Source organism: Dyadobacter sp. HNCC25DJ185 (assembly GCF_056895195.1).
Window position 1 is genome coordinate 1 of record NZ_JBXHAR010000008.1, and the last position, 57,671, is coordinate 57,671.

The window sequence follows — 57,671 nt, forward strand, 5'->3', positions numbered from 1 at the left end:
AAAGGAGGTCTCGGTAAGAGCCTCCTTTTTTGCTTTATCACCTGATCCTGACGTTAGTTACTTAATCACCATTTTCTTAGCACCATTGCTTTTGCCGTCTGTAACCAGGTCATATACAAAAACGCCGCTTTGAAATTCACTGGCCGAAATGTTCAATGCACCTTCTCCCCGTTCGCTAACAGGATAAGAATTAACCTTCACGCCATCAACGGAATAGACATTCAGAACTGCCTCTTTAACCGTCTGGGGAATGAAATACTTGATGGAAGTTTGCTCGGAAAAGCCGTTAGGGGCATTTTGTTCGAGAATAACCCCATTCTCATTAGGCTCGCCGGTTTGACGCGCGGCAGGATTCCCTGTTAAAGATTTAGGGGATCCAGTCGCAACGATTCGTTCCAGTTGAGTTAGCCGTTTAATCAAATCTGCCATTTCCGTGGCTAGCTCCTGGATTTTTTGCTCTTTTTGCTCGATGATTTCTTGCTGTTCTTTCACGGAATTGATCAACATGTACGTAACAGCATTTGCATCGTAATCCAAATATTCTGTCTGTTTACCAGTTGAATCCTTATAAACGAAGGTACCAATCGTATAAGGCGCTATTTTCTGCATATCCTGTGCAATGATACCGACAAACTTCTTTGTTGTTTTTATGCCCGCCTCTCCGTTATAGGAAAACCATACCGGCCGGATTTGCTTCAAAAGAGACAATCCGTCATTATAATCTGAGATATCCTTTTTTAATCGTCTGTCGGAAGACACCGTCCAAGTAGAATTACCAGGCTTGGCAGCCGACTCCGTGCTTAAATGCAACTGATAATTTGGCATAGAAACCCCAACACCGACCCTGTCCACAGGCCTTCCTATTACAATACTATTGGATTGGTCCACCGTAACGCCATATCCTATTGCCGTTGAATAGCTTACATTAACGCCTCCGTCCGTTAGTGTGCCCAAGAACGTATTGTAGCTGCCGCTTGTATTGCTAGACCCTGATAAATATCCCAGAAACGTATTGTACTCACCTGTTTTGTTATTAACGCCTGATTGAGAGCCATAGAAAGAATTATAACTGCCGGTTTCACCATAATATCCAGAGTGAAATCCAAAAAAAGAATTTTCTTTGCTATCCTTGTTATAAGTTCCGGCACCCATGCCCGTGAAGACATTATGGGTTGATTTATTATTGAACGCTCCCGCTGATCCTTCACCAATAAATACATTACCATCTCCATTTGCCAAGGTTCCGACAAATCTTCCCAACATGACATTTGAATGCCCGGAGCCCTTCCCGGCAACTTCATCCCCTATCAGAACATTGTAATTACCTTTATACTCCTGACCACTATACGCCCCAATGAAAACATTCCCGTTGCCGCCTTTTGTTTTTCCCGAATGAGTCCCTACATAAACATTGTGCGAATTTCCGTCATTAGCGTAGCCACTGTAATACCCCAAGAACGTATTATAATTTCCTGATACGCTGGTTTGTCCTGCGCTCTTGCCAACGAAAGTATTGAAAGATCCAATATTCATGTTTCCTGCCAAAGCCCCAATAAAAACACGATCTTGCCCGCTTGTACCAGCGTTGGCCCCGTATTGCGTTTGAGCATTCACCTGCCGGAGTGAACAAGCCAACATCATGAGCACCCCAACTGTTTTGTACCATTGTTTCATATTGATCTATGATTAATGAGGCAAAACGCCTCGTTAGTAATGCATCAAAGATGAAACTTCGCAACTTCAAAAAGCCGCAACAATGAATGAATGGTCAGCAGAAATGAACAATCGGAAAGCCCTTTTTACAAATCACAAATACTTCTAAATGAAGAAAATAGCATTACTTCGCAAAGCCCTCAATTCCCAATCCAAATAGTGCGAAATCATATTTGACAGGGTCGGCTGGATCAAGAAGTCTAAGCGAAGCAGTGAGTTCTTTTGCGGTTCGCCAATCGGTAACAGGCCTGGTAATCAATCCCAGAAGCCTGGCGACACGGTCGACATGCACGTCGCAGGGACAAACCAGCTGTGAAGGTCTAATGTTGTTCCAGATGCCGAAATCCACTCCTCTATCGTCTTTGCGCACCATCCATCGTAGAAACATATTCAGACGCTTACAGGACGACTTCCTCAATGGTGTTGCAATGTGCTTGCGGGTTCTGGCTGGAAAGTTTTCCGAATTGCTGAACATGTCGTGAAAGCCGATCAACCCATTCTCAATGGTTTCATCAAAAACATTAACATGGGTGCAAAACGCAAATTCCAGAGACTCTTGCTTCCGGTAATACTGCTGAAAAAAATGAAGGAAATAAAGCGTGTCCGTAGCGTTAAACGTCCGATGCTTGAAATTCAGAAAAGCCTTCAAATCGCCTTCCTGGTAATTTAAGATGAAATCATAAGGTGCATTGTCCATCAACTCGGACAGTTCCAGGCATTTACTGATAATGGTTTTTCGCTGGCCCCATGCTAAAATAGCTGCAAAGAAACCCATGATTTCTATGTCCTGCTTTACAGAAAAACGGTGGGGAATGCTGACGGGATCAAATGGAATAAAATCGGGCTTGTTATATTGTTCGGCCTTTTTCTCCAGAAGATCTACGATATAAGGGGAAATATTTGCGGCCTCGCCGTCAATGCTTGGCATGGCTACCTCCGAACAGGTAGGCCAATATTCTTGAAATACCCGAAAAAAACATAACGATACCTGAAAACAGGAATGTAAAAATGGCAATGAACGGATACAAGATTGTAAACATTACACTCCACAATTTATAGCCAGTTGTATTTTTGAGCTCTGCCCTCTCCTCTTCTCTTTTTGAACGGAATTCCGGTGCGTGTTTCATATTATTTTGTTCATTCATTTATTCAAGATAACTCACTACCGCTCTGAACCTTTTACTATTTGGAGATACTTTCTCAAATGCTCTGGAAGATAATTTAATAACAATGTCGTCATTAATACTGGTATCCGGTATCCGGCCTATTATCCTTACAATGATTTTCTCCTGATTATACTCGTTAAGCACTTCCACCAAAGCGCCTATTGGCGCTGTCCTGTGAAGTCCTAAAAATTTGCTAGTACTTTCGTCTGATTCAATCACTTCTGCCAGCCCTGACTCCGACTTTCTCTTTCCCCTGACTACCTTCGGAGGCGCTACTTCCTCCACAGGCTTCAATACTTTATCAGGAACGACCGCTTTTGCTTTAACTGAGTCTTTGACAACCGTAGATGCCACTTTGGGAGCTGGCGGCACCACGACTGCAGCCGGCTTTTCAAGCCCCTTTTCACTTACGATCAATTCCTGACCATCTTTGAGATTATCATCCGTGAGGTTATTCCATTTTCGCAGGTCTGCCATTAAAACACCGTATTTGACTGCAACCCTGTAAAGTGTCTGTCCAGGCTCAACTTTATGAATTCCATTTGCCGGTGCTGCGACAGTTGCTCCTGCGGTAGGAGCAGATGTGATAGGTGCAGAGGAAGCAACAGCCGGAGTATCTGACACGGGCTTTAAATCTTTGATCTCTGCCTTCTGGAGTTCTTTCTTCTCTTCCTTTTTGGGTTCCTTTGTATCCTTTTTAGAAGATTTGGCTATATATGGTACCCTGATTGTCTGTCCAAACTGAATCTGATCGCTCATTCCAGGGTTCGCTTCCCGAAGGGCCTGAATGGTCGTCCCATATTGCCTGACTACAGCAAACATGGTTTGTCCCTGGTTCACTTTATGCAGGATGAAAATCTTCCCTCCTACCTTTTCGACTCCGACAGAATCTACAACATTTAACTCCCCGCCCCGGGCCCGCGCTATTCCTGACAACAATCCTGCCATAAGGGCCAGGCAAAAAATATATCTCATTTATTATGAAAGCGTTAAACTCGAAAACTCATTATTATTTTTAAGATATACCAGCGTCGACGCTTTCAGAATCATTGTTGCACGGCCCATTCCTTCACGCTCTTCTGACAGCTTCTCGTGTAGAACCGTTTCCATCTGATCCGTTACGATGAGGAGGTATTGCACTGTTTTATCTTGATCGTAAATATAGTAAGAAAAGATCATATAGGGCCGTAACTCCAGATAATCGATGCCTTTTGCAACATGTCCTCCGGCTTTATTTTCAATAAATGACCGCAGCTTTTCAAAATGGGCATTGCCTTCCATGTAACGAACCGGTTCTTTTAAAATTATCCGGTTTTCGGGAGCCGATATGTCCGAAGTGGGGGTAAACTTCTTTGAAACAATGTCATATTGCTTTTGCTGCAGCTTGTCACCCGTTTTAGTCGCTAAGTCAAGTGTGTCCCGACTTAGTGATTTAATTAAAATGTGATTAGGTATGATGTCTTCACATTGACCGCTCTCACCTGAAAGAATCAAAAGATCTGTTGGTTCGGGAATCTCAGGAAAGCGATAATGATGCAAATACATGCGCCCATGTGAAAAGGCCGTCAGCGAAGTCCACCAATTTGCCTCTGGTGGCTGTACCTGCCATCGGACGGTGCAGGTTTCAGTACTTAAGATCGCGAACGAAACGGTCTTTTTCAACCCATCGCGTAACTCTATGGCCCACAGATCACTCTCAGGGTCCGTGTCAGGAAGTATCCGCCAGATATTTTGTGAAAACCTGTGTGAAATGAGTTTTTGCAATTTTTTAGCTTTATTTTGAAACAAAATTACATTGATCAGACAAACAACAACCTCGTGCGAATATTAGGAATTATCCCTGCCCGATATGCTTCTACCCGTTTCCCCGCCAAAGCCTTAGTAGATATCGGCGGCAAAAGTATGATCCGCAGGGTGTATGAACAATCTTTAAAAGCTAACCATCTGGATCACTTAATTGTTGCGACGGACGACAAAAGAATCCTTGACCACGTGCTGGATTTCGGGGGAAATGCGGTAATGACCTCCTTAGACCATCATAGTGGCACCGACAGATGCTTTGAAGCCTTCAGTAAAACAGAAGGTCAATTTGATTATGTAATTAATATACAGGGCGACGAGCCGTTCATTAGCCCCGAACCAATAGAACAACTGGCGGGAGTACTTGATGGCGAAACAGAGCTTGCAACACTGGTTAAAGTAATTGATCAAGATGAAATTCTGTTTAACCCCAATGTACCTAAGGCTGTTTTGAACAAAAGAAGCGAAGTCATGTATTTCAGCCGACAAACAATCCCTTATTTGAGGAATGCAGAGGAGCAAAACTGGCTTCATTCGCACGTATTTTACAAGCATATCGGAATTTATGCCTACCGTGTGGACGTACTTGCCGAGATCACCAAACTATCCGTTTCCTCGCTGGAAAAAGCGGAATCGCTGGAACAACTTCGCTGGCTGGAAAATGGGTACGCTATCAAGGCAGTCATCACTTCCGACGATTCTCACGGTGTGGACACGCCCGCCGATCTCGACAGGGTAACCAAAAAATTTCTGCTTTAAAAGCCCTGAATGGTATGCATTTTTTAGCAGCGTGACAACGTATATGAGTTCGTCGTGTATTTCTTAAAAAACGTTAAAAGGGTTATTTTTATACCTCCTCTTTCGATTGGGGCGTTACCCTTGCATCTATTTACTAATTAACATTTTGAAAAAACAGCCTTATGCAATACAACATCCTTTGGGCCGATGATGAAATAGATCTTCTCAAACCACATATCATGTTTCTGACCAATAAAGGTTACAGTGTGACCCCGGTAAACAGCGGGGCAGACGCTTTGGACCGGATTGAAAATGACAGATTTGATATCGTTTTTCTGGATGAAATGATGCCTGGTATGACAGGGCTTGAAACGCTTGCGCAGATCAAACAGCAGCAGCCCAATCTTCCCGTAGTGATGATTACCAAGAGTGAAGAAGAACATATCATGGAGGATGCGATAGGCTCGAAAATCGACGACTACCTGATCAAACCACTGAACCCCAACCAGATACTCCTTTCCGTTAAGAAAATCCTGGATAACAAGAGGTTAGTAACAGAGAAAACCACACTGAGCTATCAACAGGAGTTTCGAAACCTGGCGATGCAATATCAGGATCGCATCGGACATGAAGAATGGGCTGATATTTATAAAAAACTGATCTACTGGGAACTGGAGCTGGAAAGCTCGGAAGATCAGGGTATGGCGGAAGTTTTCAGTATGCAAAAGAGTGAAGCCAACGCCAACTTCTGTAAGTTCATTGAAGACCAGTATGAAGACTGGTTAAATGATCCCCGATCCGACAAACCTATTCTTTCACATCAATTGATGAAGCAAAAGGTTTTCCCGCATCTTAAAGGTTCCACCGAACCGGTTTTCTTTTTATTGATAGACAATTTCCGCTACGACCAGTGGAAAATGATCCAGCCTATTTTACAAGAATATTTTAACATTGAAGAAGAGTCATCTTACTACTCAATTCTCCCAACAACTACTGGATATGCGAGAAACGCGATATTTTCCGGTCTGATGCCCAGTGAGATGGAGCGCAAGCATCCGCAATGGTGGGTTAGTGACGAAAATACACCTGACGGTGAAGAGGGCCTCAACAATCACGAACATGATTTTCTTCAGAAGCAACTTGAAATGAACCATTTCAATATCAAGTCTTCTTATCACAAAATTCTTAACACGAACCAAGGAAAGGCGCTGATTGACAATTTTAATAACATGCTGAACAACCAGCTAAATGTGATTGTCTACAACTTTGTGGACATGCTTTCCCATGCACGGACCGACGTTCAGATGATCAAGGAATTGGCACCGGACGAGGCTGCTTACCGGTCTATCACGAAATCCTGGTTTCAGCATTCGCCCTTGCTGGATTTTATTAAGAAAATAGCAGAAAAGAAATGCCGCCTCATCCTGACAACCGATCATGGAATGATCCGGGTCCAAAAACCAGTCAAAATCATCGGATACCGGGAAACAAACACCAATCTCCGTTACAAGCATGGCAAAAACCTTGGTTTTGATGATAACCATTTAATGGTGTGCAGAAAACCTGAACGTATTTTCCTGCCAAAGCCTCATGTTTCGACTTCCTATGTATTCACCAAGGAGGACTACTTCTTTGCATATCCTAACAATTATAACCAATATGTAAACCTTTACAGGGATACATTCCAGCACGGCGGGGTGTCTTTGGAAGAGATGATCATCCCCATTATCGACATGAAAGCGAAGTAAGCAAATCGTTTATAAGCAAAAAGAGCGAAGCTTTCGCCTCGCTCTTTTTGCTTATAAACGATTTGCTTAACTAATTGTGACGCTTCCGTTTTCACATTTTAAAACACGCGCTGGAAAACGTTTCAAAAAATCGTGGTTGTGGGTAGCCATCAAAATGGCTGTACCGGCGTTATTGATTGTCCTGAAAACCTGCATGATCTGGTCCCCAACCTCGGGATCAAGATTACCCGTAGGTTCATCTGCGATTAGTATAGCCGGTTCGTTCAACATAGCGCGGGCTATAACTACCCTCTGCTGCTCACCTCCTGAAAGCTGATGTGGCATCCGCTTCTGAGCGGTGCCCAATCCAACCTGCATCAAAACCTCCGCTATTCGTTTAGAGATCTTGGCCTGCTGGTCCCATCCAGTTGCACGTAATACAAAAGACAGGTTATCCTCCACAGAGCGGTCTGAAAGCAATTGAAAGTCCTGAAACACAATGCCAATTCTCCGCCTCAGAAATGGAATATCCACCCTCTTGATGTTATGCAATTCATATCCAGCCACTTTGGCAGAACCTGTATGTAACCATAAGTCCGCGTAAAGTGTTTTTAAAAGAGAACTCTTTCCACTACCCGTCCGACCGATCAAATAAACAAACTCTCCTTTGCTGATCTCAAAATGCACGTCGTTCAAAACAGGCCTTTCTCCCTGATATATATCTACCCTATCCAGTACGATTATTGGCTCCGCTGACTCAGTCATAAGATTTTAGGAGGTGCTCAGAATAAATTATGAATTTCCTTTTTTGTAATCAGCTAGAAATTTTTCAAGACCAAGGTCGGTCAATGGATGTTTCAACAATGCTTCCATCACACTCAGAGGTCCTGTCATCACATCAGCCCCAACCTCAGCGCACTGAATCACATGCATCGGGTGGCGAACAGAGGCAGCGAGAACCTGGGTATCGTACCCATAATTTCTGTAAATAGTTAATATCTGCTCGATCAACGCGATCCCGTCAGTAGAAATATCATCCAGGCGTCCAATGAAGGGCGAGACATAGGTTGCTCCTGCTTTCGCTGCAAGTAAGGCCTGTCCCGGAGAAAAGATCAGTGTACAGTTGGTACGAATGCCCTTTCCTGAGAAATATTTCAGCGCTTTTACGCCCTCTTTGATCATTGGGATTTTAACAACAATCTTATCATCAATCTCAACAAGTTCCTCTCCTTCGCGGATCATGCCTGCCAGGTCAATTGAAATAACCTCTGCACTAACGTCACCGTCCACAATATCACATATCGCTTTATAATGACGCATGATGTTATCCTTACCGGTAATTCCTTCCTTAGCCATTAACGATGGATTGGTAGTAACACCATCTAAAACACCCAGTGCCTGTGCTTCCTGAATATCATTCAGATTAGCTGTATCAATAAAAAATTTCATATCGGAAATGTATTGGTTAGAATTTCCACAAAAGTAGAAAACCCTGGTCAAAAGCAAAAAGAAAGAGTAGAATACGACGGGAAGGGAATAAAAAAAGGCAAACCGAGAATCTCACCGCATCGACCACCTACCCTTGCTTCCGTCAGGACCTGGGGGATTCGGAAGGAGCTGGTAGTTCCGATTTGCCGGTGCAAAGATAAAGACATTTTATTCACAAAAAGAAAACATTCATTTAACGTTTCAGGTTACTTTTGTGCGAATCAACTAGAAATGAGCCAGTATGCCCCGTTTATTTTTCCTATTTTTTTTATTTCTCCCACTTGCCTGTTCCCAATCCTCTGACGCTTTTTTGGTAAAGGGCAAACAATTAATGAGGGAGGGAAAAACACGTGAAGCGATCGAATTTATTAATAAAGCTATTGAAAAAAATACCGCTAACGCCGATGCATTCAATCTTCGTGGAGTTGCCTACTATGAATTAAAGGAATTCCCCAATGCACTTCTTGACTTTGCCCAGGCGATCAAACTAGAACCTGGCTCTTATCGCCCATATTTTAACCGCGCGTTGCTTTACAAGGACGAGAATCGTTTAGACTCCGCATTCTCCGATTACAATAAATCCGCAGCACTAGCGCCAGACACGGCGGACATTTTCTTGAACAGGGGGCAGCTCATGGTGATGATGGACAGGCCTCAGGAAGCAATTGTTGATTTCGAAAAGGCGACAAAACTAGATGAAAACAACAAACACGCTTGGTATAACCTCGGGAATACCTATTACCGGATAAAGGATTATAAAAAGTCGATCTTGGCGTTTCGGCAAACGATCAAATTGGACGGCCAGAATGGCAAGGCCTTTTATGGCCTCGGCCTCGCTCAATGGAATGATGGCGAAAGGGACCTTGGATGCACAAGCCTGAAACAGGCTCTTAATCTCGGATATCAGGATGCGGTGTCGGCATTGGCAAGCTCTTGTCCATAATACTAGAATTTTGATCTGGCTAAAAGTAAATTTCAATCAGGTCAGGACTTATTAACCTATAATTTCCCAAAACCTCTTACCCTATGAAGCTATTTAAAATTGTTTTCGGAATCATATTCATTGTATTTGCCTACCTTCAATACAATGACCCAGACGCCGGTATCTGGATTGGGATTTACAGTTTTGCCGCTTTGGGATGTTTTATGAGCATCCGGGAGCTATGGCCAAGCTGGGTTTTTTATGCGCTGGCCGCCGGGTATCTGATTGCAGCCGTGCTACAATGGCCGCCGGAATTTGAGGGGATTTTCTTTGGGGAAACTGCAATGAGAAGCCTCAACATCGAACTGGCTAGAGAATCACTTGGCTTAGGAATATGTGCTACTGTAATGGCGATACTTGGGAAATGGGGTTAATTAGGTTATCAACCATTCTATCTCTTTTAAACCAACTTCGATAGTTTGGTCGCTGCCAGTCAATCTGAGGACCAATCGTCCTTGTGGTGTAACATCTGCTACCTCCCCTGTATGCCTTTGATTGTGAACCGAGAACATTACAGGCAAGCCATATCCATAAAGGTGGCTCAGATATTCTTTCCGGATCGATTGACTTGTTGAAATACCCGTTAGCCTGACATAGAACGCGTCCAATATCCTGACTAACTTTTGAAACTCCTCTGTCAGGATGTTCAATTTCCCGGTTTCTTTGACGAGCGAGGTCGCTCTTGCGTTTCCAAAATCTGATTGATTAATATTCACCCCTATGCCTACAATCGAATGAACCAGCTTGGTGCCCTGAACAGAATTTTCAATCAAAACACCGCATATCTTCTTTTTGTTGACCAAAATATCGTTTGGCCATTTTATCAAAACGTTCAGTAAATAATCAGCGACATATGCCCTGATGGCAAGCGCAACTATCTGGCTGATTAAAAACTGGTCTGCAACCGGTAAAAAATCGGGTTTAAGTATCACTGAAAATGTCAGATTTTCCCCTGGACTGGCAATCCAAGTTGTCCCTCGCTGACCTCTTCCTTGGAGCTGATTGTCTGTTATGACAATGGTACCTTCGCTGAACAAACCCGCATGCACTATTTCAGCCGCAATGTCGTTTGTAGAGTGACAAGATGGCAGATAGACAACTTTTTTACCAATTATTAAGGTATCCTGTATAGAGTTGTACAATTTTTTTGCTTTACTTTAGGGTTTAGAAAGGAATTAACTACGCATGAAAGAACGCAAAAATAAAGAACTATCCTCAAAAGATCTCTCCGAGCTAGTTGCTAAAGGAATGACAGAAAAGAAAGGCTTGGACATTGCAATTCTCGACCTCAGAAAAGTAAAAAATTCAATAACCGATTTTTTCGTGATTTGTTCGGGGAATTCCGACACACAAATAGATGCTTTGGCCAGTTCGGTTGAAGACGAAGTTTATAAAATTTCCAAAACAGAACCCTGGCAAAAAGAAGGAAAGGCGAATGGAGAATGGATTTTAATTGATTATGTAGACGTTGTAGCGCACATTTTCAATAAAGAACGCCGTAAGCATTACGATCTGGAAGAACTTTGGGGAGATGCAGAGGTAACATACCTGGAAGATTCCATGGTATAAAGGCCTGGGTGGTTGAACATTGGCCACGCCTGGAATGTTGTTTAATATATTTCCTCTTAATTAAAAACACAGAATGTCCGAAAACGATAACAAAAGAGGGCCTCTCAGTCCTAAAAGTCCTCAAAAGGGATATCAGGGCTGGATAATAGCCGCTCTGATTGCCACTATATTAGGGATAACTTACCTCAACAGAACATCAACCATTCGCGAAACCACCCAGAAACGTTTCGAAAAAATGATGGCCGATAAAGAAGTGGAGCGGGTAACCATTGTCAATGACAAGTCAGTAGAGGTAACTCTTAAACCAGAGGCATTAAAACTTGATAAATACAAGGTCGTAGCGAAGGAGAACAATTATTTCGGCGGAGAAAGTGCGTCGCATTACCAATTCCAGGTTACATCTGCCGAAACATTCAAAAAGGACTTTGACAGGATGCAGGAAAAGGTTCCTGATGATGATAAAGTCCCGTTTGTGGTAGATACCCGCAACGATTGGACCAGTTTCCTTGGAACCTGGGGATTTTTCATTGTGATGATTCTCGTGATGTACTTTATACTTGGTAGAATGTCAGGGGGTGTAGGCCCAGGTGGTCAGATTTTCAACATTGGCCGTTCGAGGGCGACATTGTTTGACGCAGAGAACAAAGTAAAAATCACCTTCAATGATGTGGCTGGCTTGGATGAAGCTAAAGAAGAAATCAAAGAAATTGTAGAATATCTCCAGAGTCCGGATAAATTTAAAAAGCTAGGAGCCAAAATTCCAAAGGGTGCATTGTTAGTAGGCCCTCCGGGAACTGGCAAAACCCTGCTGGCTAAAGCAGTTGCAGGAGAAGCCGGAGTTCCTTTTTTCTCGCTTTCAGGCTCCGATTTTGTTGAGATGTTTGTGGGTGTTGGAGCTGCGCGCGTACGTGATTTGTTCAAACAAGCTAAGGAAAAAGCACCGTGCATTATATTCATTGATGAGATTGACGCAGTAGGACGTTCGAGAGGGAGGGGTGCAATGCCAGGATCTAATGACGAGCGCGAAAACACATTGAACTCTCTACTTGTTGAAATGGATGGCTTCGCAACCGACTCCGGCATCATCATCGTAGCTGCAACGAACCGTCCCGACGTACTGGATCCGGCTCTTCTTCGTCCAGGTCGTTTCGACAGACAAATATCTGTTGATAAACCAGATGTAATAGGTCGTGAAGCGATTTTCAAAGTGCATTTAAAACCGTTGAAATTATCCACTGACGTTAATATTCAAAAACTGTCTTCTCAAACTCCAGGTTTCGCTGGTGCGGAAATCGCGAATGTGTGTAATGAAGCTGCTCTAATTGCAGCACGTCGAAATCGTGACGAGGTGACCATGCAGGATTTTCAGGATGCAATGGACCGAGTAATTGGAGGACTTGAGAAGAAAAACAAATTGATCTCTCCCGAAGAGAAGCAAATTGTGGCTTATCATGAAGCAGGTCACGCGGTAGCAGGGTGGTTCCTTGAGCATGCTGATCCATTGGTCAAAGTTTCAATCGTGCCTCGTGGTGTTGCAGCGTTGGGCTATGCCCAATACCTGCCGAGAGAACAGTATTTGTATCGGACAGAACAATTATTTGATGAAATGTGCATGACCCTCGGTGGACGTGCAGCGGAAGATGTTGTTTTTGGAAAGATTTCTACCGGAGCTTTAAGTGATCTTGAAAGAGTCACAAAAGTGGCTTACAGCATGGTTACCATGTATGGTATGAACGACCGAATAGGCAATATTTCTTTCTACGATTCAAAGCAAAGCGATTACGCATTTACAAAACCGTATTCAGAGTCCACTTCACAGGCGATAGATGAAGAAGTTCGCAAGCTTGTGGATCAGGCTTATCAGTTTGTTAAGAACCTGCTGATGGAAAAGCGTGCCGCATTGGAGGTGTTAGCCAAAGAGCTGCTTGAGAAAGAAATTTTATTCCAAAGTGATCTGGAAAAGCTGATAGGCAAGCGTCCATATGAGAAAGAAACCAGTTATCAGGCTTATATCAATCGTAGATCAAACGAAGAGGCGGCCATCCACGAAGAGGTGGTAAAGCAAACTTTGGAAAAAGATCGTAAAGAAGAAGAAATGGCCGAGGCAGAAAAAGACGCCTCGAACGAATAACGCTCTAAATGGGAATAATTTCGGATAGCCGGGCATTAATGATTGTCCGGCTATTATTTTTGCCAAACATTTAAAATGCAAATTCCCTAAATCATGCCTTTTGAACTATTTAAACAACAATTTGGCGAGTTGACAGAATACGTGATACAAGAAAACGTAAGTGGCAACCGATGTGTAATTGTACCAGAGTTAGGCGGAATCGTCCGTCAACTCTCGCTTCGGAAAAATGTGACCCTATTTTCCGTATTGAAAAGCCCGTCTACCCCCAAATCCCTTATCGAAGACACGCAGAGTGCCGGAGAGCTGCTTTTCCCCTTCGCAAGCCGTATTCCGGATGGCAGATACCAATTTCTGGGGAAAGAGTACCAGCTCATTAAAAATGAAACAGGCAACTTGAACGCAATTCATGGCCTGGTTCGCAAAAAGAAGTTCCATTTAGAGGAGCAAATGATCCATTCCGACCACGCTTCAATTAGGCTTTCTTATACGATCGACAACCCGGAAGGATATCCTTTCAGCGTCCATTTTACAGTGAAATACTCTTTACATGAGGACGGCAGATTCGTACTCGAGTATTCCGCAAAAAACAATGGAACAACATCCTGTCCTGTCATGTTCGGTTGGCATCCTTACTTCCGGCTCGGTGACGAATTGGTTGATGCATGGAAAATAAGTATCCCCTCAAGCCAAATTGTATCGTTTGATTCCAATCAAATTCCCATAGGAAAAGAGCCATTCTTTCTTGAAAAGCCTACATTACTTTATCGGAAGGCGTTTGACAATTGCTTCATTGTTGACGGTGACAATACGCACGTAGTAACCGAGCTTATTTCAGAAAATCAGCATGTGACATTGCGGATTGATCAGGAGGCAGGCGAAGGGAAATTCAACTACCTGGTCATATATACGCCACCTGCCAGGGACTGTGTAGCGATTGAGCCATTGACGGCTAATGTAGATTCTTTCAATTCCGGTGAGGGGTTAAACATTCTTGCACCAGGAAAGACCGTTGAGGGGAAAATCACATTAACGCTAGCTTAGCGATTTTGACGATACCAACGTCCCTTGTGGAGGATAAGCCTCCAGTGACTGAGATATTTCATATGATCTGCCACCACGCGGCCCTTTCCGGACAAACCATCGTGCATGGCCAGGCTTTGCTTGAAATATGGCAAAGTGGAGTTCGAGGGTTGCGCCGGCATGTTTTCCCAGGTCATTACAAGTGAAGAAATGTCCAACTCCTCCGATATCTTCGGCCACTCGGGTTTCCACGGCATACCCAACGATTTGAGTATGCCCAGACTCCAGATTAACAGCCTGTAAAAACCTTTTTCATTTGTTAAACGGGACACTTTTTTCCAATCGACAACATGGCCGTATCTCTGCATAAAGGCAGCAAAATCAGCAATGTATTTCAGGCTGGCCCATCTTTCTTTACCTCCATGATGCACAAGCAATAGCAAAAACTGATATTCATCCTCAAAGCCGGTCAGTTCACCTTTGGCAATAGAGTACGTTTTACCATATTGTTCCCACTCGCTATCCGGAAAGTCGAATCCCAAGCGTGGGTATGCTACTTGCCAATGAAGTTCAACGACTATGGAATCCAGCTGTCTATCCAGCAATACATGGTAATCCGTCTTAAAAAAGGAATTCCTGATCGCAGGGTCACTGAGTAAAAATTGCCTGTACTTGTCGGGAAAATATCCTCCTTCAATTTTGAGCAACTCCAATGCTTTGGGAAAATCGTGAGGCGAAACTAGCAAGTCAATGTCTCCTGCCTCTCTATGACCCACATTTTCATATAACCATTGCGCCCAAAGAATCCCCTTATATGCAAAACAAGGGATATCATTTTCTTTAAAATGATTAGAAATACGCAGAACCTCGCGGGCAAGCATCAGGTTGACAATGCTTATTTTTTGGCATTCCGCAGACAACGATTCTCGAATGCCGATATCCAGCCGAGTATTGTGGAGAAAAGAAAGCAATTGCGGCCGTATCCTATGGTATTTCAGCAGGCTGTCCAGTTTTTGCCGGTTCAGATTGTCCCCTGAGCACTCCGCCTTGATGCCGAGACATGCCGCAATCAGTAGAGATAATTCAGGAGAAGGTCTATTCATGAATGCCCGTTTTTTCAAAATGCGAGACACTTTCAGCTACCCATCGTTCCAGGTTCTCAAAACCCTCTGGTCTTCTTTTCAGCCACATTTCCGCTGATTTTGCGCATCCAATACTTTGCATAAAGTGTCTTTTTAATGCGTTGGCATTTAAAAGGGCCAGCGGTAGCGGAAAGTGCTTAAGTATTTGGGTGGGAATTTCTACCGCATTCAATATCCGCAGGGATTTCCTGTTCCTAGCTTTATGAAGAAAAAATACCTTGCCTAATTTCACCTTTCCTTGCGGGAACGTGGATTTGGGCTGGTAAGCAAATTTATTAACTCCTTCGCTAACCGGCTGAAGACCAGTTCTATCATAGCCCAGGCCGCTCACCGTTTTGTCCCATATTTTTAATTGAGGATATGCAGGTAAAAGATATGGTATTTCGTTCCGGTCGAACTCGATTGCGGTGAGATCGTCGCTCAGCAATCCACAGCCCGCTTTTATGAACGCTGCGGCGGTGGTTGATTTTCCGGCCCCGGGATCGCCGATGAAGCACCATGCCTCATTCCCTACCAATACCGAACTGGCATGCAAAAGGAAATATCCTTTTTGAAACAATATTAATCCCAATGCTTCACTTACCGTAAACAAGCTTATCAAGCTCGGATCTGTGCAAGCCGGAGAAACCAGCAATGTATGTCCCCCCGTTGCCTTAAATGATGCAACATTCTGCCAGCGAAGAAAGAAGTTATGCTCTCCTTCTTTTGCGAAATCAGCCCTGATACCTCTCCTGAAAATATGTGTTTTTTTGACATCAGGTAAGCTGAATGTTTCCTCCTTAATATAGAGATCAATTTGGCCTGCAGTATTTCCGTCGCTCAATTCAGGAAGTGGAATGTCAGAACTGATATTCAGCCCAAAGGCCTTGTAAGAAAACATGTGTGTCATTTATTTAAATCATTCCCAAACCCAAAGTCTCTGATATGAAACGGTCTTAGGCCAATCACCGATGATAATACTGCCGTTTTTTTCAACCCAGGCATGCGCTTCAAACTTCTTTTCGGGATTAATTTCAACCCCTATTTCCAGAGTCAGCGACGACATTTTTCTTAAAAGATATTTAGCAGCCAATGCCCGTGGCAGGCATAGTAATTGGAATGGAAGCAGGTTGGCTGCTGTATCTACAGCCCAAACGATTTGTTGAACTTGTGCTTGGGAAAGCTCCTTTTCACCTTTAGAGGTTGTTAACCAATGAAATACTTTTCGAAATGTTGGAAACGGTAATAGTACAAGTCCGGCTTTAATAGTTAAAAGGCATGTGGCAGCTTTCAGAAAAGTTAATTTTTCGGAAAGGGATAAATCCCTCCATCTGCCCATATACTTTCCAATTCTTCCCAATACTTATCTGATTATTTCTACCAATTTCTCCGAAATCAGATCCCTAAGCAATCCGCCTATATCCGTTTTGCAAGTGTCAGCGTCAATATCATATTCATTTCTAACAGCCTCGCAAAGAGATTCGATGGTCTGCGGTCCAGTTTCTAGCCTGTCCCAAATCAAGACACCTACTTCGTCCAGGCCGTAATATGCGCCTTTTTGATAATTTAGAATGACAGTTTCGCCTGCAACTTTTGACGATATCTGATCGGAAGTTAACTGATACTTCATAGGGTAACTTTTCAAAGGAGCATATAATGTGTCTTTCTTATACAAAGTTAAAAATTATAATTACTCAATCTCAAACTTTATTCCCTGCGCAAGTGGCAGGGTTGCTCCGTAGTTGATGGTATTGGTTTGCCTGCGCATGTAAGCCTTCCAGGCATCCGACCCGGATTCTCTGCCGCCGCCAGTTTCTTTTTCTCCTCCAAAAGCGCCGCCTATCTCAGCTCCGGAAGTTCCGATATTGACATTGGCAATACCGCAGTCCGAACCTGCATGAGATAAAAATTGCTCTGATTCCCGAAGATTAAGGGTGAAAATAGCAGAAGATAACCCCTGCGGCACGTCATTCTGAATTGCGATTGCTTGCTCTATCTCGCGGTATTTGATTAGGTAAAGGATTGGCGCAAAAGTTTCATGCTGTACAATGGCATAGCTGCTTTCAACTTCGGCAACACATGGCAATACGTAACAGCCGGATTCATAACCCAACCCGGAAAGTACCCCTGGCTCTATGATAAATTTTCCACCTGCATCCCTGACTTTTTTAACGGTAGCCTCATATTGCTCCACTGCCAGCTTATCGATCAAAGGGCCAATATGATTCTGTATCTCCAACGGATTCCCAATTTTTAATTGAGAATAGGCTTTAACAAGGCGGTTTTTGAATTCACCGTAAATGCTTTCTTGCACAATAACCCGTCGCGTGGAAGTACATCTTTGCCCGGCAGTCCCCACTGCACCGAATACCACACCTGGTACCGCAATGCTCAAATCTGCCGACGGTGTTACAATGATCGCGTTATTGCCCCCTAGTTCCAATAAGCTCTTACCTAGCCTGCGGGCAACTGCTTCACCTACCAACCGGCCCATTGCAGTGCTTCCGGTTGCAGAAACCAGCGCAATTCTCGAATCATTTGCGAGCCAGGAGCCTACTTCGCTCCCGCCGGTTACAATGCTGGATAGTCCTTCGGGAACATCATTTTTGATTAATACAGTTCTGATCATATTCTGGCATGCGATCGCAGTTAAAGGTGTTTTTTCGGAAGGCTTCCACACACACACATTCCCGCAAACCCAGGCCAGCATCGAATTCCAAGACCACACTGCAACCGGAAAGTTGAACGCCGAGATAATTCCTACGACACCAATTGGGTGCCATTGTTCGTACATCCGGTGCATGGGGCGTTCGCTATGCATGGTTAATCCGTACAGCTGCCTCGAAATTCCAACTGCAAAATCACAAATATCAATCATTTCCTGTACCTCTCCCAGCCCTTCCTGATAGCTCTTGCCCATTTCGTAGCTAACTAATGTGCCCAATTGCCTTTTGTATCGGCGAAGCTCCTCCCCCATCTGACGGACAATCTCGCCCCGCCTGGGGGCCGGAATAAGTTTCCATACCTTAGAAGCATCAACCGCTTTGGCAATCACCCGTTCATAATCTTCCTTACCTGCCCGCCGTGCATGGGCTATTTTCTTTCCATCGACGGGTGAAAACGATTCCAGGATTCCCCCGCTCCCTGCCCAGCTTGCCCGCCCCGTAGTAATGCCGTTATTTTCCTCCCCGAGACCCAATTCAATAAGAATATCCTTAATACTATCCATTTGGATTACTTTTGAAAAGTACTTTAATTGAAATACTGCCCATTCTGCGTTTTCAGGAATTGTTCAAGCATAATGTCTTCCTGCCTGATAAAGCCTTTTGCGGGTAAGATACCGTCCGCTACCAGTTCGACCACAGACGCAATGGACGCTGCGGTTGTCCAGGAAATCGCCCGCCAATGCCGACCGTCAATTTCAATGGGATGGTATGCCTTGTAAAACTCTTCTCTTTCGAGCCTGTTATCTTTCCACCCCTCCACAACTGCGTAAACGTATACAACATCCTGCTGAACAGGCGGCTTAGCCTCGGTAAGAATTTGTTCCACGAGTTCCCGTTTGTCTTTGAGACAAAGCTCATAAAGCATAAACCGCATCAGGCTGCAATGACCAGGATAACGGATTGTTTTGTAATTGAGCGTATCAAGCTTTCCTTCTAAAGTCTCACACAGGGTGCCCAGACCGCCAGACGTAATAAATGCCTCAAATTCCTGTCCTTCTATATTGATCATCTCCACCCCTTCTAAAGACGGGACCATTTTTCTCACGCCGTTATGGATCACTTCGGCATCGTTAATGTATTCATTCACAACACCAGCAGGTGACCATGTGAATGAATAACCCATAAGTCCGTTCGGATAACGCGGAAGCGCCCCTACCCTTAATTCAATATCCCTTAACCTGGTAAACCTCTTGGCTAGATCCATGCCGACAATACCAATGAAGCCTGGGGCGAGACCGCACTGCGGCGCCAAAACACTGGAACATTCCTCAGCCATTTCCATGATGGCACAGGTTGTGGCTACATCTTCGGTAAGGTCAAAATAATGAATACCTTTTTTACAGGCATTCCGGGCGATGGGCAAATTGAGATTATAGGGCATGCAAGACACGACCGCATCATATCCGATAAGCACCTGATCAAGAAAGACAGGATCGCTGATATCCCCGGCCACAAATGGAAATGGGAGTAAAACAGCAGGCTGGGATTTATCAAGCCCTGTGACGTCGAAGCGTTTGCTTAGCAGTATTCCCACGAGAGAACCCACCTTTCCCAAACCGATCACGAGAATTTTTCGCATGTATAGTTATATGGGGTTTTAGTTAAATTTTTTGAAGCGATTTTGAAAGATATGAAAAGAAATTGCAGTTTTTAAAACTAACATTTCATTTTTGTATGATTAAAAACGATCATATGCAGATTGCAATTGTAGGAGGAGGAGCATCAGGTTTTATGGCTGCTATTACGGCGGCGGAGCATTTTCCGGATGCCAAAATCCTGATTTTAGAGAAAAGCAGGACTGTTCTTAACAAAGTCCGGATATCAGGCGGAGGCAGGTGCAACGTCACGCATGATCCATCCGAAATGCGTTTTTTCATTAAGAACTATCCACGCGGAGAAAAGCTTCTTCGTAAACAATTGCCTTATTTTGACGCACTGGCGACTGTAAATTGGTTTGAAAATCGTGGGGTTAAGCTGAAAACTGAAGCTGACGGAAGGATGTTTCCGGTATCTGATTCCTCCCACACCATCATTGAATGTCTTCTCAGGACGGCCAGGCACAATAACATCGAAATCCGTACCGGCGTCAGTGTTAACTCTTTTAGCAAAACGGAACAGGGATTTTCCTTACATATCAATGACAACGAAGAGGTACATGCGGACCGGCTCTTGATCGCCACCGGAGGTTATCCAAGATTAAGCAGCTTTGATTGGTTACAAGAACACGGCCACGATATCATTGATCCCTTGCCTTCACTTTTTACTTTTAATACACCTGACAATTATTTGCTGCCATTGGCAGGCGTTTCCGTTCAGGACACGATCGTCAAGATCATGGGTAGCAAACACGAATGGAGGGGACCATTGCTGATCACGCATTGGGGATTCAGCGGGCCCGCAGTACTGAAATTATCTGCCTGGGCTGCACGCGATCTGGCAGAAACGGATTATCAATTTATTTGCAGGATAAACTGGCTCCCCGAGATGAACGAGCAGCAAGTCCGCGAATTTCTGATTCAGGAAAAAATCAAAACACCGAAACAGCAAATCTGTTCCCATTCAAGATTTGGGCTTCCCCTGCGCCTTTGGAAGGCCTTTACCGAAAAAGAAGAAATCCCCGAGACATTGCGCTGGTCAGAAGCTACTCATAAGCTATTGAACAGGCTTGCGGAAATGCTGACAAACAGTCAATTTGAAGTGAAAGGTAAAACGACATTTAAGGAAGAATTTGTTACCTGCGGAGGGATTTCCTTGCCAAATGTAGATCCACTGACTCTCGAAAGTCGCTCGGTACCAGGCCTTTTCTTTGCAGGTGAGGTATTAGATGTGGACGGCATAACCGGTGGTTTCAACTTTCAGAATGCATGGACAACTGGTTTTATCGCCGGAAAAAGCATCGGGCTCTAACCCTGGGCCATGGTATCAAAATAAGCCCGGACCTTTTTCGCCCTGTCGAGGCCTACCAGCCCTGTTAATGTTTCGAGCGAGCTTTCCCGGATCCCTCTTACGGATCCAAAATGTTTCAATAATTTGGATGCAGTGACCTTACCCACGCCATCCACTCCCTCCAATTCGCTGATCAGGCTTCCTTTACTGCGTTTGTCACGGTGGAAGGTAATGGCAAACCGGTGCGCCTCGTCCCTGATCTGCTGGATCAGTTTCAAAGATTCTGATTTCTTGTCAATATAAAGAGGCAATGAATCTTCGGGGAAATAGATTTCCTCCAATCTTTTGGCTATTCCAATAATCGGTATCTGTCCGTAAATACCCAAACTTTTCAATGCATCACAAGCCGCCCCGAGCTGCCCTTTTCCACCATCGATCACAATCAGGTCGGGCAATGGTTGCTCTTCGGCAATTAACCTCAGGTAGCGCCTGCTCACTACTTCATGCATGGAGGCGAAATCATTCGGGCCGATTACTGTTTTGATATTGAAATGTCGGTAATCCTTTTTCGAAGGCTTTCCTTCTTTAAAACAAACCATTGCAGCCACAGGGTTAGTACCCTGGATGTTGGAGTTATCAAAACACTCGATACGCCTGGGCAATGCTTTCAACTGCAGATCGGATTTCAGCCTGATCAAGATGCGATCTTTTTTTGACGACGTGGCAGACGCCTCCACTTCCCTCCGTTCGGCCTTCTCTCTCCTGAAATACATCACATTCTTCATAGACATATCCAGCAGCTTTTTCTTGTCTCCCAATTGGGGGACTGTAACGGTCAGCCGCATCTCGAGATCTGGCTTCATATTGGAGATGAGCTCTTTGGCTTCTGATCCATACGTTGAGCGCATTTCAACGATCATCAGTGCCAGGATTTCCAGATCACTCTCATCCAGCTTCTTTTTGACTTCCAATGTCTGGGTAGCGACCATATATCCCTGCTTTATTTTCATAAAATTCAGGTAGGCGGCCTCTTCGTCGGATACGATGGTTAATACATCGATATTCCCGATTTTGGGATTGATAACGGTTGCCTTGCTCTGAAAATTAGACAGGTGCTCAATTTTGGTTTTCCAGGAATGTGCCCTTTCAAAGGCCATCTGCTCCGCCGCTTCCAGCATTTTTTCTTTGAAATACTGCTGGGGAGACGACAGATCGCCTTTCAGAATGTTATGGACCTGCGCGATCTCACTATTGTATTCGCCCTTGTCCTGCAAGCCCTCGCAAGGTCCTTTGCAATTCCCAATGTGATATTCCAGGCAAACCTTCCACTTACCGGCAGCGATATTCTGTTCATTCAACGGAAGCTGGCACGACCTGATCTGGTACAGCGACTTGAACATATCAAGCAAAGTGTGCATGGACCTCAAATTGGCGAAGGGACCATAGTAAGTTCCCTTTGTCTTGTCCATATTCCTGGTTGGATAAACCCTTGGAAAAGGTTCGTCGGTAACGCAAATAAATGGGTAAGTTTTGTCGTCTTTAAGAAGGATGTTGAACTTGGGCTGAAGCTGCTTGATAAGCTGGTTTTCCAGCAAAAGCGCGTCCCATTCACTTAGCACAATGGTGTATTCAATTCTGCGAATCTGGCTAACCAATCTTCTGGTTTTCCGGTCATGCTGGTTGTTTTTTAAGAAGTAACTGGAAACCCTGTGCTTAAGGCTCTTTGCTTTGCCTACATATATGACCTCTCCCGTTTCATCAAAATACCTATAGACACCAGGATCGAGAGGAATTTTAGAAAGTTCTTCTTTGTAATTGAATTCAGACATTATTGAAAATTCTTGCGCATATCAGCTCTCCTGCCAGCGAAAAACAAACGGACTAAATTAAAAGTTGCGTCCTTAATCAATCCGAAAGTTTCCTTTTCTGCCACATTCAGACTCATTGGCCGATTCAAAACGGACACTGCATAGTTGATACCTGCTGAACGGATTTGCTCCGGGGTGATCTGCAAAGTTCCGCAAACAACAGCAAGTGGCACTTCATACCTGTTAGAGAGATCAGCCAGTCCTTTCACCACTTTCCCGTTCAATGTTTGTTCGTCGACTTTCCCTTCTCCTGTGATTACCAGATCGGATCCCTGAATCAGCTTTGGCATATTACTTTGCTCCATCACGATTCCGGCCCCGTCCTTAAGAGTTGCATTCAGGAACCACATGCAACCTGCGCCCATTCCGCCAGCAGCCCCGGCTCCAGGTTCATGGCTTACATTTCGTCCAAATGTCTTGCTAGCTACTTCCGATAAATTTTTCAGTCCCTTATCCAGGTTCTCAAGCATTTCCGCGCTGGCGCCTTTTTGGGGACCGTATACATAGGCCGCTCCTCTTTTTCCATACAGAGGATTGGTAACATCACATGCAATCACTACAGAAACTGATTCCAGCCGACTATCGACCTGCGAAATGTCAATATCACGTATCAGGTTCATGGATGCACCGTTGGGTGCCAGTATCTCATGGTGATCGTCATAAAACCGGTAACCTAATGCCGCCGCCATTCCGATGCCACCATCGGTAGTGGCACTCCCTCCGATTCCCAGAATAATTTTTTTCGCATTTCTATCGAGCGCATCGGCGATCAGCTCGCCAGTACCGTAACTACTAGTCAGAAAAGGGTTCCGCTCTTGCGATGTCAGCAAATTGAGGCCTGAAGCTGCCGCCATTTCAATAAAAGCGGTCTGCGTTTCGTGTGAAAAACCGTAACTGGCTTTGATCTTGCGACCAAGAGGGTCCGAAACAGTAACGTTGATGTATTCACCGCCAGCCTGCCTGGTCAGTATCTCAGAAGTGCCTTCACCTCCATCTGCTAACGGTACCGTAATGATATTGGCGTGAGGGAAAGCAAGCAAAATACCAACTTTGATTGCTAGGCAAACTTCGGTTGCCTCAAGGGATCCGCGAAATTTGTCAGGTGCTACAAGAATATTCACTATTTAGGGTTTATCAATAAGATTAAAATAATATACCTTCATCGTCAGATCGCGAAGGTGGAACGTAAGTATCTGTACTGTCGCTGCTTGTGGTACCGCATTCGCGCACATAGTTTTCGGGCTTGTTGAACGGCCCTTTTCGATATTGTACCAATGTTGGATCATTATATACCTTTTGCATAAACATCCCCCACGCCGGCATCGCCACGCGACCGCCCTGCCCCAATGCAATAGTCCGAAAGTGAATGCTACGGTCTTCTCCTCCAACCCAGATCCCGGAAACTAAGTTCTGTGTCATGCCCATGAACCAGCCATCCGAGTAATTGGAAGTAGTACCTGTTTTGGCAGCGATTTCATTCCCATCCGTCACACCGTACTGTCTTAACCTCCCGGCAGTTCCTCCGGGATCCTCGACGGCGCCGCGCATAAGATAGAGCATGTTGTATGCCATGTTCTCGCTAATTTCCTGGTTTTGCTTCTGGAAAAATTCCTGGAGAACATTGCCGTACCGGTCCTCGATTCTCAGCACGGTCATGGGTTCAGTCCGGTGCCCCCCATTGGCAAATGCACAATATGCACCTACTAATTCGAAAACAGACACGTCACTGATCCCCAGACAAAGCGAAGGCACAGGCTGCAGGTTACTGGTAATCCCCAATTTATGGGCATACTCTACAACCGTTTTAGGCCTGACCATCTTCATCAGGTAGGCACTGACAGTATTAACCGATTTTCCTAAAGCCTGTCTCAGTGTCAGCGACTGATAGGAATACTTGTTATTGGAGTTGTGAGGCGACCACCCATAAGGCCCGCCTCCTTCGTCTTTTGAAAAATAGACGGGCTGGTCCGTTACTTGATCGCACGGTGTCAGAAAATTCTTGTCCAGGGCGGAGACGTAAACAAACGGCTTGAAGGTAGACCCAGGCTGACGCGATCCTTGTTTTACATGGTCATATTTGAAGTATTTAAAATTAATCCCTCCTACCCAAGCTTTGACATGCCCATTTCGCGGATCCATAGACATCATTCCTGCCCTTAAAAAACGCTTATAGTATGCAATGGAATCCATCGGGCTCATTGTTACCTCCTTCTCCCCGTTCCATGTAAATACCTTCATTTTGTAAGGTTTCCGCATGATACGCCAAGCTTCATCTTCTCCCAGGTCACGTTTCAGTGAAATAAAATGGGGCGTTTTCTTTGCTGCCGAAATCAGAAAACCAGGGATTTCTTTTCCGTTGTCAAACGTCCATGGATTTCGGCCCTTCCAATGCTCGTCAAAAAGTTTTTGCTGCTGTTTCATGTGCTCTTCCAATGCATCTTCCTGATAACGCTGCATACGGGAGTCAATAGTAGTGTATATCCTTAAACCACTGGTATACAGATCAAAATCTGCATCGTGCTCCTCATTGTAAATTTTCACCCAGCTTTTCAGATAGCCACGCATTGATTCCCTGAAATAGGGAGCGAGACCGGTATTATGGCTATCGACCGTAAAATTCATGCCAAGTGGCTTCTCCTTGTATCTCTCGAAGTCCTCTGCCGGAATATAATCGTACTTGGCCATTTGCGCCAGAACTGTATTCCTCCGGTTCATTGCGTTGATTGGAAAACGGAGCGGATTAAACAGCGTGGGATTTTGCAGCATCCCCACCAGCAACGCTGATTCCGTTACATTCAGGTCCCAGGCTTCTTTGTCAAAATAAGTCTTAGCGGCAACTTTGATCCCATAGGTGTTATTCCCAAAAGAAACAGTGTTGAGATACATTTGCATGATCTCCTGCTTAGTGTACTTTCTTTCCAGAACTACCGAAAGTATCCATTCCTTAGTTTTGGCAATCACAATCCGCACAACTGGAATTTTGCCTAAAAGCCCTTCAAACTCTTCCGAACGCGTATTGAATAAGTTCTTTGCCACTTGCTGGGTAAGCGTGCTACCACCACCCGAGCTTGAATTTCCCGAAATGACTCCCTTAAAAACGCGCAATAAGCTCCGGGGGTCAATACCGGAGTGATTCACAAAACGGGCATCCTCAGTTGCTACCAGGGCATCGATGAGATTAGGGGATATCTGCGATATATCAATGGGTGTCCTATTCTCAAAAAAATATTTTCCGAGCGATTTTCCGTCTTCACTGATCAGCTCAGAAGCCAGTTCACTTTTCGGGTTTTCGAGTGTTTTTAGGTCCGGCATCCCGCCGAAAAGCCATAAGAAGTTAAAACTAACTGCTACAATGTACAATATTATCAGACCCAGGCCCAGCCCAACATACCGCCACATGCGGATAATGGTGCGTCGATACTTTCCGGGTTGCAATTCAATCATAAATGTGGGTTGTAAGGTAAGAAACTAACAAAGATACAATTTCAGGCAATTATCTTTTACCCATAGAAAGGGTATTAAGTTCCTGCATCTCCTTAAGACGAGGCAGGTAGATACTGGAAGGGTAGAGCCGCATGAATTCGGTAATAGCCAGAGCATAAGCTTCTTTACCCCTCACTTTACCAACCAGGAATACACGCAGCAGAGCAAATTTATCTTCCATCATTCCACCTTTGTACGCAGGCAGGTCTCGCTCAATGTTTTCAAGTGCTTTGGAGTAATTTCCTTCTGCATATAACTGATAAACAGCTTCATACTCCTTAATTGGGTTCCCCGAATTACCTCCGGTGTCTACGGTTTTTTTGATAAGCCGAGCATACGTGGAGGTAGGGAACTCGGCGAGCAACCGATCTTTCCAGGTATCTTTGCTTTGGTTATTATCTTCGTAACTCAGATACAAAAGATAATAAATTTCGTCTTTGTACTGCGTTTTCGGAAACTCGCTCAGCACCCGTTCAAAAGTTGTAATACCTCTTTGAGATTCTTTCAGATCAAAGCGGTATATTTTCCCAAGATTGTACAAAGCGTCCTCTTTTTTCTTTTGCGATTCCGCAAACTGCGCATCGGTCAATGGAACCTCAGCCTTAAGTTTATCATGAATTGACTGCCATTCCGGCGTTCCTTTTTTGAGGCCATCACCCGAGGCTGGCTCGAAAGCAACGGCAGTACTGTCCGATGGATTTAACCCCGTATTCCCCACAACCGACCTCATCGGTCGATTACTCCGGCGCCAATCGTCTTCCAGCTGCCGATTACCCCAGGTCCTTTTAAAATCTATCTTTCCCTGGTTTACTAACGCAGGATCATAAAGCTCCCAACGCCTCTCATTTCCATTGATCAATGGGTTAGGGTTGTTTTGGGGATTTGCTCTTTGCGAAGCAAGCAATGCTTTCTTGGCCTTTTCCTCCTCGTCGGCCCGCCGTTTTTCACCGGCCTCGATAATGGCGTCAATTTTGTTATCCAATGCCGCTGGATTCAATTTCGACAGCCGTTGAAGGCTGTCCTCCGTTGATACAATGGTGTATTCCTTTACAAAATTATCCAGAGCTCGTTTCCTGTCAGCAACAAGCGCATACTCCGGGGCCTCACGGGGAAGTATGGCAAGTGCACTGTCGTAATATGCTTTTGAAACCTCGAAATTCTCTAATGACTCATAATTAATCCGCGCCAGTTGAAGAAATGTGTATGCTTTTTGCTGAAGGTTGCCCTTAGAAGCTGCAGCCGATTTTTGCAGATATCCTACCGCTTCGGGGATTTGCTTCCTGTGCTCCGCTAAAAGCCCCATTGTAAAATAAACCCGGTCCCTCAAATCATCATTTTTCCTGTCACGTAACATCCTTTCAAAACCAATGTCGCTCAAATCCTTCTTCGGATTTAATACGACCTCATTTTGCAATGAATTCATGGAAGAGTAAAACCCGAGATCGTAAGACGGGCGATTCTTTCTTACATTTCGGTAATGCTTGTTCGCCAATGCATACTGACCCAGCCGATCGTACATCTGAGCCGATGCAAAGTGTATCCTGGCAGTTTCAATAGATTTTTTTAGCAAGGGGAAAGTCTCCTCCAAAATAGCGACGGAAGTCAGGTACTCGCCATTTTGCTGATGTAAATATGCTTTTGTCAGATAAAAATCCCTGAGTGAAGACTTACTAAGCGGCTGCTGGCTCAGATATTCGGCGACGCCCAATGCATTGGAATAGTCCTTTTTGACAATATACGCCCGCATTAACAGGATAAGGGCATTGTTTTTGTCATTTTCGTCGCGGCCGTTCGCGTAAACGTATCGAAGAGCCTCCAAGCCATCGGCCCACTCCCCGAGGTATAACCTGGACTTTCCCAGAATGATGTAGCTGTTATCCAGCCACTTACTGTTTTGATGTTTCTCGGCAACGATGGAAGCTTTTTTGATTGCATCCTGTAATTTCGGTTTAACGGGGAGAGACAAAACAGAATCCATCGGCAACAGGATCGGCAGCAATTGATTGTAATCTTCCTTAAAATTCTTCTTTATTGTGAACTCCGCCTCGAGCATATCCTGCTCAGCCATGAAATAAGCATTGTAACGCGCTGAAATATTATGAAAATTGACAGCTCCGGGCCTGGAACTGAACTGCGAGCAACCGGCCAGCAGAAAAATAATGAAGAGGTAAGTTGCCGTTCTTATGATATGCGGGGCAAAGCTTTCGATCACGAAAATGACTTTAGGGATGTTCTTTATATCCTGATAAGCAAAACTAAAACGGTATTTTGGATAAATCCGTATCGAAGATAACGTCATTTGCGAAATTAGGAGCAATTTTGTCTACTATTTAAACACCCCAGATGAAAAAGGGCAATCAGGAAACAAGTTCCGAAAACAATGCGTATTCGGGTAAGAAAGTTTCATCAGGATTTCTGAAATATTCCGGGCTGGCGACACAAATGCTGGGGACTATTTTGGTATTTACCTACCTGGGTTACAGGTTGGATGGCTGGCAGCAGAACAAAGTTCCAGTGTGGACATTGGTACTATCCCTGGCATCCATTGCAGCTTCTCTTTACCTGCTGATCAAAAGTTTTAACAAGAGGTAGAACACCTGAAAAATCAAAAATGCTACGTACGATTACTGCCACTATTATTTTGGGAATTGGATTTTTCCTTGTTCAGCGCTATTACCCGCAAACCGTTCTGCATCCCTATATATGGTACATTTTGCTCTTCTTTTTCGGCCTATCGTTTTTTGGCCACAGGCTGATGGAAATCGGATTAAGAAACAACCGTGAGAAATTTGTCACTTTTTACATTTCAACCATCGTCGGACGAATCATATTAAGCCTGCTTTTCATTGGTTGGTTTTTATACAATGGGTTAACTGATTCATTCTTATTTGTTATCAACTTTTTTGCACTCTATTTATTTTACACATGTTTTGAAATATATGGTTTGTATCGTAACTTGCGCCGCGATTGACAAAGCGTAGTATTTGAAGCATTTATGTACACCCATTTGAAACGGTTTTTTACTATTGCCCTGGTTGCGGCAACCTGTGTTTTTAACATTCCTTCGAAGGCGGATGGGCCTGTCCAGCATGAAGCCGAAAAGGTAGCGGAAGGCATCAATGAAAAGGAGCGTCAAATTGAACATAAGCTTGAAGAGTCGGAAGCAAAGTTCAACATTGGGGACATGATCATGCATCACATCGCCGACTCCCATGAATGGGAAGTCACCCACGGTGTTGTGATTCCTCTTCCTGTCATTCTTTACTCCCCAGATCGCGGCATTGAGGTATTCTCCTCTTCCAACTTCCATAATGATCATCACGAATACAACGGCTATCATCTGGTTCACGGAGAGTCCGAGCAGGTTATCCCGGTTGATGAGTCCAGAAAAATTTACGACTTCTCGATCACCAAGAACGTGGCTTCCATGCTGCTGAGCGCCGTGATACTGATTGTGGTTTTCACGAGTATCGCAAGCTTTTATAAAAACACAAAAGGAAAGGCCCCAAAGGGATTCCAGTCCGCGATGGAGGTCATCATCCTTTTTATCCGCGATGACGTAGTGAAGCCTAACGTCGGCCCGAAATACGAAAAATATCTGCCTTATCTGCTTACGTTGTTCTTCTTTATCCTGATCAACAACATTCTTGGCCTGCTTCCCGGATCGGCTAACCTGACAGGGAACATCGCAGTCACATTAACATTGGCAGTCCTGACATTCATCATTGTGCATCTGAATGCGAACGGGAATTATTACAAACACCTTGTTAGACCTACCGGCGTTCCTGTACCGTTGTTGCTCATCATGATCCCGGTTGAGATCGTAGGTGTTTTTATGAAGCCATTTTCGTTGATGGTGCGGTTATTCGCAAATATTACTGCGGGGCACATAATTCTTTTAAGTCTTTTCGGACTGATATTCATTTTCCAAAGCTTTGTAATTGCGCCTGTCATTTCGTTGTTTGCCTTGTTCTTGAACTTCATCGAAATTATGGTAGCCTTTATTCAGGCTTTCATTTTCACCCTGTTATCGTCCATGTACATCGGAAGTGCTATTGAAGAACATAGCCATGCCGATCACGGACACTGATCTGAATCTCTTTTTTTATTAATTATATTTTAAAACAAACACAATTATGTTGCTTCAAATTTTGCTTCAGGCTGCAGAACAAAGCGGTGCAGGTCTTGCGGTATTCGGTGCTGCTATCGGCGCAGGTCTTGCTGCTATTGGTGCAGGTCTAGGTATTGGTAAAATTGGTGGTAGCGCTGTTGAAGGTATCGCTCGTCAGCCAGAAGCTGCCGGTGCTATCCAAACTGCAATGCTTATCATCGCGGCACTTATTGAAGCGGTAGCGTTATTCGCGGCGGTTATCTGTCTGCTTATCTCGTTCAAGCTCCAATAAAATCATTGGGCGAAAGTCCTTGCTTCCGCGACATTAGGTTCGGACGCAAACAAAGAAACATCGTGGAAGCAATAGGCTTCCACGAATTCTAATAAGGAATAAGATCCCAAAGATATTACCCTATCTTACACTCAAAACTCATTTATACTATGTCATTACTTACTCCAAACCCAGGCCTTATTTTCTGGATGCTGGTAGTATTTTTGCTGGTAGTTTTCATCTTGGCTAAATTCGCCTGGAAGCCGATCATTAAAGGCCTTAAGGATCGCGAAAATGAAATTCAGGGTGCCTTGGACCTTGCTGAGAAAACAAGGGCTGAAATGATCCAATTAAAGTCAGACAATGAAAAACTGATCGCGGAAGCTAATGCGGTTCGTGATCAGATATTGCGTGATGCCAAAGATGCTGCGGACCGTACCATTTTTGAGTCAAAAGACAAAGCGGCTATTGAAGCTCAAAAGATCATTGATGGTGCTCGCGAAACCATCCGCAACGAACAGCAGCTGGCAGTAGCAAAAATAAGAAAAGAGGTTGCTACACTTTCGCTTGAAATAGCTGAAAAGGTGTTGCAACGCGAATTGAAAGACAAAGAAGCTCAAGAGAAATTGATCGCAGAACTTGCTTCATCTGCACGTCTTAATTAACAGATCTAATTTCCGATGTCAGTAAGTATAGTAGCTTCTAGATACGCAAAATCACTGATCGAGCTTGCCAAAGAACAAAATGTTCTTGAAGCCGTTTATCAGGATATGATTTTGTTCAAAGATACAGCAGACAAAAACAGAGGGCTGATGCTTGCATTGAAAAGCCCGGTTGTGCGCCATGAGAAGAAATCAGGGATTTTGAAGGCACTATTTGAAAGCCGTGTTAACCCTATTTCTTACGCAATTTTTAACATCATTACGAAAAAGAACCGGGAGTCTATTCTTGATGAAATAGCTGCTGAATTCATAAAGGCTTACAATCTTTATCAGGGGATCCAAAAGGCGACGGTCGTTACAACCACACCGCTTACTGATGAATTGCGGAAACAATTTACTGATATCGTTACGTCAGCCACTGGCAGAACGGTTCAGTTGACCGAAAAAGTGGATGCCAACTTGATAGGAGGATATGTATTGAGAATTGACGACCGTCAGATCGACGCCTCTCTTCGCAGCCGTTTGAACGAACTTAAATTACAGTTAGTAAACTGATATTTTTATCTGCATAATTTGGAAGACCCGGCTGCCATGCGGCCGGGTCTTTTTTTATTATTGTCATACTTTCATTTTAGTTACATTCTTAAAGCTGATCTCGATTGCTTCAATGGGTGGTATTTTGGCTTGATCCTGCTCAACAAAAAAGTGTGTCATACCCGCCAGTTTCCGATTATCAAAGATCCTTTTAAAATCGATCGAACCGGTCCCTACCTCCGCAAACGACTGATCGGTTTTGTCCATATCTTTCACGTGCCAAAGCGGGAAACGTCCAGGATATTTCTTGAACAATTCTACCGGATCAAGACCAGCCTTCACGATCCAGTAAAGATCCAGTTCAAGCTTCACAAGTTTTGGATCTGTTTGCCCGGCAATGATGTCGTAAGGGATCTGGTTATCAATTTTCTTAAATTCAAAATCGTGGTTGTGATATCCGAATTGTAAACCGGCCTTCTTAGCGATTTCCCCGGATTTGTTAAATAAGTCAACGTAGCTCTTGTACTTATCCAGCGAGTTTCGCTCGCTTTCAGTTAAATAAGCACAGTTCACGTATTTTTGGCCTATTTCTGCAGCATCGTCCACCGCTTGCTGCCAGTCATTGCTCAGGGTCCCTTTAGCTGCTTTGTTTTCAATTCCCGCACCATAATGACCGCTAACCGGATCCAAACCAAGATCAGTCAATATGGTTTTAAATTCTTTTGGTGTTTTTCCAAAGAACTTACCATTTGAATAACCAAAAAGCTCCACTTCCTTGTAGCCGATGGCCGCGACCTGCTTCAATGTTCCTGTCAGGTCTTTGGAAATCTCGTTTCTGAGTGTATAAAGCTGCAAGCCTATTTTGGATGATGCCTTTACATCCCAATTGAGCTTCGACAACGTGGGAACCGCCAGTGCAAAGGCACCGGCTTTAATAAACGACTTCCGGGAGATCTTTTCGTTGTAATTCATTTTAATTCAAAAAAAGTAAGGTTATCTATTTGGTAATGGTAAGTACTCCTGACGTTGCAAGCTTATTTTTCATTTCTTCACTAAGTTTCCATTCCTCAGTGAAATAGCCGTCAGCAATAATGTTAGTGGAAGATTCTCTAAAAAAAATGAGATCCTTGAACTCCGACAATTTACGATGTGTCACTGGCACAAACGGATAACCCTGGTCGGAAACGCCTGTCCACCAAGGTAAACCTGAATTTATTGCGACATAGTGTTGATCCACAGGAAAGACGTAAAGCAGTCCATGCGTTTTATCAGAAGCATCTAAATGTAAAGGTAATTTGCTCGCGTATTTTGCAATCAGGGAATTGTTTTCTTTCGTGCCAAAAAGGATGAGATTACTGCTTTCCAGATCGCTCGGTCTTACTTCCTTGTCCGACAGAATTCGCGGAAAAAACATGATCCGACCCAGAAATGGACCTCGATACTGGGACCAGTCAGCTGCCTGGTTTGCAATATCTATTCTCGTTTTCAATTCCCCTGGCGAAGGATTATCCAAGGTGCCGTAAACATATACGTGCCTGGAAGAAAATGCGTCGTAGATCGGCCCCTCAGCGCCCTCTCTTTTGGCAAGTCCTTGATCTAATGGACGAGGGGAAGAGGTTACCGACCATCCATTTTCCTTCGTAACAAAAGATATCGTACTGTCTATCCTCGCGGAAATTGCGTTTCCATCAATTGTAAAGGCCACATTGGCCGTTGCTTTGAACTTCGGATGTCCTTTGAAGTTAACCGTAAATGCCTTTAGGTTTTTAGTGACGATTTGCGCGGTATTTTCTTTGACAAATTTAGCGTCAATTTCGGCCAGGGCGCCGTAAGCGATTCTATCAAAAGTGACCCAAAATGCCTTGTTGTACTTATACTGTTTGCTTACAAATTGCACACGATCGGGATGGGGATTTTTTTCGGCGTGACTGAACCATTCGAAAATGAACTCATTATCATACGCACTTACCCAGCTATCGTGTTTAACATCCACAAATTCTTTGTAACTAACCTCAACGCCGATATCCTGCAAATGCGCAACCCACTTCCGCGTTCCGGCAACCGGAACAACCGGATCTGCATCACCATGGAAGAAATGAACCGGGAAATTTAGCGCATTTGAGGCCAGATCGAAAGTACCCGTTGGAGGCGCCGGACAAACCGGAGCAATAGCTGCCCAGATATCAGGCCTCGTTAGGCCAACCCACAGCGTCCCGCCCCCACCCATCGATAATCCTGTGAGATATATCTTATTCTCATCTATATTGAAGCGCTTTTTAACATCATCCAGAACATCATAAACATCTTCCTCCGGAATTCCCTGGTAACCGGCAGTTCCTCTTGCATAAGGTGACGCGACGATGAAATCTATGTCATCCCATTGCGGAAAATAGCGGCTGGCCTCCACATCTGTTTCACCTTCGGCGTTGCTTTTCCCAAATACCCGGCGCAGATCGAGACGATGATTGGATCCTGCTCCGTGAAGCATAATAACCAGCGGGTACTTTTTTGTTTCGTCGTAGTTTTTGGGCAGGTAAAGTCCGTAGGGTTGTTCGGTGTCGTCCGCATCAGAAAAGAAAGTCAGGACTTGCGGACCGGAAGAAAGTTTTTGAGCAATCAAGTTTCGAGGAAATACCAGTAGTCCAAACAGTAGGATACCAAGAGTTTTCCAAAAGTATATTTTCATTTTGTTATTTCAATTTTCAGAGTCTAAATATAAACTAATTCATAACGCAGTGGGTAAAACAACGCACCGCTTTTATCTACGCCCTGTTAATATTTGCAAATAAAAAAGGCAGGTCGTGCGACCTGCCTTTTCAACCTTCATTGTTACTTTAAGGAGTTACCAATTAATTAGCAAGTTCCTCTTCCTTTTTACGAACACTAATAACAAGTTGTTCACTGTTTTCTTCATGATTTGCAACCAGCACGTCGCCTTCGCGCAAATCGCCTTTCAATATTTCCTCTGCCACGGGATCTTCCAGATACTTCTGAATTGCTCGGTTTAAAGGACGTGCTCCATACTGCGGGTCATAGCCTTTTTCCGAGAGAAAATCCTTAGCAGGTATCGTCAACTCTATCTCGTATCCTAGACCTTTTACTCTGCTAAATAGTTTGCCAAGCGAAATGTCGATAATTCTATGCAGGTCTTCACGTTGCAACGAATTAAACACAATCACGTCGTCGAGTCTGTTCAGGAATTCGGGCGAGAAAGCTTTACGAAGAGCGCTCTGAATCGTACCTTTCATTATATCATCCTGATTTTCAGTTTTTGCGCGGGTCGAGAAACCGATACCAGAACCAAAATCTTTCAAATCACGTGCTCCGATATTCGAAGTCATAATGATGATGGTGTTTCTGAAATCGACCCTGCGGCCCAAACCATCTGTCAGGATACCATCATCCAATACTTGCAACAAGATGTTGAACACATCCGGATGAGCCTTTTCAATTTCGTCAAGCAATACAACACTGTACGGCTTGCGACGGATCTTCTCTGTCAGCTGGCCACCTTCTTCGTAACCAACGTATCCCGGAGGCGCTCCAACTAAACGAGATACGCTGAATTTCTCCATATACTCGCTCATATCGATCCGCACCAGTGAATCATCTTTATCAAACAGATAAGTCGACAGTACTTTCGCCAGCTCCGTTTTGCCTACACCGGTCGGTCCAAGGAAAATGAATGAACCGATTGGCTTCTTCGGGTCTTTCAAACCAACTCTGGTACGCTGAATCGCCTTAACCAGTTTCTCAATCGGAGGGTCCTGGCCAATCACCTTACTTTTCAGTTCATCGGCCATGTTCAGCAATTTCTTACCTTCATCCATGGACACGTTAGTAACTGGTATACCTGTCATCATCGCCACCACTTCCGCAACGTTGTGCTCAGTAACAGTATAACGCTTTTGTTTTGTCTCTTCCTCCCACGCCAGTTTCGCACGGTCCAATTGATCGATCAATTTCTTTTCGCGATCGCGAAGCTGTGCAGCTTCTTCATATTTCTGGCTTTTGACAACCCTGTTTTTCTCCTGCTTAATGTTCTCGATCTGCTCTTCCAGCAACAAAATATCTTCAGGAACAGTAATATTACTGATGTGAACACGCGCACCTACTTCATCCAACACATCTATCGCCTTATCTGGCAGGAAGCGGTCGGTAATATAACGCTCAGACAATTTCACAGCAGTGCTGATCGATTCTGGCGTGTAATTGACGTGGTGATGGTCTTCATATTTGTCCTTGATGTTTTCCAGAATTTGGATCGTTTCTTCGATCGATGTGGCGTCCACCATCACCATTTGAAAACGACGTGCCAGTGCTCCGTCCTTCTCGATGTACTGACGATATTCGTCAAGTGTGGTAGCACCAATACATTGAATTTCTCCGCGGGAAAGCGCTGGCTTAAACATATTGGAAGCATCCAGTGAACCGGAAGCACCACCGGCGCCAACGATTGTGTGAAGTTCATCAATAAACAAAATCACGTCAGGAGACTTTTCAAGCTCATTCATCACAGCCTTCATTCTTTCCTCGAACTGACCGCGATATTTAGTACCTGCCACAAGTGAGGCCAGATCAAGCGTCACGACACGTTTTCCAAACAGCACCCGGGAAACTTTTTTCTGAACGATCCGAAGTGCGAGACCTTCTGCGATGGCGGTTTTACCAACACCGGGTTCGCCGATCAGGATTGGGTTATTTTTTTTGCGACGGCTGAGTATCTGGGCTACACGTTCGATTTCTTTTTCACGGCCAACAATTGGATCAAGCTTCCCGACTTCGGCCATTTTGGTCAAGTCACGTCCAAAATTATCCAGTACTGGGGTACGGGACTTTTCTGCACCTTTTGATTCTTTTCCGGACGCTGAGCCACCGCCTCCAAACATTCCACCTCTTGCCTCATCATCACCGTCTTCGGTCTCCGGCCCCATATGAGGTCTGGATCCAGATGATTGATATTCTAACATTTCCTTAATGACTTCGTAGTTAACATTAAATTTATGTAAGATCTGTGTGCCTACATTGTCTTCATCCCTTAATATCGACAAAAGCAAATGCTCAGTGCCGATAAGGGTACTCTTAAATATTTTGGCCTCAAGATAAGTGATCTTCAAAACCTTTTCCGATTGCCTCGTCAATGGTATATTCTGCAGATTTTTGACATTGTTAGTGGCAGCGCCTTTAGTGGCCTGCTCAATAGTCTGTCTAACATCGTCCAAAGAAACACCAAGTTTTTTGAGTAAACCAATCGCGACGCCATCGCCCTCACGGATCATCCCCAACAACAAATGTTCCGCACCAATGTAATCATGTCCGAGACGGAGGGCCTCTTCCCGACTCATGGAGATGACTTCTTTCACTCTATTCGAAAATTTTGCTTCCATTCTGTAGCAATAAAAAGTGTTTAATATTCTAAACGCTACTTGACCCTTGTTTGTTCAAAATAGCTTCATTGAGACTTACAGGATCTTAACAAAACACTTTTTGCTTCCGGCCCCATGTTAAACAGTAAATCAACAACACTTAGGTTCTTTACAAAATCATTCCCAAAGGTTTGATAATAAGGTGTCGGCTGGTAGTATTTGGAAGAATCCAAGGCTTTTCTGTTGTTAATGACCGATATATCGTCAATTAACACCTTATTTCTCATTTCAACACCTGACAAATTGTACGTAATCTCCTTTCTTATGCCTAACAATCTAAGACAAAATGTCAATAATTCATAGTTCAAATCAACCAGATAGGCTAGTTTTTTTTGATAGATACCAATCAAATCGGGTGCGTAAAATTCGTAAAACGGGGATCTTCCGTAAGCCGATTTAAGGCAACCCAGATGACGTCTTATCCAATCCTGGTTGTAATCAATTAAAATGTCTTTTGTGGGGCTTGCAGCATCGTATCCTTTTACAGGAACGGTCAGAACGTCTATCTTATTAGTGGTGAGCACCTCGCACCGGTTTCGATAAGTCTGCTTCACATACCTTTCCTCAATGTCAATGTAGATCCGGTCGTACTGAAGTATGCAAGTAAAATACTCTAAACATGGCAAATACTGTAGCTCTATCCGTACTTCCCTAAACTGATCATCTGAACTCAAAAATTCCGGCACTATCAAATATGGTAAAGCCTTGTGATATTATCAAAAAATTCATAGTAATTATTTTCTCCGGTCTGCAATGTTCAATACCAACTTAAATCATTACAATTTTGGCTCATAAAAAAATGCCGACATCTCCAAGTCCTTCACGGACCACCTCAAATGAATCATTGTCGGCTTTTACGATTGTTGAGGGGATATTACCGCCATAACCTCCGTCAACTACCATATCGACCTGATGTTGAAATTTTTCATAAATCAGCTCAGGATCAGTGGAATACTCAATAATCTCATCGTCATCTTTGATCGAAGTCGTAACGATCGGATTTCCTAATTCTTTTACGATCAACCGGGGGATCAGATTGTCGGGGACACGTATACCGACCGTCTTTTTATTGGTATTAAGTAGCTTGGGGACATTGCTCGTGGCTTCGAGGATGAATGTATATGGCCCCGGCAAAACCTTTTTCATAATCTTAAATGCGGCGTTGCCCACTCGTGCAAAGTCCGCAATGTGGCTCAGGTCGTAGCAAATAAATGAGAAATCATTTTTCTGGGGTTTTACACCCTTGATCCTCGCAATCCGTTCGACCGCCCGCGTATTGTAAATATCGCAACCTAGCCCATAAACAGTGTCTGTGGGATAAATGACCAATCCTCCGTTCCTTAGACAATCGACCACTTGGCGAATCCGTCTTTCATCGGGATTCTGAGGATAAATTTTGATGAATTCAGCAGGCATATGAGATGTAAACTTTTGAGGCTAACAACTTCAAAAGCCAAATCCTTCCTGAGTAAGCGCTTTTTTTAAGTTTTTGATGTAAAACCGGTAAGCAAAATTGATAGGCAAATGTAGCCTGCACAGTAAAACAATGAACTCTGTTTGCCAGCCGGGATTCTCGATATAATTCAGTAAGCGTCGAAAATGAACTGCTAATTCAAACTCCTGGGCATACAAACATTTTCGGATAAATGTACGTATCCGAGCCGCCAAAAGATCAAACTCCTGCTGATCGCGGTTCAGATCATAAGCTTTATTGCAAACTGCATAATAAGATGCCAGCATACCGCTGCCTTTTCGGTACACCAGGGAAGACAGAGAGCTCGGAACAACCCGTTTGAGGGTTAGTATCTCATCTAAATAAAAATATTGAAAACGCACCGCTGACCTGATCCAAAAGTCAAAATCCTCAAACAGAAGCGCTTCATCGTAGCCTTCAAGCTCGTTGAGCATGTCTTTCCGCATCATCATTGTGGGCGTGCAGATGAAATATTTCTCCAGGACATTTTTGTAAACATCGCCAGAGGGTACCCTCTCAACAGCCCTTCCGTTTTCATCGACCCGGTAATGGTTATTGAGTTTCCTGCCGCGATGGTCGATATAACTTGCATTTGAAAAAACCACGGCATACTGATTCGGAAGGGACTCGAAAGCATCGACCTGCTTTTCAATCCGATCAGCAATCATCACATCATCGCCCGATAAGTCGATCACATATTTTCCCTGCGCAATTTCTAATCCCTGATTAAAGGCCCTGCATAATCCAACGTTAAACGTGTTAATAATAACTTGAAACGCAGGGGATTTGAGCTTAAAACTTTCGACGATCGAGAGCGTCATATCGGTACTTGCGTTATCAATTACAATCAGCTGAATGTAGGGATATGTTTGATAGAATACGGAAGTAAGCGCTTCTTCGATAAATTTTTCCTGATTATAGGTAGTCAGGATCACCGTTACCAATGGTTTTTCCAGTCCTTTCATTTAAAACCCTACCATGCTTTTCTGCCCGTATACAGCGCTCATTGATGAAAATTTGTACTCTTAGTTTCGCAAAATTAGCAACTATGAAAGCACAGCGGAAAGAATGTTATTATTCGGCAAATCGGGACCTAGCGGGGGATTTTGCTTTTGGATGCAGCGGCAATGCTCGCATTGATTTCAAAACCCAAAATGATCACAAATGCCAGCAGATAAAGCCAGATCATCAAGGCAATCATCGTACCGATGGACCCATAAAGTTTATTATAGGAACTGAAACGGGAGAGGTAGAATGAAAACCCGTAGGTAGCTGCCAAGATCAGTACAGAGGCTATAATAGAGCCGGCATTCACAAAATTATTTTGTCGGCCATGCGACGGTGCAAAGCGGTACACAATGGAAATGGCTAGCATCAATGAACAGAAACTAACCATATATCGGGTGATATTTAACAACGTCAGAAGCCAATTGTCTTTCAAGAAGTGCCACTCCCCCAGCAGATTCATCACCGCGTCACCGACGATCAACAGGATAACCGACAGAAAAAGAACTGCGATCAACAACAACGTAAGGAGAATGGCAATACCTCTGATCTTAAGAAAGCCACGCGTTTCCTTATCCTGATAAACCATATCAAACGAACGCATCAGTGACATCATTCCATTAGTGGATGCGATCATCGCAAAAATAAAACCGAAGGAAAGTACCCCCTTCCGCGGCCTGCTGATGATGTCCATAATCGTCTGGTCAGCATCTTCATAAATTCCCCTGGGAATATTGTCCCTAAGCATTTCCATGATCTGCTGATCAAGATGCTCAATAGGAATGTATGGAATGAGGGTGAACAAAAATATGATGGCTGGAAACAAGGCAAGTGTGAGACTGTAAGCCACGGCAGAGGCCCGCTGGTCGATGTCATATTTTCGGTTGCCATGAACCAGATTGATCAGAATATCATACAGGGAAACTGTACTTCTTAACAGCATTGTGTGCTGCAACCAGATGGTGACTCGCTTGACATGGCGGTTTCGCAACAGTTTCTCAAGCATAACTTCTGATTGGTTACTCCTTGATTTCAAAATATAGCCTAAGCTTGTTCAAAAGGTTTTCAGGCGCCATGCAAAGCTTCCCATTGTCCCGCCGCTGAAACACCAAGGTGGTGTCGCCGGTGTTCAATAAAATATTTTGCTGGTTCCTGATCTCGTACAAAAACAAAATGCGGATGCCCGGCAATTCTTTAATTGTCACTCTGATATTAAGTTCGTCGTCGTAGCGGGCAGGTTTAAGATAGCGAAAATGACTTTCATAAACGGGCATCATTACTCCTTCGTCTTCCATTGCCTTATAATGAAAATCCAGGCTCCTCAGCGCCTCGACACGACCTATTTCGTAATATCTGGCGTAATTTCCATAGTACACGTAACCCATCTGATCTGTATCGGCATAACGTACCCTGATACCTTTAACTTCGTAAGTAAACATGCTTATTTCATGATTTTAAGCCTGTTCAATTCCGCCTGGTATAGCCGTGCATTATTGAGATGGTCGTTATAGTTGGTAGCAAAGGCATGGTATCCAGAAAGGTCCGCTTTGGCACACATGTAAATGTAGTCGTGCTTGTCGTAATTCAGTACCGCATCAAGTGAATTGAAATCCGCTACTCTGATTGGTCCCGGCGGAAGGCCGGTGTTGACATAGGTATTATATGGAGACTTAATCAATAACTGACCGTTCAGAATGCGTTTGATAGAGAAATCCTGCAATGCAAATTTGATCGTGGGATCCGCCTGTAACGGCATTTGAGCCCTCAGCCGATTGATGTAAAGACCTGCCACCCGTGGCCGCTCATCCACTTTCCGCGCCTGCTCTTCCTCTACGATCGACGCGAGAATAGAAACTTGTACCGGCGTAAGACCAATTTCCTTTGCTTTTGCAAGTTTTTCAGCGGTCCAATACTTTTTATACTCACTATGCATCCTGTCCAAAAATTTCTCGGTACCGGTTGTCCAATAAATATCATAAGTATTGGGCAGAAACATGGAGACGATGGTCAATGTATCCATGCCGTATTTGTTGCAAACTGCCGGATCATTCAATGCCTTTCTGAAATTGTCCTCGCCAAATTCAAACCTGCTTCCGATCCGCTTGATCAAGTCTTCTTTAAGCCGGATGTTATTAAAAGTAAGTTTAACGGCATCCTGATTCCCGGAAACGAGCTTCTTGATCGCAGCATAGTTGTTGGTATTGGGTTTGATCACATACCTTCCCGGCTTTACTTTCTCTGTGTATTTAAGGAATTTGGCCAAAAACTGAAAAGAAATATGGTCATTAATGACGTCATATCTATTGAGCGAGTCCAGCACTGTTTGATAGGTAGCACCCTCGGGGATCAACAGAACAAAGCTCGATTGCTTATCGGCCTGAAGGTTCGGCGTTTTAAAAATCTGCCAGAAGTAGAATGAGAAAGTGGTTACCAGGATTGCAACTGTAACAAACAATCCTACTTTAAAATTACGCGACATAGTTTTTGGCTTTTAGCTGTTAGCGATGGCTTAGCTATTTCAATCATTATATATGCTTTCAAACGGGATATTAAAGCGCACGGCCAACTCCGATAAGGATAAAACGACCGGTTCCAGCAAAGAAATTCCGTTTATACTTCTCTCCGCCTCCATTTCTCGCTCCGGGTCACCAGGGATGATCACCTTTTGTCCCTCAACTGCCCGGGCTCCACGAAATGCCCTGATCCATTTGTCCATATCTTTTTTGAAATCTTCGGCCGGCCGGAAACCGTCCACACGCATGGCACCCAGAAAATGCCCGGTCCCCAATCCAACCCCTTCCTGCGCCGACATAAATCCCGCCGTTGCAAAAGGTGGCACCCAGGGACCAAAGTTAGCACCGGATAAGACACCTGAAAAAATATCCACAATAGCACCAAGGCCATATCCCTTGTGACTTCCGTGTTCGCGGTCGGAACCCAGAGGGAGTAATCCGCCGCCGCTTTTTACGGCATTGGAATCGGTCGTGGCATTTCCTTCCGCATCCTGGGCCCAACCCAATGGGGCGGGTAAACCTTTTCGTTGCAAAATTTCAAATTTACCGTAAGCAACAGCCGTGGAAGCAAAATCTGCAACAAATGCGGGTTCTTCCTGAGCGGGAACAGCAACTGCTATCGGATTGGTACCCAATAATTTATCCAATGAGAACGTCGGTGTAACCAGCGGGGCGGCGTTGGTCATGGTCCAGCCGATCATGTCCTTTTCCAAAGCTAGCATAGCATGATAGCCCGCAATGCCGAAATGATTGGAATTCCGTACGGATACCCAGCCCGAACCCACTTTCTCCGCTTTCTCCATGGCTACCTCCATTGCTTTTGGTGCTACTACCAATCCAAGCCCGCGGTCGCCATCCACTACGGCTGTACTCGGGGTTTCGTAAACTACCTTCACTTCGGGTTTTGGATTGAGCCTCCCATGATCATATAATCGGACATAACCTGCCAGGCGGGCAATTCCATGCGAATCCACACCACGCAGATCAGCGCTGACCAATACTTGTGAAGCCAGTTGGGCCTCTTCGGGAGAACATCCTATCGCGAGAAAAACCTCTTCGGTAAAATGTTTCAAATAACTGGCCTGATACATATACGTCAAATGAATGAACTTCTTTTTAATTTTACCGGAAAGGTATGAAAAAGCATTTTTTCCATACCAGGGTTGCAAATATCCTAATTCAATCGGCATCGTCCAATATTTCTCCTCTTTATAAAGCCATCGTCCTGGCGTGCGGCCCGATGCTCAACAGTTTATGCAATGGAAATTAAAAACTTTCTCCTCAAACGGTTAATCAGCTATTTCATTCGAGGACTGGTGCTCGTTGCCCCACTCTATGCAACCGGTCTGATTATCTGGACCGGTGTTGAATACCTGGATGGTCTGCTTCATATTAAAGTGCCGATTTCAGGGCAGCAAACTGTATACCTTCCGGGCCTTGGCATGCTGATCATTATACTGAGCATTATCCTGCTCGGCTTTTTTTTCTCTACTGTCGTTCCCCAATCGTTTTTTAAGCTCACCGAAAGTATCATGCGGCGCATACCGCTGGTAAGCCTGATTTACTATTCGATTAAAGACCTTATTCTAGCGTTCGTCGGGGATAAAAAGAAATTTAACCAGCCTGTGATAGTGACAATGTACAAAGAGACGAATATCAAAAAGATTGGGTTTATCACTCAAACAGACCTGAGTCATTTGAAGATTTATGACCATGTAGCCGTTTATATGCCGCTTTCTTACTCTCTTTCGGGAGAACTTTTTATTGTACCTTCGGAACTTGTTGTACCATTGGAAGCCACTTCCACGGATGTCATGAAAATGCTGATTTCCGGAGGTGTTTCGGTGAAGGTCCCCAAGGAAGAAACAGAAGAAGCAGATTAATTTATCGGCTCTAAAATGAGCAACATTGCAACACTTTCACCCGTTTCAAAGAATGATTCCCTATATTTGAAACATTCTTTTTTATATTATGAGACAACTAATTCCAATTGTCATTTTGCTTCTTTTAGGGAATCTTTCAGCCTGGTCACAGGATCATTATGATGCTAAGAAAGCGCTTTCAAGTGAAGAACTTTTCCTGAAACAAGGCAATACAAACAGGATAATCGCCACGCCAGGGCAAAAATACCTGGTGCTTGATGCCTCGCCGGCCATCGGAGGCTTTCACAGGTACCGCTTTTTTCCAGGGGACAACATCAAATTCAGGATGCAGAATGAAACGATCCGTTTTGACGAAACCATTGCCAGCGTTACAGACTCATCATTCAGTATTGGGATCGTTAATGAAGCGGTGGGTCGTATGGACTACCAGGAAATTCTGCTGAAAGATGTTCGCTTGATGAAGGTTTCGAGACGGATACCTTTCATTTCGCAGCTGGCCCCCATTCTTCCGCTAGCAGGGCTCATCTACATCGGCGCGGATTTTTTCAACAAAGGCGTAGACAATAAGAGATTTACAACGGATACTTCCTCACTGATCGTTGGCGGGTCGTTGATGGCCGCTGGTTTCGTTTGCTACAAGCTGACTTTCGCGTCCCTTAAAATCAACCACCGCAATAAACTGAAGGTGCTGGAAACTTACTGAGTTATCATTTGAATTTTTTGAAGTGAAATCCATTCTTGTTAATCCCCCCAAACAACCGATACGCGCAGAAATACAATTAGCTGCTTCTAAAAGTGAATGCAATAGGGCTTTGATTATCAATGCCCTTACTGGCTTCCAATGTGAACTTTCCAACATTTCCGAAGCCCGCGACTCCCAAACGATGCTACGCCTGCTTAATTCAGCAGATCAGGTGGCCGATGTGATTGACGCGGGTACGACCATGCGCTTTCTGACGGCATACTTCGCCGTCACCAATCAGAACAAAACCATGACCGGCACTGCCAGGATGTGCGAACGCCCAATCGGGATACTTGTGGATGCATTGCGGTTTCTCGGGGCAGACATCACATACGAAAAAGAAGAGGGATATCCACCACTGAAACTAAACGGATTCTCCTATTCAGGTAATCACGAAATTACCATGCGAGGGGACATTAGCAGTCAATATATTTCGGCTTTGCTGATGATCGCTCCAGAGTTGCCAAGCGGACTCACGATTCAGTTGGAAGGTGATGTAGGATCTCGTCCATACATTGAAATGACGCTCAATCAAATGGCGCATTTCGGGATTGATTACAAGGCGGACTGGCAAACTCAAAAGCTGACCATTCCCCCCATGAAATACCAGCCACAACCCTATGCGATCGAGTCTGATTGGTCGGGGGCCAGTTACTGGTACAGCATCGTTGCATTGGCGGAAGACGCTGAAGTGGAATTGCTGGGCCTGAAAAAAGACTCTTTGCAAGGCGACAGTGCCATTGTGCAGATCATGAAGCACCTGGGTGTCGATAGTGTTTTTACAGACCGTGGCGTACTTCTGACCAAAATACCTCCCGCCGCATCCATTGGCTGGGACTTTACCGATTGCCCTGATCTTGCACAAACCGTTGCAGTTTGCTGCGCGGTAAAAGGTATCCGCCTTTCCCTAACCGGAATAGAAAGCTTGAAAATTAAAGAAACTGACCGGATTTTTGCTCTACAACAAGAGCTTAGAAAGTTGGGCGCTGAACTCAAAGAAATAGAAAAGGATCATTTATACGAAGTTCACCCCATCAAAGACCCTGGTCCAATCAAATCCCCTTCTATCCACACTTACGATGACCACCGCATGGCTATGGCCTTTGCGCCTGCAGGAATGGTTTTTCCGGTGGTGATTGAAGAACCCGGGGTGGTCGTCAAATCTTACCCAGGTTATTGGAAGGACCTGGCGAAGGTCACTGACTGGGAAGAAATTTAAAACATTGCCGCTTATTTATATTCTGGACTCATGAGCTCCACTATTGCTTTTTTGTCATCGGTTCCGATATGGGCTTATCTGATTTTAATATTGATAATCATTGCATTGCGTGATATCATACAACGTAAGCACACCATCCAGCACAACTTTCCCCTGGTTGGGCATTTTCGCTACTGGCTCGAAACGATAGGTCCGGAACTACGGCAATACATTGTCGCCAATAACCGTGAGGAACTACCCTTCAACCGCAGGCAGCGATCGTGGATCTATGCTTCTGCCAAAAGGGAAAATAACTATCAGGGCTTCGGGACAGACCAGAATATACAGGAGCCGGGCTATGTGTTTGTAAAACCGGCCATGCTGCCATTTAAGCTGGATTCCACGCACAGCCACCATGTTAAAAATGGGAACGATCCCAATCATTATACCATTCCTTCGGTCAAAGTAATCGGTGCCTATCATAAAAGGAAACGACCGTACCGACCCAGGTCAGTTGTAAATGTGAGTGCGATGAGCTTCGGTTCGCTGTCTGCGCGTGCGATCGAATCGCTCAACAAGGGTTCTTTTCAGTTTGGAAACTATCACAACACCGGTGAGGGAGGGTTATCACCGTACCATAGATATGGCGCCGATGTGGTTTTCAATATGGGTACCTCCTACTTTGGTGTCCGCGATGCCGAAGGAAATTTTGTGATGGAAAAGCTTGTGAAGATGACCGAAAACAATCCCTTTGTCAGGATGATCGAGCTCAAACTGTCACAAGGTGCAAAACCAGGAAAAGGCGGCGTACTGCCTGCAAGCAAAATCACTGCTGAAATTGCCGAAATAAGACAAGTCCCAATGGGTGTGGATGTCGTATCGCCTCCCTACCACAGCGCATTTTCAGACATACGGGGAATGATCGATTTCATTGAGCAAATGGCCGAAAAGACGGGTTTGCCGATTGGCATCAAATCGGCAGTTGGGAAAACAGATATGTGGGAAGAATTGGCAGATCTGATGATTGAAACCGGAAAAGGCCCGGATTTTATTACCATCGACGGCGGAGAAGGAGGTACAGGCGCAGCACCACCCTCATTTGCCGACCATGTTTCACTACCGCTGGTTTTCGCTTTCAGTACGGTTTATAAAATCTTCCAGGAAAGGGGTCTCACAGATAAGATCACGTTTATTGCTTCCGGCAAGCTCGGCCTTCCGGCACAGGCAGTGATGGCTTTTTCCATGGGGGCCGACGTGATCAATGTTGCCAGGGAAGCCATGATGTCTATTGGCTGCATCCAGGCGCAGATTTGCCATACCAACCGTTGTCCGACCGGAATTACAACCAATAACAAATGGCTGGAAGCCGGAATAGATCCGGCGCTCAAAAGCCAGCGTTTCAACAATTACATGACTACCCTTGCAAAAGAGATCATCGAGATCACGCACGCAGCAGGTTACGAACATCCTTGCCAATTTGGTATGAACGACGTAGATATTTCAATGGGTGATCATAACAGCATTATTTCACTCGCCAACAATTACGGATATCTTAAAACTATAGTCCCTTATCCCGGAATTAAAGCATTATTGGATTGTCCGCATCTCGGCGGCCGCGACATTCCAGATGAAAAAGTCGCCTGAGGCCCATCACACTAACATATGCACACAAAAAACTTTATTCCATGCATTCTCCTGTCCATCGTCGTTTCCTGTTCTGCTGCTGAAAATCCTGAAAAAAAGGCGGAACAATCCTATTTCCCACTGGAATCCGGAACCTATACAGATTTTGTGATAGAACGGACCTATTACACAATGGACAAAACGGATCAGGAAGGGCTGATCCAAATTAGAAAACTGATCAAGGCCCCGTTTCAAAAATCGGATGGTCAGGTTGTATTTCCTTTTGAATATTCTTCCAAAAAAAACAGGGTTTTCTGGCAGATTGATTCCTTGACAGCCGGGTGGCAAACTAATGATCGGTTTTTTGAACAAGAAAACGGGCGTCCCATTGTCAAATTCAGCCTGCCGGTTTACGAGGGTTCATTCTGGAATACCAATGCATTTAATGCGGGCGGAGAACGAAAATGCCGGGTCACTGATTTTGATAAACCCTATCAAGCCGGGCCGTTTACTTTTCCAAAGACGACGACGATGATCATTCAAGACGACTCAACACTTTTGTCCAGAAAGAAGTATATTGAAATATATGCACGGAACGTTGGTCTGATAAGGCGTGAGCGGATTAGTTTGCAGTATTGTTATTCAGCCGATTGCGTTGGAAGAGGAATCATTTCCTCGGGTTCGAAAGAAATCACTACCATTCAAAATTTTGGAAAGCAATGATCAAAAATTTACTGTTCACCATTCTGACAATATGCGTAGCGGGTTACAACTCGTATGGACAAAGTAATCCAAGATATCTGGTCTTATTCAAAGACAAAGCCAACTCTCCTTATTCCATTGAAAAGCCCTCTGAATACCTTTCAGAACGGGCTATCGCACGAAGAGCCCGCCAGAATATTCCGATCTTAATCAGAGATTTTCCGGTCAACCCAGCGTATGTCGCTGCTATAAAACAAACCGGCGCGACAGTGATCTATTCCTCCCGCTGGTTCAATGGTTCTTTGGTCGAAGCTTCGGCAGAACAACTGGCTTCAATCAAAAAACTGGCTTTTTATAAAGGAATTGAGCTGGATCTTCCAGTCGCCAACCTTACTTCCCAGTCAGCCGGCATTGAACGCATTTCAGGTACAACGGAGAAATTCGAAACGACCGAGGATCTCAATTATGGCAATATGAATGCCCAACTGGTGCTCATGGGTGTGCCAGAACTCCATAAAAAAGGCTATCATGGCGAAAATATGTTGATTGCCGTTTTGGATAACGGATTCAACCAGGGTGACGTAGTCGGTTTTCTCAAAAACCTCAGAGACGAAAAGCGGATCGTTGACATCCATGACTTCGTGGCGCGTGACGGAAACGTTTATAATGATGGTTCGCACGGGCTAAATGTATTATCAACAATGGCTGCCGAGCTGCCTGGTACCATGATCGGTGCCGCATTTAAAGCCTCGTATGCGCTTTATCATACAGAAAACGACGGTGGAGAATCACCCTATGAAGAAATCACCTGGCTTCTGGCAGCGGAGAGGGCCGATAGCGTGGGCGCAGACGTGATCAATTCGTCATTGGGCTACACCACCTTCGACGGCGAATTCGACAATGCTGCTTATAACCATACCTATGAAGATATGGACGGCAATACAACGATTATCAGCCGTGCCGCCCGTTTTGCAACACGTGTGGGTATCATTGTTACCAATTCAGCCGGAAATGATGGAAATAAGGCCTGGCACTATATATCGGCCCCCGCGGACGTAGATTCGGTATTAACGGTAGGTGCAAGCAACTACGACAGAAGTTATGCCTCACTAAGTTCGGTAGGGCCCAACGCTGCAGGCCAGGCTAAACCGGATGTTGCGGCAGTGGGTGTCGGCGCAGTCGTCGGAACGGTTTCCGGTACAGCTTCAAGCGGCAGCGGCACCTCGTTTTCCTCGCCGCTGATCGCAGGCCTGGCCACTATTCTCTGGCAAGCGCATCCTAACCTTACTGCTCAGCAAATTATTTATGTCCTAAAAAAATCCGGGCATAATGCGGCTACTCCCGATAACCTTTTAGGTTATGGTGTGCCAAGCGCTGTCAAAGCAGAGGAAATCATTGAGAATGAGTTTTATCCGCTAGGTACGGAAAATCAACTGCTGAAATCGGTCATATTATCCCCGAATCCGGCGACGTCGGAAATCGTACTCGACATTCCACAGACCCTGATTGGGAAAAATGCAGATCTGAACATCTATGGCGTTAACGGTATGTCAAGGTATAGTTCGCAAGCCCGTCTGACCGCCCGTCAAACGCTCCCCACCCATGATCTCCAATCCGGATTATATCTCATCCATATCCGGGTAGAAAATCAGCAACGTACTTTGAAATTCATAAAACGCTAGTCTTGCGAACCATCCGCATGATCGACTCCGAATCGTGATAGTTTTGGACTTCCGAAATCGGCACCCATCTTACGTCGCGGGATTCGCTGTTGATCACAACAGGCTGGTGACCATCCATTTGAAAAGCAAACCTGATGTCATAGTGATAGTGGGCAGGTACATCCTTATTGGCTGGGATCAGGTGAACGTCAAGATCATAAATTCCCTCTTTTAGCAAGCTCAGGTGCTGGATGCCCGTTTCCTCCCAAACTTCTCTCCGGGCTACTTCCTCCACGTTAGGGTCGCCGTCGCAATGGCCGCCAGGTTGAAACCATTTGTTCAGTTTCCGGTGATGCATCAGTAATACTGCCTCCAGATCTTCCGAAACAACCCAACCGGATGCCGTCACATGGCCTTTCAGCAGGGAGCGTTCAAAACACTCTTTATTTTCACGGACAAACTCAATTGTATCGTAGTACATTTTTTCCTCCTCCCCTTTCTCAGGTCGATAGGCTTCAAGCAGCGAAAGCAAACTGTTTCGTTTCATCTAGGGTATCTGATATTTTCATTCTAATTTCACCACAAGTTTAACCACAGCCGCCATAAACCACCTTATAAAAAATGAAAAAGTGCCTATTGACCATCGTGCTTGCGACCTTGCTGCTCACCCACTCCGTTGCACAACGGACACCCGCATTGAGCCAGGGAGCGACTGTTATGCAGACTATTGGTGTTACTGATTTCACAATAAAATATTCAAGGCCCTTGATCCGAGGACGTAAAGTATTTGCCGACAGCTCCGCACTGGCGCCTTACAACCAGCTTTGGCGTACAGGGGCCAATTCGCCGACGACCCTCGAAGCAAGCACAGAGTTTTCTTTCGGGGGAAGAACAGTACCTGCGGGAAAATACGCATTGCTTTCCATTCCTTCCGGAGCAGCCTGGACAGTAATCCTGAATAAAAAATATGACCAGGGCACCGATGCATATAACGAATCCGACGACTTGGCAAAAGCTTTGGTCGTCCCTACTTCATCAGAATACAATGAAGCATTCAAGATAGAAATTGAACCTTTGACAGACAGCACCGCTTACCTGAACCTATCCTGGTCCTCAGTAAATGTACCGGTCCAGATTTCAGTACATACAGAAATCCTGACCATGAATGCACTGAACAAAGCCATCTCCGAAAAGCCGGAGGACGTGGCGACATTGGAAAGCGGCGCAGGTTATCTGCTCAATAAGGGAAAAGATCTGCAGGTGGCACTCGCCATGGCCGACAAAGCAATTGGGTTGAAAGAAGGATATTATAATTTATGGCTAAAAGCTTCTATCCTGAGTAAGCTGGGCAAATACAATGAGGCATTGCCTGTAGCGCAAAAAGCATTAACCTTTGGCACGCCGGCAGACCAGGCCTTTACCAGTTTTTACAAAGGACAAATCGAAAAGACAATTGCAGAAATCCAGCCAAAAGTTACGCCCAAGGCAGCGGTAGCAGCAGCCGGAAAAGGCAAGAAGAAAAAGAAATAGTGGTTTGGGTTTACCGAAAAAAACGGGGGACACTCCACTCGTATTTTACCGCGAGTATCCTGATCACTATGATGACGAGGGAAGCCGAGATGAAAGCGATATTACGACCGGCACCAAGTCTATCCAGCAATAAATAACTGCATGCTCCTGCAAAGCATGCAGTTGCATACACCTCCTTCCTGTAAATAATCGGGATTTCGTTTGTCATTACATCACGGATCACGCCACCCATCGTTGCCGTAAAAACGCCCATAATTACTGCGATTTCGGGCCTCACACCCAAATGCAATGCCTTTTCAGTTCCTACTATCGTGAAAAGCGCAATCCCGAAAGTATCGAACAGGAACAGCGTTTTCCTAAGCCTCAACAGGAATTTATAAAAAATAAAAGTGGCGAAAATACCTGCGACGATGGCGTAGATAATATTGATATCGCTGACCCAGACCAGCGGATAACTATCCAGGAGTATATCCCTCAGGGTTCCTCCGCCAATAGACGAAATGAAAGCCGTGAAGCTGGCGCCAAACCAATCGGGGTACTTCTGGTCTTTCACGGCGAGTGCGCCGGAAATAGCAAAAGCAAAGGTCCCGATGATTTCTAGAATATATTGGATACTCATTCCTCAGAACCCTTAAACCGCTACCGGGGCCTTAATACCGGGCCAGGGATGGTAATTTTGCAATTCAAAGTCCTCGAATTTGAAATCGAGCACATTTTTCACCTCCGGATTGATTACCATTGTCGGCAGCGCCCTCGGTTCGCGGCTCAGTTGCAGTTCTACCTGATCCAGGTGATTAAGATAAATATGGGTATCCCCACCCGTCCAGATAAATTCACCCAGATCGAGGTCACATTCCCGGGCGATCATCATGGTCAGCAATGCATAGCTGGCAATGTTGAAAGGCACACCCAGAAATACATCTGCACTGCGCTGGTAAAGCTGGCAGGAAAGCTTGCCCCTTGTTTCTCCGGCATCCACATCTGGAGGCGCAACGTAAAACTGGAACAACGCATGGCAAGGCTGCAATTTCATTTCGGTCAGTTCGGCTGGATTCCAGGCAGTAACCATGATACGACGCGAGTCCGGGGAGCTTTTCAACTGCTTCAAAACTTCCTGTAACTGGTCCACCGATCTTCCGTTTGCCCCTTCCCAGCTTCTCCACTGTTTTCCATATACGGGACCAAGATCTCCATTTTCATCCGCCCATTCGTCCCAGATGGAAACGTTATGGTCTTTCAGGTACTTGATATTGGTATCTCCCCGCAAAAACCAGAGCAATTCGTAGATAATGGATTTGGTATGCACCTTCTTGGTGGTAACCAACGGAAAACCTTCTTTCAGGTTAAAGCGCATCTGGTAACCAAAAACGCTGATGGTGCCCGTTCCGGTCCGATCTGTCTTACGAACCCCGCTACGAAGAATGTGGCGCAGTAAATCCTGATATTGTTGCATGGACTATATTGAATTCTGAAAAACTTCCCGACTAAACGCTCGCAATTTCAACACTATAAGTGATTTCTGCCAATGCTTCCATCTGGGCAGTCGCAGAACAATATTTTTCCATGGACAGGCCAATTGCCCGGTTGATTTTATTTTCGTCGAGCTGATTACCGGCAAATTTGAAAATCAAATGGATTTTCCGGAAAGGCTTGCGTTGGGTACCTTCCTCCTGTTCGCGATCACCATCAACCGAAATGCGAAAATCGGTGATATCCTGACGCTGTTTTTTCAGAATGAGCACTACATCAATTGCGCTGCAGCTCGCAAGTCCCATGAGCAATAACTCCATGGGCCTTACACCAAGGTTGGAACCGCCTATCTCAGGAGAGCCGTCGGTATGTACTTTAATTTCGGATGAGCCAGTGCCTTCAAAATGAAAAGCATCGTTGACCCGGACTAATTCAACTTTCATAAAAAGGTAAGGAAATCTACCAAAACAAAGTTCAAATATACTGCCCAAAACCGATTTGGCGTTCCATCCCGTGAATTAAAAACAAGTATAAATCCGTATATTCGTTCATCAAAATCTGAACCCATCCCCCCATGATAAAGCCATTTATCCTTCCCTCCCTTGCATTTCTGCTTTTAATCGGTTGTAAGAAAGATAGTGAAAATACCCCGCCGGCAGAGGAGGCGGCAGATCCGATCAAAGAGCTTTCCGGTACTTACAACGGGTTTAAGTTTTTTAACAAATCGACCAAAGATTCGCTTGCCGTGACGGTGAAAGTTGATTGGGTTTCCGACAAAAACCTGAACCTGGAAGAAATAACTCCTTTCAACCATTTCAAAAACCTGGAAATGAATGGCATGAATTTTACTTATGATCGTGGAACGGGTGAAGACGACTGCGGAAGAATTTCTATGAAGGGCAGCGGGAATTTTAAAGGAACGGCCTTGTACCTCATTGAAACCGTTACCTGCCTTAACGGAAAAGGAACTGACAAGTTTATCGAATACCGTATGAAAAAGATGTAACAATATGACAAACGACTGAAACGATGTGGAAAGAGGAAGAGAATAAACTAAAACGCAGCTTCACTTTTAAGGACTTCAAAGAAGCTTTTGCTTTCATGACCGAAGTTGCCAAAACAGTAGATAAAATGGATCATCACCCATTTTGGACCAATGTCTATAATAAAGTCAGTTTTGAATTAAATACCCATGATGCAGGAGATATCGTGACGGAAAAAGACAAGAAGCTGGCCGCCGCAATTGATGCTATCTTTGAAAAAAAGAAATAATTTCGGGCAGGCTTTCCCATCCATGCTTGCCCAACGTTAAATGAAACTTTATATAGTACCCACCCCCATCGGCAATCTGGAAGATATCACGCTGCGCGCAATCAATGTACTGAAAAGTGTGGACGTGGTTTTGGCCGAAGATACCCGCACGTCGGGTTCCTTGCTGAAACACCTGGGCATTTCCAAACCCATGCACAGTTACCACATTCACAACGAGCATCAGACTGTATCCAGAGTTGTGGACCGAATTTTAAAAGGTGAATCCATGGCGCTCGTATCAGATGCCGGCACTCCTGCTGTATCGGACCCAGGATTTCTGCTGGTCAGGGAATGCATCAAACGGGGCGTCGATGTAGAATGCCTCCCTGGCCCTACCGCATTTGTCCCAGCACTGGTCAACTCAGGACTTCCCAGCGACCGCTTCACTTTCGAAGGTTTTTTACCTCATAAAAAAGGACGACAAACGAGATTACAAAACCTCACACCCGAGGAAAGGACGATGATCTTTTACGAATCGCCCCACCGGCTCGTGAAAGCATTGCAGCAGTTTGCCGAATTTTTCGGGGCCGATCGGCAGGTGAGTGTTTCCAGGGAGTTAAGCAAGATTTTCGAAGAAAATGTGAGAGGTACTTTGCAAGAAGTAATTGCGTATTTCTCCGACAAAACCGTCAAAGGCGAAATTGTAATTGTCTTGGCTGGGAAAGCAGAGGAAAGAAAGAAATCAGACAAATATGAGGTCGAAGATCCTGAATAATATGAACCCGAACTATCAGCTATTTTTTAAGCGCTTTACCATTGTTCTTTTCCTTCTGTTCGGTGCCGGCCTGCCCCTGTTTGCACAGTTTGCGACATTAAGCCCGCAGGCAAAAGTGAGCCTGATTACCTTTGGGCCCGGCGAAGATTTGTATTCCGGTTTCGGGCACAGTGCGCTCTGGGTATATGATCCGGCTGCCGGGATCGACGGCGCATACAGTTATGGCACCTTTAAATTTGAAGAAGGAAATTTCTATATCAAATTCCTGCGCGGGACGCTGCCCTACACGATCTCGGTAGCGCCTATGGCACCTCACATAGCCTTTTACAGGTCGGAAAACCGTTCTATTTCCGAGCAAGTCCTGAATCTCTCTCAATCCCAGAAGCAAAAGATTTACAATTACCTGGAAACCAATTACCTGCCACAAAACCGGGAATATCAATACCTTTTTTTCTACGACAATTGCGCTACCCGCCTAGCCGACGCATTAAAGGCAGCTGCGGGTGACAGCCTGATATATACGGGATATACCAAAGAAAAACGGAGCTTCAGGCAATGGATTGACAAGTACGCTTTTAAACAAAATCCCTGGGCCGACTTTGGTATGGACCTCGCTATCGGTACCCAGGCAGACGAAATTGCTACCGCCGAACAGGCTACTTTTCTGCCTGATAATCTCGCCGCGGCCTTTGCCGAGGCAAAAGTCAAAACGGTTTCAGGCACCAGGCCGCTGGTGGTTGCCAAAAATGATATCTTCATCGCCGAACCTGTCGCATATAACGGCATATTCACTCCAACGGTTACCTTCTGGACGCTGGCCATTCTAGTCCTCGCATTGACCTATTGGCAGACCAACAAGGGCATTGTCAATTTTACAGTAGACAAGGTGCTGTTTTCAATCGTCGGCCTTGCAGGCTGGATACTGGCGCTGCTCTGGGCTGTCAGGACCGATGAAACCACGCGTTGGAATTATGACCTACTTTGGGCATTTCCGCTTTGGATGCCCCTGATTTTCTTCTTTTCGGAACACAAGAAACCTTCCTGGTTTCAGTTTTTGTTGATTTTTTATGGATTTCTCTTACTTTGCGCAACTGGCAACGTTTTAAAACACAATTATGTAGTGATACCGATTTTACTGACGCTGATCGTCAGGGTTTACTACATCAATAATTCACTCTCAAAAATTCCTCAGAAGGGTAAATAGTATGGATCTCGAATTGCTGACACGAAAAACCACGGAGATTGTAAGGCAGGCTTCTTCTTTCATTCAACAGGAAGCCGCGCTTTTTTCAAGGGACAAAATTGAATATAAGGACCTCAATAACCTGGTTTCTTACGTAGATAAAGAAGCTGAAAAGTTGCTTGTGGCAGGTTTAAGCGCACTTTTGCCAGAAGCCAGCTTTATTACCGAGGAAGGCACAACCGGTATAGAACCGGACCCGACTGCTTTGAACTGGATCATCGATCCGTTAGATGGCACTACCAATTTTATCCATGGAATCCCGGTTTACTGCGTGAGTGTGGGCCTCGCAAGAGGAAAAGAATTGCTGGTGGGCGTCATTCACGAGCCCAGCCTGAATGAAATGTTCTTTGGTTGGCAGGGAGGCGGCGCCTGGCTAAACGATAAAAAAATAAACGTATCCGGCGTCCCGCTTTTGCAGGACAGCTTGATTGCGACAGGTTTCCCTTACTATAAGTTTGAAAAACAAAAACGGTATATGTACATACTGGAATTGCTGATGCAAAAAACCCACGGAATCCGTAGAATGGGGGCTGCCGCAGTGGATCTTGCTTACGTGGCGGCAGGCAGGTTCGACGGATTTTATGAATACAATCTGAATTCTTGGGATATGGCAGCCGGTGTGTTACTGATTAAAGAGGCAGGCGGAACGGTTACTGATTTCAGTGGAGGCGATAATTATCTTTTCGGAGGGGATATCATAGCAACTGCCGGAAAAGCGCACGACGAACTGGTAGGTGTTATTAAAGAGAACTTCTAAGACCAATGTGCCCGCGACAAAAGCAATTCTTTGATTATTCTCATTCAGTCATTCCCTTATAAAAAATGGATCTCGAACAGCTTCAATATCCCATTGGCCGATTTATCTTTCAAGACAGCTATACGCCTTCCGAAATCAAGTCGAATATTCAGACTATTAGTGCGTTGCCGTCCAAATTTATCAACCTTCTTGCTGATTGGGACGAGGAAAAACTAAATACACCTTACAGGCCAGGAGGCTGGACGGTCAGACAATTGATCCATCATGTGGCCGACAGCCATATCAATGCATACACGCGTTGCCGACTCGCACTAACGGAGGATAATCCCGTAATTAAGCCTTATGAAGAACAGTTGTGGGCCGAATTACCGGACGCGAAAACGGCACAAATTGAGTTATCCCTGCAATTGCTGCGGTACGTT

58 protein-coding genes (1 of these 58 running past the window's edge) are annotated in these 57,671 nt (G+C 44.7%); 26 read left to right on the plus strand and 32 right to left on the minus strand.

Going from position 1 to position 57,671, the window contains the following annotated elements; translation table 11 throughout:
* Positions 1 to 57 precede the first annotated feature (57 nt).
* The 5 genes from AC1XUF_RS22260 to AC1XUF_RS22280 form a co-directional block, all read right to left on the minus strand.
* Complete coding sequence (locus AC1XUF_RS22260; protein WP_483344048.1) at positions 58 to 1,674, minus strand: tail fiber domain-containing protein; 1,617 nt, start codon at positions 1,672 to 1,674, stop codon at positions 58 to 60.
* Between the two features lie 163 nt (positions 1,675 to 1,837).
* A complete protein-coding gene (locus AC1XUF_RS22265; RefSeq protein WP_483344049.1) occupies positions 1,838 to 2,641 on the minus strand; it encodes a TIGR02757 family protein in 804 nt (267 codons plus the stop codon).
* A complete protein-coding gene (locus tag AC1XUF_RS22270; protein WP_483344050.1) occupies positions 2,628 to 2,840 on the minus strand; it encodes a hypothetical protein in 213 nt (70 codons plus the stop codon). Before AC1XUF_RS22270 ends, AC1XUF_RS22265 begins: the two co-directional genes overlap by 14 nt.
* Before the next feature lie 18 nt (positions 2,841 to 2,858).
* Positions 2,859 to 3,854, minus strand: a complete 996-nt coding sequence (locus AC1XUF_RS22275) for a LysM peptidoglycan-binding domain-containing protein (protein WP_483344051.1) — start codon at positions 3,852 to 3,854, stop codon at positions 2,859 to 2,861.
* Between the two features lie 3 nt (positions 3,855 to 3,857).
* Positions 3,858 to 4,643 carry a DUF4905 domain-containing protein gene (locus tag AC1XUF_RS22280; RefSeq protein ID WP_483344052.1) on the minus strand — a complete coding sequence of 262 codons (786 nt, stop codon included), beginning with the start codon at positions 4,641 to 4,643 and terminating at the stop codon, positions 3,858 to 3,860.
* 54 nt (positions 4,644 to 4,697) lie between these two features.
* Between AC1XUF_RS22280 and kdsB the strand changes: the two genes are divergently transcribed.
* Positions 4,698 to 5,438 (plus strand): 3-deoxy-manno-octulosonate cytidylyltransferase, encoded by a 741-nt coding sequence (gene kdsB, locus AC1XUF_RS22285; RefSeq protein ID WP_483344053.1) that lies wholly within the window; start codon positions 4,698 to 4,700, stop codon positions 5,436 to 5,438.
* A gap of 161 nt (positions 5,439 to 5,599) precedes the next feature.
* Positions 5,600 to 7,165, plus strand: a complete 1,566-nt coding sequence (gene porX / locus AC1XUF_RS22290; RefSeq protein ID WP_483344054.1) for a T9SS response regulator signal transducer PorX — start codon at positions 5,600 to 5,602, stop codon at positions 7,163 to 7,165.
* A 66-nt stretch (positions 7,166 to 7,231) separates the two neighbouring features.
* On the opposite strand, the gene AC1XUF_RS22295 is transcribed toward porX, so the two are convergent.
* Positions 7,232 to 7,909, minus strand: a complete 678-nt coding sequence (locus AC1XUF_RS22295) for a cell division ATP-binding protein FtsE (RefSeq protein ID WP_483344055.1) — start codon at positions 7,907 to 7,909, stop codon at positions 7,232 to 7,234.
* Between the two features lie 27 nt (positions 7,910 to 7,936).
* A complete protein-coding gene (gene fsa, locus AC1XUF_RS22300; RefSeq protein ID WP_483344056.1) occupies positions 7,937 to 8,593 on the minus strand; it encodes a fructose-6-phosphate aldolase in 657 nt (218 codons plus the stop codon).
* A gap of 280 nt (positions 8,594 to 8,873) precedes the next feature.
* Between fsa and AC1XUF_RS22305 the strand changes: the two genes are divergently transcribed.
* Both AC1XUF_RS22305 and AC1XUF_RS22310 read left to right on the plus strand, forming a co-directional pair.
* Positions 8,874 to 9,575 carry a tetratricopeptide repeat protein gene (locus tag AC1XUF_RS22305; protein ID WP_483344057.1) on the plus strand — a complete coding sequence of 234 codons (702 nt, stop codon included), beginning with the start codon at positions 8,874 to 8,876 and terminating at the stop codon, positions 9,573 to 9,575.
* Between the two features lie 83 nt (positions 9,576 to 9,658).
* A complete protein-coding gene (locus AC1XUF_RS22310) occupies positions 9,659 to 9,988 on the plus strand; it encodes a transmembrane 220 family protein (protein ID WP_483344058.1) in 330 nt (109 codons plus the stop codon).
* Here AC1XUF_RS22310 and AC1XUF_RS22315 read toward each other — a convergent pair whose 3' ends face one another.
* Positions 9,989 to 10,756, minus strand: a complete 768-nt coding sequence (locus tag AC1XUF_RS22315) for a biotin--[acetyl-CoA-carboxylase] ligase (RefSeq protein WP_483344059.1) — start codon at positions 10,754 to 10,756, stop codon at positions 9,989 to 9,991.
* 43 nt (positions 10,757 to 10,799) lie between these two features.
* On the opposite strand from AC1XUF_RS22315, the gene rsfS reads away from it, so the two are divergent.
* The 3 genes from rsfS to AC1XUF_RS22330 all read left to right on the plus strand — a co-directional run bounded on the left by rsfS (position 10,800) and on the right by AC1XUF_RS22330 (position 14,355).
* Complete coding sequence (gene rsfS, locus AC1XUF_RS22320; protein WP_483344060.1) at positions 10,800 to 11,183, plus strand: ribosome silencing factor; 384 nt, start codon at positions 10,800 to 10,802, stop codon at positions 11,181 to 11,183.
* A gap of 73 nt (positions 11,184 to 11,256) precedes the next feature.
* Positions 11,257 to 13,314 (plus strand): ATP-dependent zinc metalloprotease FtsH, encoded by a 2,058-nt coding sequence (gene ftsH, locus AC1XUF_RS22325; RefSeq protein ID WP_483344061.1) that lies wholly within the window; start codon positions 11,257 to 11,259, stop codon positions 13,312 to 13,314.
* A 93-nt stretch (positions 13,315 to 13,407) separates the two neighbouring features.
* Complete coding sequence (locus tag AC1XUF_RS22330) at positions 13,408 to 14,355, plus strand: aldose epimerase family protein (RefSeq protein ID WP_483344062.1); 948 nt, start codon at positions 13,408 to 13,410, stop codon at positions 14,353 to 14,355.
* Here the strand turns inward: AC1XUF_RS22330 and AC1XUF_RS22335 are convergent.
* Genes AC1XUF_RS22335 through AC1XUF_RS22360 form a run of 6 tightly spaced genes read right to left on the minus strand, consistent with a single transcriptional unit; the run spans position 14,352 to position 19,760 of the window.
* The gene (locus AC1XUF_RS22335; RefSeq protein ID WP_483344063.1) at positions 14,352 to 15,437 is read right to left on the minus strand and encodes a nucleotidyltransferase domain-containing protein; all 1,086 of its coding nucleotides are present in this window, start codon (positions 15,435 to 15,437) and stop codon (positions 14,352 to 14,354) included. The genes AC1XUF_RS22330 and AC1XUF_RS22335 overlap by 4 nt on opposite strands.
* Positions 15,430 to 16,356, minus strand: coding sequence for a serine kinase (locus AC1XUF_RS22340; protein ID WP_483344064.1), 927 nt, complete (start codon positions 16,354 to 16,356; stop codon positions 15,430 to 15,432). The genes AC1XUF_RS22335 and AC1XUF_RS22340 overlap by 8 nt, the downstream gene beginning before the upstream one ends.
* 18 nt (positions 16,357 to 16,374) lie before the next feature.
* Positions 16,375 to 16,815 (minus strand): lasso peptide biosynthesis B2 protein, encoded by a 441-nt coding sequence (locus AC1XUF_RS22345; protein ID WP_483344065.1) that lies wholly within the window; start codon positions 16,813 to 16,815, stop codon positions 16,375 to 16,377.
* Positions 16,816 to 16,818: 3 nt separating this feature from the next.
* Entirely contained in the window at positions 16,819 to 17,085 is a 267-nt protein-coding gene (locus AC1XUF_RS22350) for a PqqD family protein (protein ID WP_483344066.1), read from the minus strand.
* A gap of 60 nt (positions 17,086 to 17,145) precedes the next feature.
* Positions 17,146 to 18,684: an L-piperidine-6-carboxylate dehydrogenase gene (gene amaB / locus AC1XUF_RS22355; RefSeq protein ID WP_483344067.1), complete on the minus strand. Its 1,539-nt coding sequence runs from the start codon at positions 18,682 to 18,684 to the stop codon at positions 17,146 to 17,148.
* 23 nt (positions 18,685 to 18,707) lie between these two features.
* Positions 18,708 to 19,760: a saccharopine dehydrogenase family protein gene (locus AC1XUF_RS22360; RefSeq protein ID WP_483344068.1), complete on the minus strand. Its 1,053-nt coding sequence runs from the start codon at positions 19,758 to 19,760 to the stop codon at positions 18,708 to 18,710.
* Positions 19,761 to 19,873: 113 nt separating this feature from the next.
* Here AC1XUF_RS22360 and AC1XUF_RS22365 point away from each other — a divergent pair, with 113 nt between their 5' ends.
* Positions 19,874 to 21,088: a BaiN/RdsA family NAD(P)/FAD-dependent oxidoreductase gene (locus AC1XUF_RS22365; RefSeq protein WP_483344396.1), complete on the plus strand. Its 1,215-nt coding sequence runs from the start codon at positions 19,874 to 19,876 to the stop codon at positions 21,086 to 21,088.
* On the opposite strand, the gene uvrC is transcribed toward AC1XUF_RS22365, so the two are convergent.
* Genes uvrC through porW form a run of 4 tightly spaced genes read right to left on the minus strand, consistent with a single transcriptional unit; the run spans position 21,085 to position 28,717 of the window.
* Complete coding sequence (uvrC, locus tag AC1XUF_RS22370) at positions 21,085 to 22,896, minus strand: excinuclease ABC subunit UvrC (protein ID WP_483344069.1); 1,812 nt, start codon at positions 22,894 to 22,896, stop codon at positions 21,085 to 21,087. The genes AC1XUF_RS22365 and uvrC overlap by 4 nt on opposite strands.
* Entirely contained in the window at positions 22,896 to 24,056 is a 1,161-nt protein-coding gene (locus AC1XUF_RS22375; protein WP_483344070.1) for a glycerate kinase, read from the minus strand. The genes uvrC and AC1XUF_RS22375 overlap by 1 nt, the downstream gene beginning before the upstream one ends.
* A gap of 22 nt (positions 24,057 to 24,078) precedes the next feature.
* A complete protein-coding gene (locus AC1XUF_RS22380) occupies positions 24,079 to 26,379 on the minus strand; it encodes a penicillin-binding protein 1A (RefSeq protein WP_483344071.1) in 2,301 nt (766 codons plus the stop codon).
* 49 nt (positions 26,380 to 26,428) lie between these two features.
* The gene (gene porW, locus AC1XUF_RS22385; RefSeq protein WP_483344072.1) at positions 26,429 to 28,717 is read right to left on the minus strand and encodes a type IX secretion system periplasmic lipoprotein PorW/SprE; all 2,289 of its coding nucleotides are present in this window, start codon (positions 28,715 to 28,717) and stop codon (positions 26,429 to 26,431) included.
* 44 nt (positions 28,718 to 28,761) lie between these two features.
* Between porW and AC1XUF_RS22390 the strand changes: the two genes are divergently transcribed.
* The 5 genes from AC1XUF_RS22390 to atpH all read left to right on the plus strand — a co-directional run bounded on the left by AC1XUF_RS22390 (position 28,762) and on the right by atpH (position 32,017).
* The gene (locus tag AC1XUF_RS22390; RefSeq protein ID WP_483344073.1) at positions 28,762 to 29,010 is read left to right on the plus strand and encodes an AtpZ/AtpI family protein; all 249 of its coding nucleotides are present in this window, start codon (positions 28,762 to 28,764) and stop codon (positions 29,008 to 29,010) included.
* A 403-nt stretch (positions 29,011 to 29,413) separates the two neighbouring features.
* A complete protein-coding gene (gene atpB / locus AC1XUF_RS22395; RefSeq protein ID WP_483344074.1) occupies positions 29,414 to 30,508 on the plus strand; it encodes a F0F1 ATP synthase subunit A in 1,095 nt (364 codons plus the stop codon).
* A 46-nt stretch (positions 30,509 to 30,554) separates the two neighbouring features.
* Positions 30,555 to 30,821, plus strand: a complete 267-nt coding sequence (atpE, locus tag AC1XUF_RS22400) for an ATP synthase F0 subunit C (protein WP_483344075.1) — start codon at positions 30,555 to 30,557, stop codon at positions 30,819 to 30,821.
* A 149-nt stretch (positions 30,822 to 30,970) separates the two neighbouring features.
* Positions 30,971 to 31,465 carry a F0F1 ATP synthase subunit B gene (gene atpF / locus AC1XUF_RS22405; protein WP_483344076.1) on the plus strand — a complete coding sequence of 165 codons (495 nt, stop codon included), beginning with the start codon at positions 30,971 to 30,973 and terminating at the stop codon, positions 31,463 to 31,465.
* Between the two features lie 15 nt (positions 31,466 to 31,480).
* Positions 31,481 to 32,017, plus strand: a complete 537-nt coding sequence (gene atpH, locus AC1XUF_RS22410) for an ATP synthase F1 subunit delta (RefSeq protein ID WP_483344077.1) — start codon at positions 31,481 to 31,483, stop codon at positions 32,015 to 32,017.
* A 63-nt stretch (positions 32,018 to 32,080) separates the two neighbouring features.
* On the opposite strand, the gene AC1XUF_RS22415 is transcribed toward atpH, so the two are convergent.
* The 10 genes from AC1XUF_RS22415 to AC1XUF_RS22460 form a co-directional block, all read right to left on the minus strand.
* Complete coding sequence (locus AC1XUF_RS22415; protein ID WP_483344078.1) at positions 32,081 to 32,968, minus strand: sugar phosphate isomerase/epimerase family protein; 888 nt, start codon at positions 32,966 to 32,968, stop codon at positions 32,081 to 32,083.
* Between the two features lie 25 nt (positions 32,969 to 32,993).
* A complete protein-coding gene (locus tag AC1XUF_RS22420; RefSeq protein ID WP_483344079.1) occupies positions 32,994 to 34,682 on the minus strand; it encodes a carboxylesterase family protein in 1,689 nt (562 codons plus the stop codon).
* A gap of 163 nt (positions 34,683 to 34,845) precedes the next feature.
* On the minus strand, positions 34,846 to 37,383 hold the full coding sequence (locus tag AC1XUF_RS22425) for an ATP-dependent Clp protease ATP-binding subunit (RefSeq protein WP_483344080.1): 2,538 nt from the start codon (positions 37,381 to 37,383) through the stop codon (positions 34,846 to 34,848).
* A 65-nt stretch (positions 37,384 to 37,448) separates the two neighbouring features.
* Entirely contained in the window at positions 37,449 to 38,108 is a 660-nt protein-coding gene (locus AC1XUF_RS22430) for a WbqC family protein (protein ID WP_483344081.1), read from the minus strand.
* A 103-nt stretch (positions 38,109 to 38,211) separates the two neighbouring features.
* On the minus strand, positions 38,212 to 38,838 hold the full coding sequence (locus AC1XUF_RS22435; protein ID WP_483344082.1) for an L-threonylcarbamoyladenylate synthase: 627 nt from the start codon (positions 38,836 to 38,838) through the stop codon (positions 38,212 to 38,214).
* Between the two features lie 30 nt (positions 38,839 to 38,868).
* Positions 38,869 to 39,861: a glycosyltransferase family 2 protein gene (locus AC1XUF_RS22440; protein ID WP_483344083.1), complete on the minus strand. Its 993-nt coding sequence runs from the start codon at positions 39,859 to 39,861 to the stop codon at positions 38,869 to 38,871.
* Between the two features lie 128 nt (positions 39,862 to 39,989).
* Positions 39,990 to 40,907 carry a YihY/virulence factor BrkB family protein gene (locus AC1XUF_RS22445; protein ID WP_483344084.1) on the minus strand — a complete coding sequence of 306 codons (918 nt, stop codon included), beginning with the start codon at positions 40,905 to 40,907 and terminating at the stop codon, positions 39,990 to 39,992.
* A gap of 13 nt (positions 40,908 to 40,920) precedes the next feature.
* On the minus strand, positions 40,921 to 41,340 hold the full coding sequence (locus AC1XUF_RS22450) for an acyl-CoA thioesterase (RefSeq protein WP_483344085.1): 420 nt from the start codon (positions 41,338 to 41,340) through the stop codon (positions 40,921 to 40,923).
* A 2-nt stretch (positions 41,341 to 41,342) separates the two neighbouring features.
* Complete coding sequence (mltG, locus tag AC1XUF_RS22455; protein ID WP_483344086.1) at positions 41,343 to 42,380, minus strand: endolytic transglycosylase MltG; 1,038 nt, start codon at positions 42,378 to 42,380, stop codon at positions 41,343 to 41,345.
* Between the two features lie 39 nt (positions 42,381 to 42,419).
* Positions 42,420 to 43,505 (minus strand): Ldh family oxidoreductase, encoded by a 1,086-nt coding sequence (locus AC1XUF_RS22460; protein WP_483344397.1) that lies wholly within the window; start codon positions 43,503 to 43,505, stop codon positions 42,420 to 42,422.
* Between the two features lie 168 nt (positions 43,506 to 43,673).
* On the opposite strand from AC1XUF_RS22460, the gene AC1XUF_RS22465 reads away from it, so the two are divergent.
* The 6 genes from AC1XUF_RS22465 to AC1XUF_RS22490 all read left to right on the plus strand — a co-directional run bounded on the left by AC1XUF_RS22465 (position 43,674) and on the right by AC1XUF_RS22490 (position 50,244).
* Positions 43,674 to 44,297: a DUF502 domain-containing protein gene (locus AC1XUF_RS22465; protein WP_483344087.1), complete on the plus strand. Its 624-nt coding sequence runs from the start codon at positions 43,674 to 43,676 to the stop codon at positions 44,295 to 44,297.
* A gap of 88 nt (positions 44,298 to 44,385) precedes the next feature.
* Positions 44,386 to 45,000 (plus strand): hypothetical protein, encoded by a 615-nt coding sequence (locus AC1XUF_RS22470; RefSeq protein WP_483344088.1) that lies wholly within the window; start codon positions 44,386 to 44,388, stop codon positions 44,998 to 45,000.
* Positions 45,001 to 45,022: 22 nt separating this feature from the next.
* Positions 45,023 to 46,258, plus strand: a complete 1,236-nt coding sequence (locus AC1XUF_RS22475) for a 3-phosphoshikimate 1-carboxyvinyltransferase (RefSeq protein ID WP_483344089.1) — start codon at positions 45,023 to 45,025, stop codon at positions 46,256 to 46,258.
* 30 nt (positions 46,259 to 46,288) lie between these two features.
* Positions 46,289 to 47,881: an FMN-binding glutamate synthase family protein gene (locus tag AC1XUF_RS22480; protein ID WP_483344090.1), complete on the plus strand. Its 1,593-nt coding sequence runs from the start codon at positions 46,289 to 46,291 to the stop codon at positions 47,879 to 47,881.
* An 18-nt stretch (positions 47,882 to 47,899) separates the two neighbouring features.
* Positions 47,900 to 48,583: a hypothetical protein gene (locus AC1XUF_RS22485; protein ID WP_483344091.1), complete on the plus strand. Its 684-nt coding sequence runs from the start codon at positions 47,900 to 47,902 to the stop codon at positions 48,581 to 48,583.
* Positions 48,580 to 50,244: a S8 family peptidase gene (locus AC1XUF_RS22490; RefSeq protein WP_483344092.1), complete on the plus strand. Its 1,665-nt coding sequence runs from the start codon at positions 48,580 to 48,582 to the stop codon at positions 50,242 to 50,244. Before AC1XUF_RS22485 ends, AC1XUF_RS22490 begins: the two co-directional genes overlap by 4 nt.
* Here AC1XUF_RS22490 and AC1XUF_RS22495 read toward each other — a convergent pair.
* Positions 50,231 to 50,770 (minus strand): NUDIX hydrolase, encoded by a 540-nt coding sequence (locus AC1XUF_RS22495; protein ID WP_483344093.1) that lies wholly within the window; start codon positions 50,768 to 50,770, stop codon positions 50,231 to 50,233. The two genes, AC1XUF_RS22490 and AC1XUF_RS22495, sit on opposite strands and share 14 nt — an antisense overlap.
* A gap of 74 nt (positions 50,771 to 50,844) precedes the next feature.
* On the opposite strand from AC1XUF_RS22495, the gene AC1XUF_RS22500 reads away from it, so the two are divergent.
* The gene (locus AC1XUF_RS22500; protein ID WP_483344094.1) at positions 50,845 to 51,753 is read left to right on the plus strand and encodes a DUF2911 domain-containing protein; all 909 of its coding nucleotides are present in this window, start codon (positions 50,845 to 50,847) and stop codon (positions 51,751 to 51,753) included.
* A gap of 10 nt (positions 51,754 to 51,763) precedes the next feature.
* On the opposite strand, the gene AC1XUF_RS22505 is transcribed toward AC1XUF_RS22500, so the two are convergent.
* From AC1XUF_RS22505 to AC1XUF_RS22515, 3 genes are read right to left on the minus strand one after another with little or no spacing between them, the layout of a single operon-like run.
* On the minus strand, positions 51,764 to 52,372 hold the full coding sequence (locus AC1XUF_RS22505) for a trimeric intracellular cation channel family protein (protein WP_483344095.1): 609 nt from the start codon (positions 52,370 to 52,372) through the stop codon (positions 51,764 to 51,766).
* 12 nt (positions 52,373 to 52,384) lie between these two features.
* Positions 52,385 to 53,206, minus strand: coding sequence for a thymidylate synthase (locus AC1XUF_RS22510; protein ID WP_483344096.1), 822 nt, complete (start codon positions 53,204 to 53,206; stop codon positions 52,385 to 52,387).
* Between the two features lie 31 nt (positions 53,207 to 53,237).
* Positions 53,238 to 53,666, minus strand: coding sequence for an OsmC family protein (locus AC1XUF_RS22515; RefSeq protein WP_483344097.1), 429 nt, complete (start codon positions 53,664 to 53,666; stop codon positions 53,238 to 53,240).
* A gap of 131 nt (positions 53,667 to 53,797) precedes the next feature.
* Between AC1XUF_RS22515 and AC1XUF_RS22520 the strand changes: the two genes are divergently transcribed.
* The 6 genes from AC1XUF_RS22520 to AC1XUF_RS22545 form a co-directional block, all read left to right on the plus strand.
* Positions 53,798 to 54,229: a hypothetical protein gene (locus AC1XUF_RS22520; protein WP_483344098.1), complete on the plus strand. Its 432-nt coding sequence runs from the start codon at positions 53,798 to 53,800 to the stop codon at positions 54,227 to 54,229.
* Positions 54,230 to 54,252: 23 nt separating this feature from the next.
* Positions 54,253 to 54,495, plus strand: coding sequence for a 4a-hydroxytetrahydrobiopterin dehydratase (locus tag AC1XUF_RS22525; RefSeq protein ID WP_483344099.1), 243 nt, complete (start codon positions 54,253 to 54,255; stop codon positions 54,493 to 54,495).
* Between the two features lie 40 nt (positions 54,496 to 54,535).
* Complete coding sequence (rsmI, locus tag AC1XUF_RS22530; protein WP_483344100.1) at positions 54,536 to 55,249, plus strand: 16S rRNA (cytidine(1402)-2'-O)-methyltransferase; 714 nt, start codon at positions 54,536 to 54,538, stop codon at positions 55,247 to 55,249.
* Positions 55,227 to 56,453, plus strand: a complete 1,227-nt coding sequence (locus AC1XUF_RS22535) for a lipoprotein N-acyltransferase Lnb domain-containing protein (protein WP_483344101.1) — start codon at positions 55,227 to 55,229, stop codon at positions 56,451 to 56,453. The genes rsmI and AC1XUF_RS22535 overlap by 23 nt, the downstream gene beginning before the upstream one ends.
* A gap of 1 nt (position 56,454) precedes the next feature.
* Positions 56,455 to 57,249, plus strand: a complete 795-nt coding sequence (locus AC1XUF_RS22540) for an inositol monophosphatase family protein (RefSeq protein WP_483344102.1) — start codon at positions 56,455 to 56,457, stop codon at positions 57,247 to 57,249.
* 65 nt (positions 57,250 to 57,314) lie between these two features.
* A protein-coding gene (locus tag AC1XUF_RS22545; RefSeq protein WP_483344103.1) for a YfiT family bacillithiol transferase crosses the window boundary here: on the plus strand, positions 57,315 to 57,671 show its 5' portion. 177 nt of this gene lie beyond the right edge of the window; only the first 357 of its 534 coding nucleotides appear in the window; the start codon lies at positions 57,315 to 57,317; its stop codon lies off the right edge, out of view.

Coding starts and splice junctions, on each gene's coding strand:
- AC1XUF_RS22260 (WP_483344048.1), bottom strand. CDS start 1,674: ATGAAACAATGGTACAAAACAGTTGGGGTGCTCATGATGTTGGCTTGT.
- AC1XUF_RS22265 (WP_483344049.1), bottom strand. CDS start 2,641: ATGCCAAGCATTGACGGCGAGGCCGCAAATATTTCCCCTTATATCGTA.
- AC1XUF_RS22270 (WP_483344050.1), bottom strand. CDS start 2,840: ATGAAACACGCACCGGAATTCCGTTCAAAAAGAGAAGAGGAGAGGGCA.
- AC1XUF_RS22275 (WP_483344051.1), bottom strand. CDS start 3,854: ATGAGATATATTTTTTGCCTGGCCCTTATGGCAGGATTGTTGTCAGGA.
- porX (WP_483344054.1), top strand. CDS start 5,600: ATGCAATACAACATCCTTTGGGCCGATGATGAAATAGATCTTCTCAAA.
- AC1XUF_RS22295 (WP_483344055.1), bottom strand. CDS start 7,909: ATGACTGAGTCAGCGGAGCCAATAATCGTACTGGATAGGGTAGATATA.
- fsa (WP_483344056.1), bottom strand. CDS start 8,593: ATGAAATTTTTTATTGATACAGCTAATCTGAATGATATTCAGGAAGCA.
- AC1XUF_RS22305 (WP_483344057.1), top strand. CDS start 8,874: ATGCCCCGTTTATTTTTCCTATTTTTTTTATTTCTCCCACTTGCCTGT.
- AC1XUF_RS22310 (WP_483344058.1), top strand. CDS start 9,659: ATGAAGCTATTTAAAATTGTTTTCGGAATCATATTCATTGTATTTGCC.
- rsfS (WP_483344060.1), top strand. CDS start 10,800: ATGAAAGAACGCAAAAATAAAGAACTATCCTCAAAAGATCTCTCCGAG.
- ftsH (WP_483344061.1), top strand. CDS start 11,257: ATGTCCGAAAACGATAACAAAAGAGGGCCTCTCAGTCCTAAAAGTCCT.
- AC1XUF_RS22330 (WP_483344062.1), top strand. CDS start 13,408: ATGCCTTTTGAACTATTTAAACAACAATTTGGCGAGTTGACAGAATAC.
- AC1XUF_RS22335 (WP_483344063.1), bottom strand. CDS start 15,437: ATGAATAGACCTTCTCCTGAATTATCTCTACTGATTGCGGCATGTCTC.
- AC1XUF_RS22340 (WP_483344064.1), bottom strand. CDS start 16,356: ATGTTTTCTTACAAGGCCTTTGGGCTGAATATCAGTTCTGACATTCCA.
- AC1XUF_RS22350 (WP_483344066.1), bottom strand. CDS start 17,085: ATGAAGTATCAGTTAACTTCCGATCAGATATCGTCAAAAGTTGCAGGC.
- amaB (WP_483344067.1), bottom strand. CDS start 18,684: ATGGATAGTATTAAGGATATTCTTATTGAATTGGGTCTCGGGGAGGAA.
- AC1XUF_RS22360 (WP_483344068.1), bottom strand. CDS start 19,760: ATGCGAAAAATTCTCGTGATCGGTTTGGGAAAGGTGGGTTCTCTCGTG.
- AC1XUF_RS22365 (WP_483344396.1), top strand. CDS start 19,874: ATGCAGATTGCAATTGTAGGAGGAGGAGCATCAGGTTTTATGGCTGCT.
- uvrC (WP_483344069.1), bottom strand. CDS start 22,896: ATGTCTGAATTCAATTACAAAGAAGAACTTTCTAAAATTCCTCTCGAT.
- AC1XUF_RS22380 (WP_483344071.1), bottom strand. CDS start 26,379: ATGATTGAATTGCAACCCGGAAAGTATCGACGCACCATTATCCGCATG.
- porW (WP_483344072.1), bottom strand. CDS start 28,717: ATGACGTTATCTTCGATACGGATTTATCCAAAATACCGTTTTAGTTTT.
- AC1XUF_RS22390 (WP_483344073.1), top strand. CDS start 28,762: ATGAAAAAGGGCAATCAGGAAACAAGTTCCGAAAACAATGCGTATTCG.
- atpB (WP_483344074.1), top strand. CDS start 29,414: ATGTACACCCATTTGAAACGGTTTTTTACTATTGCCCTGGTTGCGGCA.
- atpE (WP_483344075.1), top strand. CDS start 30,555: ATGTTGCTTCAAATTTTGCTTCAGGCTGCAGAACAAAGCGGTGCAGGT.
- atpF (WP_483344076.1), top strand. CDS start 30,971: ATGTCATTACTTACTCCAAACCCAGGCCTTATTTTCTGGATGCTGGTA.
- atpH (WP_483344077.1), top strand. CDS start 31,481: ATGTCAGTAAGTATAGTAGCTTCTAGATACGCAAAATCACTGATCGAG.
- AC1XUF_RS22415 (WP_483344078.1), bottom strand. CDS start 32,968: ATGAATTACAACGAAAAGATCTCCCGGAAGTCGTTTATTAAAGCCGGT.
- AC1XUF_RS22420 (WP_483344079.1), bottom strand. CDS start 34,682: ATGAAAATATACTTTTGGAAAACTCTTGGTATCCTACTGTTTGGACTA.
- AC1XUF_RS22425 (WP_483344080.1), bottom strand. CDS start 37,383: ATGGAAGCAAAATTTTCGAATAGAGTGAAAGAAGTCATCTCCATGAGT.
- AC1XUF_RS22435 (WP_483344082.1), bottom strand. CDS start 38,838: ATGCCTGCTGAATTCATCAAAATTTATCCTCAGAATCCCGATGAAAGA.
- AC1XUF_RS22440 (WP_483344083.1), bottom strand. CDS start 39,861: ATGAAAGGACTGGAAAAACCATTGGTAACGGTGATCCTGACTACCTAT.
- AC1XUF_RS22445 (WP_483344084.1), bottom strand. CDS start 40,907: ATGCTTGAGAAACTGTTGCGAAACCGCCATGTCAAGCGAGTCACCATC.
- AC1XUF_RS22450 (WP_483344085.1), bottom strand. CDS start 41,340: ATGTTTACTTACGAAGTTAAAGGTATCAGGGTACGTTATGCCGATACA.
- mltG (WP_483344086.1), bottom strand. CDS start 42,380: ATGTCGCGTAATTTTAAAGTAGGATTGTTTGTTACAGTTGCAATCCTG.
- AC1XUF_RS22460 (WP_483344397.1), bottom strand. CDS start 43,505: ATGTATCAGGCCAGTTATTTGAAACATTTTACCGAAGAGGTTTTTCTC.
- AC1XUF_RS22465 (WP_483344087.1), top strand. CDS start 43,674: ATGGAAATTAAAAACTTTCTCCTCAAACGGTTAATCAGCTATTTCATT.
- AC1XUF_RS22470 (WP_483344088.1), top strand. CDS start 44,386: ATGAGACAACTAATTCCAATTGTCATTTTGCTTCTTTTAGGGAATCTT.
- AC1XUF_RS22480 (WP_483344090.1), top strand. CDS start 46,289: ATGAGCTCCACTATTGCTTTTTTGTCATCGGTTCCGATATGGGCTTAT.
- AC1XUF_RS22485 (WP_483344091.1), top strand. CDS start 47,900: ATGCACACAAAAAACTTTATTCCATGCATTCTCCTGTCCATCGTCGTT.
- AC1XUF_RS22490 (WP_483344092.1), top strand. CDS start 48,580: ATGATCAAAAATTTACTGTTCACCATTCTGACAATATGCGTAGCGGGT.
- AC1XUF_RS22495 (WP_483344093.1), bottom strand. CDS start 50,770: ATGAAACGAAACAGTTTGCTTTCGCTGCTTGAAGCCTATCGACCTGAG.
- AC1XUF_RS22500 (WP_483344094.1), top strand. CDS start 50,845: ATGAAAAAGTGCCTATTGACCATCGTGCTTGCGACCTTGCTGCTCACC.
- AC1XUF_RS22505 (WP_483344095.1), bottom strand. CDS start 52,372: ATGAGTATCCAATATATTCTAGAAATCATCGGGACCTTTGCTTTTGCT.
- AC1XUF_RS22510 (WP_483344096.1), bottom strand. CDS start 53,206: ATGCAACAATATCAGGATTTACTGCGCCACATTCTTCGTAGCGGGGTT.
- AC1XUF_RS22515 (WP_483344097.1), bottom strand. CDS start 53,666: ATGAAAGTTGAATTAGTCCGGGTCAACGATGCTTTTCATTTTGAAGGC.
- AC1XUF_RS22520 (WP_483344098.1), top strand. CDS start 53,798: ATGATAAAGCCATTTATCCTTCCCTCCCTTGCATTTCTGCTTTTAATC.
- AC1XUF_RS22525 (WP_483344099.1), top strand. CDS start 54,253: ATGTGGAAAGAGGAAGAGAATAAACTAAAACGCAGCTTCACTTTTAAG.
- rsmI (WP_483344100.1), top strand. CDS start 54,536: ATGAAACTTTATATAGTACCCACCCCCATCGGCAATCTGGAAGATATC.
- AC1XUF_RS22535 (WP_483344101.1), top strand. CDS start 55,227: ATGAGGTCGAAGATCCTGAATAATATGAACCCGAACTATCAGCTATTT.
- AC1XUF_RS22540 (WP_483344102.1), top strand. CDS start 56,455: ATGGATCTCGAATTGCTGACACGAAAAACCACGGAGATTGTAAGGCAG.